Origin of the sequence: Hymenobacter sp. BT730 (assembly GCF_030542105.1) — a bacterium.
Classification (GTDB): domain Bacteria; phylum Bacteroidota; class Bacteroidia; order Cytophagales; family Hymenobacteraceae; genus Hymenobacter.
This window is the reverse complement of the sequence record NZ_JAUOFB010000001.1, coordinates 346,030-403,700: the sequence shown is the minus strand read 5'-3', so window position 1 is coordinate 403,700 and position 57,671 is coordinate 346,030. Positions and strand designations below refer to the sequence as shown.

General features: G+C 55.8%; 49 protein-coding genes (2 of these 49 only partly in view). 39 read left to right on the top strand and 10 right to left on the bottom strand.

Annotated features, from left to right (window positions below; all coding sequences use genetic code 11):
* Nucleotides 1–402, bottom strand: partial view of a prephenate dehydratase gene (locus Q4G72_RS01685; RefSeq protein ID WP_303309701.1) — the 5' portion only. 429 nt of this gene lie to the left of the window's left edge; 402 of the gene's 831 nt are visible here — the first part of the coding sequence; it begins with the start codon at nt 400–402; its stop codon lies beyond the left edge, outside the window.
* A gap of 459 nt (nt 403–861) precedes the next feature.
* On the opposite strand from Q4G72_RS01685, the gene Q4G72_RS01680 reads away from it, so the two are divergent.
* From Q4G72_RS01680 to Q4G72_RS01665, 4 genes are all read left to right on the top strand, one after another.
* Complete coding sequence (locus Q4G72_RS01680) at nt 862–1,836, top strand: tetratricopeptide repeat protein (RefSeq protein WP_303309700.1); 975 nt, start codon at nt 862–864, stop codon at nt 1,834–1,836.
* A gap of 227 nt (nt 1,837–2,063) precedes the next feature.
* A complete protein-coding gene (locus tag Q4G72_RS01675; RefSeq protein ID WP_303309699.1) occupies nt 2,064–2,834 on the top strand; it encodes a porin family protein in 771 nt (256 codons plus the stop codon).
* A gap of 568 nt (nt 2,835–3,402) precedes the next feature.
* Nucleotides 3,403–4,032: an RNA polymerase sigma factor gene (locus Q4G72_RS01670; RefSeq protein ID WP_303309698.1), complete on the top strand. Its 630-nt coding sequence runs from the start codon at nt 3,403–3,405 to the stop codon at nt 4,030–4,032.
* Nucleotides 4,019–5,362, top strand: coding sequence for a carboxypeptidase regulatory-like domain-containing protein (locus tag Q4G72_RS01665; RefSeq protein WP_303309697.1), 1,344 nt, complete (start codon nt 4,019–4,021; stop codon nt 5,360–5,362). Before Q4G72_RS01670 ends, Q4G72_RS01665 begins: the two co-directional genes overlap by 14 nt.
* A gap of 11 nt (nt 5,363–5,373) precedes the next feature.
* Here Q4G72_RS01665 and Q4G72_RS01660 read toward each other — a convergent pair whose 3' ends face one another.
* Entirely contained in the window at nt 5,374–5,739 is a 366-nt protein-coding gene (locus tag Q4G72_RS01660; RefSeq protein WP_303309696.1) for a dodecin family protein, read from the bottom strand.
* 253 nt (nt 5,740–5,992) lie between these two features.
* Here Q4G72_RS01660 and fumC point away from each other — a divergent pair, with 253 nt between their 5' ends.
* The 5 genes from fumC to Q4G72_RS01635 all read left to right on the top strand — a co-directional run bounded on the left by fumC (nt 5,993) and on the right by Q4G72_RS01635 (nt 9,690).
* A complete protein-coding gene (gene fumC / locus Q4G72_RS01655; RefSeq protein ID WP_303309695.1) occupies nt 5,993–7,399 on the top strand; it encodes a class II fumarate hydratase in 1,407 nt (468 codons plus the stop codon).
* Between the two features lie 129 nt (nt 7,400–7,528).
* On the top strand, nt 7,529–8,125 hold the full coding sequence (locus Q4G72_RS01650; RefSeq protein ID WP_303309694.1) for a GNAT family N-acetyltransferase: 597 nt from the start codon (nt 7,529–7,531) through the stop codon (nt 8,123–8,125).
* Nucleotides 8,118–8,513 carry a diacylglycerol kinase family protein gene (locus Q4G72_RS01645; protein ID WP_303309693.1) on the top strand — a complete coding sequence of 132 codons (396 nt, stop codon included), beginning with the start codon at nt 8,118–8,120 and terminating at the stop codon, nt 8,511–8,513. Before Q4G72_RS01650 ends, Q4G72_RS01645 begins: the two co-directional genes overlap by 8 nt.
* Nucleotides 8,514–8,628: 115 nt before the next feature.
* A complete protein-coding gene (locus Q4G72_RS01640) occupies nt 8,629–9,099 on the top strand; it encodes a DUF6970 domain-containing protein (protein WP_303309692.1) in 471 nt (156 codons plus the stop codon).
* Nucleotides 9,100–9,192: 93 nt separating this feature from the next.
* Complete coding sequence (locus tag Q4G72_RS01635) at nt 9,193–9,690, top strand: DinB family protein (protein ID WP_303309691.1); 498 nt, start codon at nt 9,193–9,195, stop codon at nt 9,688–9,690.
* Between the two features lie 69 nt (nt 9,691–9,759).
* On the opposite strand, the gene Q4G72_RS01630 is transcribed toward Q4G72_RS01635, so the two are convergent.
* Together Q4G72_RS01630 and Q4G72_RS01625 are read right to left on the bottom strand one after the other, a co-directional pair.
* On the bottom strand, nt 9,760–10,557 hold the full coding sequence (locus Q4G72_RS01630; RefSeq protein WP_303309690.1) for a DUF4382 domain-containing protein: 798 nt from the start codon (nt 10,555–10,557) through the stop codon (nt 9,760–9,762).
* A 134-nt stretch (nt 10,558–10,691) separates the two neighbouring features.
* The gene (locus Q4G72_RS01625) at nt 10,692–13,766 is read right to left on the bottom strand and encodes an AsmA family protein (protein ID WP_303309689.1); all 3,075 of its coding nucleotides are present in this window, start codon (nt 13,764–13,766) and stop codon (nt 10,692–10,694) included.
* A gap of 165 nt (nt 13,767–13,931) precedes the next feature.
* Here Q4G72_RS01625 and Q4G72_RS01620 point away from each other — a divergent pair, with 165 nt between their 5' ends.
* Together Q4G72_RS01620 and Q4G72_RS01615 are read left to right on the top strand one after the other, a co-directional pair.
* Nucleotides 13,932–14,987, top strand: a complete 1,056-nt coding sequence (locus tag Q4G72_RS01620) for a PorP/SprF family type IX secretion system membrane protein (RefSeq protein WP_303309688.1) — start codon at nt 13,932–13,934, stop codon at nt 14,985–14,987.
* Nucleotides 14,988–15,056: 69 nt separating this feature from the next.
* A complete protein-coding gene (locus Q4G72_RS01615; RefSeq protein WP_303309687.1) occupies nt 15,057–16,319 on the top strand; it encodes an SUMF1/EgtB/PvdO family nonheme iron enzyme in 1,263 nt (420 codons plus the stop codon).
* Nucleotides 16,320–16,386: 67 nt separating this feature from the next.
* On the opposite strand, the gene Q4G72_RS01610 is transcribed toward Q4G72_RS01615, so the two are convergent.
* Nucleotides 16,387–17,091, bottom strand: a complete 705-nt coding sequence (locus Q4G72_RS01610; protein WP_303309686.1) for a ComF family protein — start codon at nt 17,089–17,091, stop codon at nt 16,387–16,389.
* A gap of 143 nt (nt 17,092–17,234) precedes the next feature.
* On the opposite strand from Q4G72_RS01610, the gene Q4G72_RS01605 reads away from it, so the two are divergent.
* From Q4G72_RS01605 to Q4G72_RS01550, 12 genes are all read left to right on the top strand, one after another.
* A complete protein-coding gene (locus Q4G72_RS01605; protein ID WP_303309685.1) occupies nt 17,235–17,615 on the top strand; it encodes a carboxymuconolactone decarboxylase family protein in 381 nt (126 codons plus the stop codon).
* Nucleotides 17,616–17,618: 3 nt separating this feature from the next.
* Nucleotides 17,619–17,981, top strand: a complete 363-nt coding sequence (locus Q4G72_RS01600; RefSeq protein WP_303309684.1) for a hypothetical protein — start codon at nt 17,619–17,621, stop codon at nt 17,979–17,981.
* Between the two features lie 174 nt (nt 17,982–18,155).
* The gene (locus Q4G72_RS01595; RefSeq protein WP_303309683.1) at nt 18,156–18,923 is read left to right on the top strand and encodes an exodeoxyribonuclease III; all 768 of its coding nucleotides are present in this window, start codon (nt 18,156–18,158) and stop codon (nt 18,921–18,923) included.
* Between the two features lie 104 nt (nt 18,924–19,027).
* Nucleotides 19,028–22,447, top strand: a complete 3,420-nt coding sequence (locus Q4G72_RS01590) for a DUF4175 family protein (RefSeq protein ID WP_303309682.1) — start codon at nt 19,028–19,030, stop codon at nt 22,445–22,447.
* A gap of 44 nt (nt 22,448–22,491) precedes the next feature.
* Nucleotides 22,492–22,953, top strand: coding sequence for an ATP-binding protein (locus Q4G72_RS01585; protein WP_303309681.1), 462 nt, complete (start codon nt 22,492–22,494; stop codon nt 22,951–22,953).
* Nucleotides 22,950–23,435, top strand: coding sequence for an rRNA maturation RNase YbeY (ybeY, locus tag Q4G72_RS01580; protein WP_303309680.1), 486 nt, complete (start codon nt 22,950–22,952; stop codon nt 23,433–23,435). Before Q4G72_RS01585 ends, ybeY begins: the two co-directional genes overlap by 4 nt.
* Nucleotides 23,436–23,578: 143 nt before the next feature.
* Nucleotides 23,579–24,307: a GNAT family N-acetyltransferase gene (locus Q4G72_RS01575; RefSeq protein ID WP_303309679.1), complete on the top strand. Its 729-nt coding sequence runs from the start codon at nt 23,579–23,581 to the stop codon at nt 24,305–24,307.
* A gap of 248 nt (nt 24,308–24,555) precedes the next feature.
* Nucleotides 24,556–26,424: a tRNA uridine-5-carboxymethylaminomethyl(34) synthesis enzyme MnmG gene (gene mnmG, locus Q4G72_RS01570; protein WP_303309678.1), complete on the top strand. Its 1,869-nt coding sequence runs from the start codon at nt 24,556–24,558 to the stop codon at nt 26,422–26,424.
* A 155-nt stretch (nt 26,425–26,579) separates the two neighbouring features.
* Nucleotides 26,580–27,473: a class I SAM-dependent methyltransferase gene (locus Q4G72_RS01565; protein ID WP_303309677.1), complete on the top strand. Its 894-nt coding sequence runs from the start codon at nt 26,580–26,582 to the stop codon at nt 27,471–27,473.
* Nucleotides 27,474–27,623: 150 nt separating this feature from the next.
* Nucleotides 27,624–29,237: an Ig-like domain-containing domain gene (locus Q4G72_RS01560; protein ID WP_303309676.1), complete on the top strand. Its 1,614-nt coding sequence runs from the start codon at nt 27,624–27,626 to the stop codon at nt 29,235–29,237.
* Nucleotides 29,238–29,963: 726 nt separating this feature from the next.
* The gene (locus Q4G72_RS01555; protein ID WP_303309675.1) at nt 29,964–30,455 is read left to right on the top strand and encodes a DUF4385 domain-containing protein; all 492 of its coding nucleotides are present in this window, start codon (nt 29,964–29,966) and stop codon (nt 30,453–30,455) included.
* A 106-nt stretch (nt 30,456–30,561) separates the two neighbouring features.
* Nucleotides 30,562–31,047: a hypothetical protein gene (locus tag Q4G72_RS01550; protein WP_121236322.1), complete on the top strand. Its 486-nt coding sequence runs from the start codon at nt 30,562–30,564 to the stop codon at nt 31,045–31,047.
* 199 nt (nt 31,048–31,246) lie between these two features.
* Here Q4G72_RS01550 and Q4G72_RS01545 read toward each other — a convergent pair whose 3' ends face one another.
* Complete coding sequence (locus Q4G72_RS01545) at nt 31,247–32,647, bottom strand: inorganic phosphate transporter (protein ID WP_303309674.1); 1,401 nt, start codon at nt 32,645–32,647, stop codon at nt 31,247–31,249.
* A 178-nt stretch (nt 32,648–32,825) separates the two neighbouring features.
* Here Q4G72_RS01545 and Q4G72_RS01540 point away from each other — a divergent pair, with 178 nt between their 5' ends.
* A complete protein-coding gene (locus Q4G72_RS01540; RefSeq protein WP_303309673.1) occupies nt 32,826–34,346 on the top strand; it encodes a glycine--tRNA ligase in 1,521 nt (506 codons plus the stop codon).
* Between the two features lie 95 nt (nt 34,347–34,441).
* On the opposite strand, the gene Q4G72_RS01535 is transcribed toward Q4G72_RS01540, so the two are convergent.
* Nucleotides 34,442–34,846, bottom strand: coding sequence for a hypothetical protein (locus tag Q4G72_RS01535; RefSeq protein WP_303309672.1), 405 nt, complete (start codon nt 34,844–34,846; stop codon nt 34,442–34,444).
* 232 nt (nt 34,847–35,078) lie between these two features.
* Between Q4G72_RS01535 and Q4G72_RS01530 the strand changes: the two genes are divergently transcribed.
* From Q4G72_RS01530 to Q4G72_RS01495, 8 genes are all read left to right on the top strand, one after another.
* Nucleotides 35,079–37,505, top strand: a complete 2,427-nt coding sequence (locus tag Q4G72_RS01530) for an efflux RND transporter permease subunit (RefSeq protein ID WP_303309671.1) — start codon at nt 35,079–35,081, stop codon at nt 37,503–37,505.
* 141 nt (nt 37,506–37,646) lie between these two features.
* Nucleotides 37,647–41,045 (top strand): isoleucine--tRNA ligase, encoded by a 3,399-nt coding sequence (ileS, locus tag Q4G72_RS01525; protein WP_303309670.1) that lies wholly within the window; start codon nt 37,647–37,649, stop codon nt 41,043–41,045.
* A gap of 262 nt (nt 41,046–41,307) precedes the next feature.
* Nucleotides 41,308–41,964, top strand: coding sequence for a lipoprotein signal peptidase (locus Q4G72_RS01520; RefSeq protein ID WP_303309669.1), 657 nt, complete (start codon nt 41,308–41,310; stop codon nt 41,962–41,964).
* Nucleotides 41,965–42,111: 147 nt separating this feature from the next.
* The gene (locus tag Q4G72_RS01515; RefSeq protein ID WP_303309668.1) at nt 42,112–44,127 is read left to right on the top strand and encodes an ABC transporter ATP-binding protein; all 2,016 of its coding nucleotides are present in this window, start codon (nt 42,112–42,114) and stop codon (nt 44,125–44,127) included.
* A 333-nt stretch (nt 44,128–44,460) separates the two neighbouring features.
* Complete coding sequence (rnr, locus tag Q4G72_RS01510) at nt 44,461–46,968, top strand: ribonuclease R (RefSeq protein WP_303309667.1); 2,508 nt, start codon at nt 44,461–44,463, stop codon at nt 46,966–46,968.
* A gap of 170 nt (nt 46,969–47,138) precedes the next feature.
* Nucleotides 47,139–48,110, top strand: coding sequence for a polyprenyl synthetase family protein (locus Q4G72_RS01505; RefSeq protein ID WP_303309666.1), 972 nt, complete (start codon nt 47,139–47,141; stop codon nt 48,108–48,110).
* A 121-nt stretch (nt 48,111–48,231) separates the two neighbouring features.
* A complete protein-coding gene (locus Q4G72_RS01500) occupies nt 48,232–48,864 on the top strand; it encodes a rhomboid family intramembrane serine protease (RefSeq protein WP_303309665.1) in 633 nt (210 codons plus the stop codon).
* A gap of 114 nt (nt 48,865–48,978) precedes the next feature.
* Nucleotides 48,979–49,254 (top strand): PLD nuclease N-terminal domain-containing protein, encoded by a 276-nt coding sequence (locus tag Q4G72_RS01495; protein WP_303309664.1) that lies wholly within the window; start codon nt 48,979–48,981, stop codon nt 49,252–49,254.
* 77 nt (nt 49,255–49,331) lie between these two features.
* Here Q4G72_RS01495 and Q4G72_RS01490 read toward each other — a convergent pair whose 3' ends face one another.
* The gene (locus tag Q4G72_RS01490; protein ID WP_303309663.1) at nt 49,332–49,937 is read right to left on the bottom strand and encodes a DUF2939 domain-containing protein; all 606 of its coding nucleotides are present in this window, start codon (nt 49,935–49,937) and stop codon (nt 49,332–49,334) included.
* Between the two features lie 84 nt (nt 49,938–50,021).
* On the opposite strand from Q4G72_RS01490, the gene Q4G72_RS01485 reads away from it, so the two are divergent.
* A complete protein-coding gene (locus tag Q4G72_RS01485; protein WP_303309662.1) occupies nt 50,022–50,867 on the top strand; it encodes a glycerophosphodiester phosphodiesterase family protein in 846 nt (281 codons plus the stop codon).
* 350 nt (nt 50,868–51,217) lie between these two features.
* Nucleotides 51,218–51,616, top strand: a complete 399-nt coding sequence (locus Q4G72_RS01480; RefSeq protein WP_303309661.1) for a helix-turn-helix domain-containing protein — start codon at nt 51,218–51,220, stop codon at nt 51,614–51,616.
* Between the two features lie 656 nt (nt 51,617–52,272).
* Here Q4G72_RS01480 and Q4G72_RS01475 read toward each other — a convergent pair.
* Both Q4G72_RS01475 and recF read right to left on the bottom strand, forming a co-directional pair.
* A complete protein-coding gene (locus tag Q4G72_RS01475; RefSeq protein ID WP_303309660.1) occupies nt 52,273–52,590 on the bottom strand; it encodes a DciA family protein in 318 nt (105 codons plus the stop codon).
* A gap of 79 nt (nt 52,591–52,669) precedes the next feature.
* Nucleotides 52,670–53,782, bottom strand: a complete 1,113-nt coding sequence (recF, locus tag Q4G72_RS01470) for a DNA replication/repair protein RecF (protein ID WP_303309659.1) — start codon at nt 53,780–53,782, stop codon at nt 52,670–52,672.
* Between the two features lie 190 nt (nt 53,783–53,972).
* Here recF and pdhA point away from each other — a divergent pair, with 190 nt between their 5' ends.
* The 5 genes from pdhA to Q4G72_RS01445 all read left to right on the top strand — a co-directional run.
* Nucleotides 53,973–55,016 (top strand): pyruvate dehydrogenase (acetyl-transferring) E1 component subunit alpha, encoded by a 1,044-nt coding sequence (gene pdhA / locus Q4G72_RS01465; protein WP_303309658.1) that lies wholly within the window; start codon nt 53,973–53,975, stop codon nt 55,014–55,016.
* 52 nt (nt 55,017–55,068) lie between these two features.
* On the top strand, nt 55,069–55,845 hold the full coding sequence (locus tag Q4G72_RS01460) for a tetratricopeptide repeat protein (protein WP_303309657.1): 777 nt from the start codon (nt 55,069–55,071) through the stop codon (nt 55,843–55,845).
* 88 nt (nt 55,846–55,933) lie between these two features.
* Nucleotides 55,934–56,410, top strand: a complete 477-nt coding sequence (gene ribH / locus Q4G72_RS01455) for a 6,7-dimethyl-8-ribityllumazine synthase (RefSeq protein ID WP_044510860.1) — start codon at nt 55,934–55,936, stop codon at nt 56,408–56,410.
* 233 nt (nt 56,411–56,643) lie between these two features.
* Entirely contained in the window at nt 56,644–57,027 is a 384-nt protein-coding gene (locus Q4G72_RS01450) for a TraR/DksA family transcriptional regulator (RefSeq protein ID WP_044510862.1), read from the top strand.
* Between the two features lie 167 nt (nt 57,028–57,194).
* A protein-coding gene (locus Q4G72_RS01445) for a pseudouridine synthase (protein ID WP_303309656.1) crosses the window boundary here: on the top strand, nt 57,195–57,671 show its beginning. The gene runs 1,362 nt beyond the window's last position; only the first 477 of its 1,839 coding nucleotides appear in the window; the start codon lies at nt 57,195–57,197; the stop codon falls past the right edge of the window.

Genomic DNA, 57,671 nt, shown 5'->3' with positions numbered 1-57,671 from the left:
GGCACTCAGAGCCGTATCCTCGGTTTCTACCAGCCGCCAGTGGCCGTGCTGGTTCAGGAAGTCGGCGCACTGCAGCAAGGCCATGGGGTGGGAATGCACCTCCTGTATATCGGCCAGCTGCTGGCCAGGCAATGCCATCAGGTGCTGCCGGATCTGCAGGTACACCTCGCCGGTTACGCGCAGATTGGCTTGGCGCAGCAGGTTATAGTTGGGCAGAATGCTGCCAGCAATAGAGTTTTCAATGGCCATCAGGCCATAGGGTGCCGTGCCGCTGGCTACCTGGCGCACTACTTCTCCAAACGTGGCGCACGGCGAAGTCAGGGCAGCAGGGCCGAAATAGTGCCGGGCAGCTATCTGGTGGAAGCTACCTTCGAAACCCTGAATGGCAATGGTATGCGGCATGAGTACTCAACGAAAACGGAAATAAAAAAGGGCCGGCGCGGTTGCGGGGCCCTGGGTAGTTGCTGCATTCTGAGTGGTTAGAACATGCAAAAGGGGCCCCGCTGCTTCCGGTAATAGAAGTAGTAGCTAAAGAAGAAGCAGAAAGGAGCAGTGTCGGAACGCATGGAGTCAGAAGGGGCGTAAAAAAAGCCTCCGGGTAGGGAGGCTTGCATGAGTTTGTGGGATGATGCTACAAACAGGGGCCTCGCTGCTACGGTTTGCCGTAGTAGAAATAGTAGCTAAAATAGAAACGGGCCGCGCGCGTAGGCATGATCTGCAAGGGGGTTGTTGACCAAAGCTAGCCAAGGATTTTGGAAATGCAAGGCATTAGGGGCAGTTTTCGATGACCTTCGCCGGGGGCCAGCCCGGTTTATGCCCTGAATGCGGCCGGGGCTGTATCTTGCCTCGCTATTCTCTTGCATGATGCGTTTTGGAGTGTTGTTTTGGTTGAGCTGGCTACTGCCAGTGGCCGGCGCGTGGGCGCAGGGCGAATCTATTGTGCTCCAACGCGCCAATCAGCTGGTGTTGGAGCGCAAGTACGAGTCGGCCTTTGTGCTGCTGCAAAACTTTGACCCCGAGCATAAGCGGCCGGCCGTAGCGCTCAAGGCGGCGGAGCTGGCCCTGCAATACCATAGCCGGCACCTGAACTACCGCCGGTTTGCTTTCCGCAACCTCTCGCTCACGCAGCCGCTAGACTCCATCCGGGTGCTGGCCCGCACCGATACACTGGCCTTTTTCTTTCCCGTGCGCAACATCCTGGAAGGGCTTTACCAAAAGTATCCCGATAACTATAAGCTGGATAAAGGCCTGGCCGACTACTATTTTGAGGTGCAGCAGTGCGGCTGTGCCGAGCCCGGCCGCACCGAAGACAACCTTTTCCCGCTGATGGTGCAGCATTATGAAGCAGCCCATAAGCACGGCTACGGCGACTACCTGTCCTATTATGCTCTGGGCTACGCCTACATGCGGCTGGGCCAGTTTAAAGCCAGCGCGGCGGCCTTTGAGCATACCATTTCCCTGCGCAAGAACTACGCCCTGGCCCATTTCAACCTAGCTTACGATTATATAGAGCTGCACCAGCTGCCCAAAGCCCGCCACGAGGCGCAGCTGGCCGTGGCCCTGTTCACGGAACCCCAGTTTAAGTCCGATGCACAATACATGCTCGAGAACCTGGAGCGGCGCATTGCCAAGCTGAAGGCCGAGGCCGCGGCCGCAAAAGCCGCCGCGGCCAAAAAGAAGAGCCCAACCAAGGCCACGGCGGCCCGCAAGCCCAAACCGGCTAAAAAGCCCATTCCCAAAATAGCCCCCATGCCGCGCCCGGCGGCCCTGCCCGACAGCTTGCCCGTAGCCCCCGCTCCTACCGATACACTGCGCTCTGCCGCCCGCCCGGAATAACTATCCAGCTGCTTCAAAAAACAGCCTTACTATGCTCTATTTGGTGTTATTAAACACCGGTTATTATCTGTAATATTTTGATTATCAATCATTAAATAAATCGTTATTCTGGACTGTAAATAACTGGCACGGTTTTGTAATAGTACCGTTCAGAAGCCGGATGGCCCGTAGCGCGCACTGTGGTTGCCGGTCCTTATTCTTCCTCCGCACTCCTGATTTTTACTGCCATGATTTTGAAGCGACTTTTCGGCCGCCTGGCCGCGGCTACCCTTTTGTTTTCGGCCTTCGGCAACCTGGCTCAGGCTCAGGTGCAAACCCACCGCGTACCCGCTTATACCGGCCGCACCCCTACCCGCACTACCTATTCCACATCTTCTGCCTCTAACACCAAAGGCGTACAGCTGGGCATTAAAGCCGGTGTGAACATAGCCGACTGGTCAGGTGATGCAGTAAAAAGCGTAATGGACCTGGCCGATTACTCGGAGGGAGCGGTTACGAAAGAATTGAAGCCTGGCTTTCATGCGGGTCTGTACGCCACACTGCCCTTGGGCGAGCATTTTGCTATTGAGCCGGGCGTGCTGTACTCTGAAAAAGGCATGAAGCTCTCGGGAAAAATTCCTTTTGAGCAGTTTGACTTCCTGAATGCCCGTGTAACAGCTACTTCCCGCATGGCTTATCTGGATGTGCCGCTGCTGATGAAGGCCTACCTCACGCCCGGTTTCTATCTCTATGCCGGCCCTCAGGCATCATTTTTACTTAGCAACAAAGTACGGCTGCAGGCCGGTGCTCTGGGCTTCTCCGCTTATCAGCATGATTTTGACGTGAAAGACCAGTTTCGCCCCGTCGATTTTGGGGTAGTAGGTGGCTTAGGCTACCAGTCGGATATGGGCCTGGGCATCAGCGCCGGCTATGATTACGGCCTGTCCACCCTCGATAAGAACAACCGCTTCGATGCGCAGAACCGCGTTATCAAAGCCTCGCTTAACTACTCTTTCTAAGCACCGCTTAGCTTTTTTATAGATGCAAAAAGCCCCGCTGACAGTTCAGCGGGGCTTTTGCGTATTTTAAATATTAGGGAATTATACACTAGCAATCGGGAATAGGAAAGCGCAACGGTGCTCGGGGCAGACCAGACGGAACAAGGACAGTAGCTCCAGCCGTCTGCAAACAGCTGGCTGCCCTGGCTGGGCCGGTGAGTAGCAGACCTGGCCCGCCCCTATACTTTCACCGCGGAGAGTCTTTTATTTTCAGGTGCAGTTGCTGCCTCGCAGGCAACTCCGGGTGGGCAGCTACCGAGTATATTTCCAGCATGAAATCAGCGGGCACCAAGCACGGTCGCGGGGGTGCCAGTAACATTCTGACAGGCAGGTAACTTAATCCCATAGAAGAAGTGTTTTCTGACTGATGCCAGTTGGTATCAGATTCCACACGGCAACGCAATTGTTTTCAGGAAAGAGCCTGGCCCGCGTGGCAGCCCGGCTTTTAACGGATATATAAATTGCAGACCCCGTATCTTAAGGCAGGGAAGCCGTAGCTTCCCGGCTTCTCCGTAGTATTCCTCTCCCCATGTGGTTTAAACGTCGCCCTAAGCTGCCTGCCGCTCTCTCCGATGAGGAGCTGCTGCTGCGCTACCGCCAACAGGGCGACGTAGCCGACTTGGGTGCGCTGTATGAGCGCTACATAACAGAGGTATTTGCTATCTGCCGGCGCTACCTGCAGGACGAGGAAGATGCCAAGGATGCCGTGATGCAGCTCTTTGAAAAGCTGGTGGATACGCTCCGTCAGCACGAGGTAAGCAACTTTCCCGCCTGGCTGAGTACCACTGCCCGCAACCATTGCCTGATGGTGCTACGCGCCCGTAAGCGCACCGGCCCGGATAGTGGCGGCAGCCTGTTGTTGCACTTTTCTGATGCCTCCGATATGGAATTGGTGATGGCGCGGCATCAGGCAGTCGATGACCCTGATGAAGCCCTCCTTACGGAGGAGCGCCTGCAAGCCCTGGAACAGGCGCTGACCGAGCTTCCTTTGGGCCAGCAACAGTGCCTGAGGCTGTTTTACCTCGAAAATAAATGCTACCGCGACATTGCTACTGAAACAGGATACGACCTGAATGCAGTAAAAAGCCATATCCAGAACGGGAAGCGTAATCTGCGCCGCCACCTTGAATCACCTTCTTCCTTCAATGCATCCTCATAGCGCCGCCTCATCAGCTCACCCTGCACCTGCCCGGCATTTGTCTGCGGAGCTGCTACGGCGTTATATAGCCGGAGATATACCTCCGGCGCAGCAACATGCCATAGAGGCCCATACCCTGGAGTGCCAGCAATGCGCTGATATCCTGGAGGGCCTTTCCCAGACCGATGCCGCTACTACAGATCAGGCCCTCACGGAACTGCACCAACGCCTGCAAGCGCGCGTAGGGGCAGGTGCCGTAGGGCGCCCCATGGGCAGTATGTGGCTGCAGGCTGCGGCCGCCATCCTGGTACTGGTCATAGCCGGCACTTTTTTCTGGATGCGCCCGCAGCCCCGGCCGGAATCAGCTTCTGTGCCTGCCCCAGCCACTACAAGCCCGACTATATTGCCAAAAGCCGCGGAAATACCTGCGCCCCCGGTAGTTGCACAGGCCCGGGAAGAAAAGGAGATAATACAGCCGGTTAGCAGGCCAGTGGATAAGGTAAAAGCAAAAGTGCGTCCTACCCGCTATGTGAGAACCATGCGGGCCAAGCTGCGCAACGTGCCAACTGCTCCGGTTGCCAGCCCTCGCCAACAGGTTGCTGCAGCTAACCCAAAGCCGGATAGTGCAGGCTTTGCACCCAAAGCGGCCGACTCAGGAACAGCCGCACGCCAAACCACCGAAAAAGCACCCATAGCCTCTTCCCCGGATACCCGAAAGCCTGACTCCGTAGCCCGGCCCGCTCGTCATATTCGCGGCCGCCTGACTGATGGGCCTACCGGCAAAGCCCTGCCCGGCGTGGTGGTACAGGCTACCGGTACAACTGTGCGGAATACCACCAACGCTGATGGCAGCTTTGACTTGCTGGTGCCTGCTGGTGTAGAGAGCCTGACGTTTATGTCGGCGGGTTACCGGGATGCGGAGCGCATTCTGGGGCCGGACTCTACTCTGGACTTGGCCATGACGCCCTTAACCAGCGCCACCCCCGGGGCCGTGGTACCCGAAGGCCGGGGCCGTGCCACCAAAATGCCCACTATTCCCAATATTGCACCCATGCCGGCGGGTGGCTTTGCTGCCTTCAATGAGTATGTAGAGCGCGAGATTCGCTATCCGGAAAAAGACCCGCCCGGCAGCACGTACAGTGCCAAAATCATTGTGAAGCTACGGTTCACGGTAGGGGCCGATGGCTCACTACAGGACATTAAAGTGGCCGAGCACCTCACCGATGAACATGATGCGGAAGCCATCCGGCTGCTGAAGGAAGGCCCGACCTGGTACCCGGCGGTGGTAAACGGGCAGCGCATTGCCCACAAGGCTCAGGTAAACATTATTTTCCGGTTCGATAACCGTTAGGCTGCCGAATGTTAGCCACTGTAGCCACCACCGCTGGCAGGCGTGGTAGCACTGCCTCCGGGCTTCACCTCTAGTGGTTCATCGGGGTGGGTTTTTACTTCTACGCCGCTATAGTCAGGCATGCCAGACCCTATAGCCTCGTTGGTGGCCGTTGTGTGCCCGGGCACCCACTTGTGCATCACCTCAAAGCTAATTTTAGCGGTGATGCGATACTCCACAATTTTATTGTCGCGCACCCGGCAACTCTGGTTTTTGATGTAGATGGACTGGATGCCTTTCACTGTGGTGCTGGCCTCGGTGAGGGCGCGCTGCAGGGCATCTTCGAAGCTTTTCTCGGAGCTGGCCAGTACTTCAATTACTTTTTTGATGGTACTCATAGCGCTGAACAAAGTAGAAGTGACAGGAGAGTAGCACGTAGCAGGATTTCTGTGTACGCAGCCTCCCGGCTACCGGCTGTTATCCGGCCGCTACGGCAGCCAACAGAGTTTTCGCGGCAGAGCGCCCTGGGCTCCCGGGCGTTGTGTACTTTTGCCGCGCAGCTACCCTACCGTGCTACGCATCCCCATGCGCTGCTTTTCGGCTGGCTGGCCTGTTCTCTGTTATCTCATTTCCTTCTCACCCCATAGCGTTATGACCCAGTTCCGCCAGGAGAAAGACACCATGGGCACCGTGCAGGTGCCGCAGGACGCCTACTACGGCGCCCAAACCCAGCGCTCCATCGACAACTTCCAGATTGCCCAGGACATCAACCGGATGCCCAAGGAAATTATCCGTGCCTTTGCTTACCTGAAGAAAGCCGCCGCCCTTACCAACCGCGACGCTGGTATTCTGACCGCCGAAAAAGCTGAGTTAATTGGCCGCGTGGCCGATGAAATTCTGGAAGGCAAGCTGGATAAGGAGTTTCCGCTGGTGGTGTGGCAAACCGGCTCAGGCACGCAGAGCAACATGAACGTCAATGAGGTAATTGCCTACCGTGGCCACGTGCTCAACGGCGGCCACCTCCTGGATGAGAAGAAGTTCCTGGCGCCCAATGACGACGTAAACAAGTCACAAAGCTCCAACGACACCTTCCCTACGGCCATGCACATTGCGGCCTACAAGATTCTGGTGGAAGTAACCATCCCCGGTATTGAGAAGCTGCGCGACACGCTGAAAGCAAAGTCAGCGCAGTACATGCACATCGTGAAAATCGGCCGCACCCACCTGATGGACGCTACGCCGCTCACGGTAGGGCAGGAGTTTTCGGGCTACGTGTCGCAGCTCGACCATGGCCTGCGCGCCATCAAGAATACGCTGGCGCACCTTTCCGAGCTGGCGCTGGGCGGCACGGCCGTAGGTACCGGCATCAACACGCCTCCCGGCTACTCGGAGAACGTGGCTAAACACATTGCGGACCTTACCGGCCTGCCTTTCATCACGGCCGAAAACAAGTTTGAGGCTCTGGCCGCGCACGACGCTATTGTGGAAGCCCATGGCGCACTGAAAACAGTAGCCGCTTCGCTGATGAAGATTGCCAATGACATCCGCCTACTGGCCTCAGGGCCGCGTGCCGGCATTGGCGAGCTACACATTCCTGACAACGAGCCCGGCTCCAGCATTATGCCCGGCAAAGTGAACCCCACTCAGTGTGAGGCTATGACCATGGTAGCCGCGCAGGTAATGGGCAATGACGTAGCCATCAACATTGGAGGCATGAACGGCCACTTCGAGCTGAACGTGTTTAAGCCCATGATGATCTACAACTTCCTGCACTCGGCCCGCTTGATTGGTGACGTATGCGTGTCGTTCAACGACAAGTGCGCCACCGGGATAGAACCGCTGGAAGCCAACATTAAGAAGCACGTGGATTCATCTTTGATGCTGGTAACGGCTCTGAACCCGCACATTGGCTACTACAAGGCAGCTGAAATTGCCCAGACCGCTCACAAAAACGGCTCTACCCTCAAGGAAACAGCCCTGCAGCTAGGCTACCTCACCGAGGAGCAGTTTAATGAATGGCTGAAGCCCGAAGACATGGTAGGCGAGATTCAGAAGTAAGCATTTAGGACATCATGCTTCGGTTGTGCCTCTGCATGACTTCCTAGTCTCCTGAAAAGCCGCTACTCCCAACCAGGGTAGCGGCTTTTCATTTTTCCCGGCATCTTTGCCTTCTCATTCCCATACCTCATGGATTTTACGCGCTGTATTACCCTCGAAAACGACCGGGTGCGGCTCCGTCCTCTGGAGCTGACGGATTTCGAGGACCTGAAAGCCGTTATTTTCGACCCGGAAATCTGGCGCTTTACGGTGGACCCGAACCCCGGCGACGCGGTTGGGCTGGCCAGCTACCTGACCAAAGCCTTGCGCGACCGAAAAAAAGGTGTGCGCTACCCCTTTGCCATTATAGATAAGCAAAGCGGCCGGGTGGTAGGCAGCACCAGCTACGGCAACCTTGCTCTACTCGACCAACGCCTGGAGATTGGCTGGACATGGTTAGGAGCTGACTACCAGCGCACCGGCCTCAACCGTGCTGCCAAACACCTGCTGCTGAAATATGCTTTTGGGGAATTAGGCTGTGAACGGGTAGAGTTAAAAACTGATGCGCTGAACTGGAAGTCCCGCGAGGCGATGCGCCGCATGGGAGCCACAGAAGAAGGGATTTTGCGCAGCCATATGATAACGCAAGGCGGCCGCCGCCGTGACTCCGTGTACTTCAGCATTCTGAAAGCGGAGTGGGATACACTGCGTATGACGGTTTTTCAGGAGTTCGACGCCCGTGGCTAGTCGGCCGCAGCGTTTTCGGGCTGTGCGGCAGCGTGCCGCCAGCTTTGGCCATGCCTTTCGGGGGGTGCGCATGGCTCTGGCCACGGAGTTGCATCTGCAGTTTCATGCGGGAGCTACCGTCGCCGTGGTGGCCTTAGGTTTTTACTTCCACCTGGCACGGTGGGAGTGGGCCCTGGTAGCGCTGGCCGTAGGCGCTGTTTGGAGTGCCGAGTTACTGAATACCGCCGTAGAGGCTATTGTTGACTTAGTGTCGCCCCAGTATCACCCGTTGGCAGGTCGCGCCAAGGATATTGCAGCGGGTGCCGTGCTCGTGGTAGCGCTGGGGGCATTGGTAGTGGGAGGACTTATTTTTGGCCCCCGGCTGTGGGCTTTATGGGTGGGCTTCTAACCCGGGTATGACTTGAGAACTAGGCGGGCCTTGGCAGCGTAAGCAGTATTCCGGACGCCAGTGGCCTTGTCTTTGCAATCTGCCTGTTACTTTCGCGCCCTTATTCCTGTCTGCTATGCGTCTTCTTTTCTCTTTTGCTCCTTTGTTCGCGGCTACGCTGCTCAGCACCAGCGCGTGTCAGCGCAAGGTGGCCGTAACCACGCCCACCGATGATACAGCTGGCCCGGTTTATGGGTCTTCCACGCCAGCCCCAGTGGCCAATCCTACCACTGAACCCAAACCCGACGCTGCAACCGTGAGTTTCGACACCACGGCACGCCCAGCCTGGCTGCAAAAGAAAATCAGCGCCCTGCAGGCCGACAAGCCCCAGAACCCCCGGGCCCGAATTCTAAGCTACACATTTAACGGCCAGACGGTTTATTACCAAAGCGCCCCCTGCTGCGACCAGTTTACCACCCTTTACGATGCCAAAGGCAAAGTAATTTGCCAGCCCGACGGGGGCATCACTGGCCGCGGCGACGGCCGCTGCCCCGATTTTGAAAAAAACCGAACCAATGAGAAGCTGGTTTGGGAAGATGCGCGCTAACCCTACGCAGCTCCCTCTGGTAGCCTAGGCGCTCAACCCGGCTACCAGAGCGGCAACTGCTGCTTTCTCTGCCTTTGCCTACAAATTACCTGCATGATAAGTACCATAGAAAAACTGGCGGCCTACAACGTGTGGGCCAATGATACGCTGCTGCGCCGTTTAGACGAAATTGAAGCCTCCGGACAGGAAATCCCGGCCGTGTGCCTGCGTCTGTTCAGTCACGTGCTCAACGCCCAGGCCATCTGGATTGGCCGGCTGACGGCCACCAAAAGCCCCGTTACAGTCTGGCAGGAGCATACCTTGGCTCAGTGCCACGCGCTGCACCAGCAGACCTCCAAACACCTGCAGCAGCTGATCAGCAAAGCTGACGAGCCGGAGATGAACCGACAGATTGCTTATACCAACTCCGCGGGCGAATCTTACGTCAGCCAGGTATCAGACATTTTTACCCATGTGCCGGTACATGCCAACTATCACCGCGCCCAAGTGGCCCTGCGCCTGCGCGAAAATGGGCTGGAGCCCATCAACACTGATTTTATTACCTATTGCCGCGAACTGACGGCCGCTGGCCAGCCCACCCTCAGCTTGTAAACTCTTCCTACCAGCCATAAAAAAAGCCCGCTGCACTGCGCAGCGGGCTTTTTTTATAACAAATCCGGATTAGTTCAGGGTGATGATACCCAAGTCAGTAGTATGGTCATTGGTTACCACTACGTCGGCTTTCTCAGCATTGCTGTAGGGTGCCGAGGTTTTAAACTCTACGCGGTAGGTGCCGGCTGATACGCCGGGAATCAGGAAGCCACCACCATTATCGGGGTAGGTGCTTAGAGTATCAGCTGCGCCACCGGCCGTGCGGATAGCCAACACCTGCGGATGCGCCGCAGCTGGATCTACCGTTCCCCGGATAGCACCGGCCGAGGCCAAGGCTACTGCCCGGATAACCGGCTTGAGGTTGTACTCGCCATTGCCACGCTCTACAATGGACTTGGCCACGTCAAAGTCGAGGACAATGTTGTAGGTAACGCCTTCTTCCAGATCCGTATTCAGTTTCACCTTCAGGCCAGAAGTCTGGCCGCTGGGGGTTTTCAGAGCTACTACGGTGCCGTCTTTCAGCGTCAGGGTATTGTTCTCGCCCAGCACCAGACGAATCTGCTCAATGTGCCCGGCCGGGAACGTGCTACCAGCAATAACGGCGGCACGGCCATTTACATAGTCCAGCAGGTTATAGCGAGCAACTCCTACCTGGTCCAGGGTTTGCCAGCCATCCTCGCCAGTAGTTCCGGTTACATTCACCTGCACGTTTTTCAGGTCGATGTTCACGGCTTTATAGTCGCCGGGAGCATCGACCAGCAGCACGCGCATCTGAGCTACAGCCGGGGTGTTATCAGAGTCATTTGCACAGCCGGACAGTGCCAGCGCGCCGGCCAGAGCCAGCGGAATCAGTCGGAAAATTTTCATATAAGAAGTTAGCAGGAAGGGAAAGCTACGGTACTCTGCTCAAAAGCCAGTACCTCATCGGCCAAGAGCAAGTATTATACCGCATATTGACCGGAAACGTTCCTACGCAAAATTATATTGCTCTTTCCTTCATCCTATGACTTGGTAGTATCCGCTTTAGCGGGCTCGGGGGCAGGCGTGGGCACCGCTTTGGGCTTACCAAACAGGATATTGCCCAGCTTTTCTTTGGCCTGGGTTTTCAGCCGGGCTTCGGTTTCTAAGCGCTTTTTCTCTATTTCCAGCCGGGCGCGGTCTTCCACCGCTTGCTTTTGGTCGGCCAGGCTGCGCTTCACGCTGTCCTGCTGCAGGCCGGCTTTGGCCAGCAGCTTGTTTTTGGCGTCACTCACCTTCGATTCCACTACACTGGTCACCAAGCTTTTGGCTATGTCTTTGGCCTGGCCTTTCACGCTGCCGCTGCTCAGGGCCACTTTGGGGTCGGCCATGGAGCCACCTATCTTGATGCCCAAGGTTACCCGTTCCGTGCCTTTGATGTCCTGCACGCCCGTGAGCTGAGTGAGCTTGCTGTTGAGCTGATTACCCAGTTTGCCTGTGGGCACATCAATAGCCGTTACGTACTCTAAGTTACCATCTACGTTGCTAGAGCCACCCACCGTGAGCTTCATCTGCCCCACGTTGAAATCGAAGGGTTTCACAATGAAGTTACCGTTGAGCATTTCGGCCGCCACATCTTTGTTTTCGACGGCAAACTTCTTGAGCTCCTGCAGCTGGGTAAGGGCGCTGATTTTATTCATCACCGGCGAGTTGCCCAAGGCGGCCCGAATAATTTCGAACACACCCTTGCCTGTGAGCGAGCTGTAAACCGGCATCATATCCTGTCCCATTTCCCCGCTCACGTTGAAGTTGGTGGAGAAAATACCTTCAATCTGCTGGGCCAGGGGCACAAACTTCTTGATGGAGGTAAATGCCTGGAAAGCATTCTGGAAGTTCAGGTTCTTGATGTTCAGGCCGAAATCGAACTTGGGATGCGCCAGGTTTTTGCTGCTGTAGCTGCCGTTGGTAGCAAAGGCACCGCCCAGGGTATTGAAGGTAAGACCGTTCAGGCGCACGGCTTCGTCGCGCACGGTTACGGTGCCTTTAGCATTTTCCAGCTTCAGGTTATCGTACACAATGGTGCCCACATTGGTGTTCAGCGTCAGGTCGAAGAACTTGGGAATCTGCAGCACGCCATCGGCCTTGGTAGCGGTGGCGGGGGATTTGGTGGCCGCTACGGCGCCTGTAGTGGGCTTGGCCGTTACCTCGTCCACCATCCACTCGTTCACATTAAAGCGGCGGCTGTTCACCGTCAGGTTGCCTTTCAGGGACTGGCCCGGCGTGAACAGGTAGCCCAAATAGTTGCTGATAACGCCCGAAGCGGCAATATCCGAGGTGCCGACAAAGCCCTGCATGTCTTTCAACACAATCTGGTTGTTGTTGAAGGTGGCCGTGGCGCGGCTGATTTTCACGCCCTGGGGCAGGTCTTTGCTCTTGTAGGTGACGTTGTTGGCATTCACGGTGCCCGAGGCTACCACATTCTGGTACCGCTCGGCTTCCACATCGGCCATGCTGCCTTTGGCGGCTACGTTGCCGTTCAGGCGGCCGGTCACGGTCATGCCTTCCAGCGGGAATATTTTGGTGAGCTTGGTCAGGTCCACGGTGCCACGCACATCGGTGTCGAACAGGGGCTTGTCGATGTTCTGCAGGGCAATGCGGCCTTCCAGCGGCTCGCCATCCAGCAGCATTTTAAACTGGGGAATGTTGATGCGCGTGTCGTTGGGCTGGCCGGTGGCGTTGACCACGGTGCCATTCAGCGTCAGGTTTTCGATGGGAGCCGGGAACTGCTTGCTCTTCACGTAGCCGTTGGTCAGGTTCAACTTGGCCTGTACCACGGGCATCTGGGTTTTGGAGTAGATGCCTTTGGCCGTACCATCTACGAACAGCTTGCCGCGCATCAGCAAATCTTTCACAGGGTACACTTTCAGCATTTCGGCCAGGTCCACGTTGGCTTTCACGCGGCCGTCTACCTTCATGGGCTCCAGCCCGTCGATGGCCACGTTGCCGTCAATCGGGTTCGTGCCCAGGTCCAGGTGAAACTGCTTCACGTTCACTTTCATATTGTTGGTGAAGCCGGAGGGGTTGTCCACCACCATATCCACGTTGATGTTGCGGGCAGCCTGGGGCAGATCGGGATACTTGAACATGCCGTTGTTTACCTGCAGGTTCACGCCGTAGCCGGGCATCTTCACGTCGTTCTGCACGCCTTTCAGATAGCCATTGAAGGCCATTTTACCGCTGGTCTGAATGTCCTTGAACTTCTCGGTAAACACGCCCGGCACCAGACTCAGAATGTTCTTGAAGTCGGTTTCCAGGGCTTTAAAGGTCATGTCGTAGGTGATGTCTGTGTCATTCGGCAGACCCACTTTACCGGCGAAGGAGAAGGGGAAGTCATTGAGGCGCACCTGGTTTTCCTTGAAGGTGAACAGGAACTTGCCCAGGTCCATGCCCATGGTCACGGCGGCGTCCAGCTTGGTATTTTCGAGGTAGTTCACCCCATCGTAGTTCATCGTAAAGCCGTCGGCCGTAGTCTTCGAGTCCATATCGAAGATATTCTGGGCGAAGTCGCCGGAGCCAGTGTGATTTACGTGGCGGGCCTGCATGGCAAACGGAATGCTCAGGTCCTCGTAGCGCAGGTGGCCGTTGTTAATTTCCCAGCCTTTGATGGCCACTTTCACCTGGCTGGTATCCTTGCCCTGGGTAGCGGCCGCCGAGTCGGAAATAAAAATATCCCAGTTGGCGCGGCCGCTTTTCAGCACCCGCAAACTGATGTCGGGCTCATCCAGCTGCACCGATTTGATTTTGATTTCGTCGCCGCGCACCACGCTCATCAAGTCCAGCCCCACCCGGAAGGAGGGCAGGTAAGCCAGCGTATCGCGGGCGAAAGAATCCTGCCCAATAATGCGCAGCTCATCAATACTCAGAGCCAGGTCCGGAAAGGAGCGCAGCAGGCTTAAGCTCACATTTTCAGGCTGATACTCCACACGTGCGGCTACCCGCTCAGCCAGCTGCTTATCCAGCACTTGCTTGAGCTTGTCTTTGAACAGCACCGGCGCCAGAGCAATAGCGGCCACCAGCACCACCACGAAAATCAGCAGACCTAACAGGAACTTACGCATAACGGTAGGAGGGAAGAAAAAAGAAGAACGCGCCTTAGGCCCGGTTTGGTGCCAGCACCTCACCAGAGCTATATCGGTAAAGATGCCGGGATTTTGCCATTTTCGAGGCCTCGATGCCTTCGTCTCGCACCAAATTGCGGGCCAGCCTCGTTTAGCACCCCCAGTATGCGCTTTCAACGATTGGTACGCCCCTGCTTTCCCGGACGCCGTTTGGCAGTCGGGCTGGGCGTGGGCCTACTGCTGCTAGGCGCAGGGGAACAAGCGCAGGCCCAGGACCTGTACTTCTCCCAATCCTATGCCACCCGTCTGCATCTGAACCCGGCTTTCACGGGCCTACAGCACGACTACGGCGTTTCCCTGGCTTACCGGGAGCAGTTCCCCTCCCTGGCGGGTTCCTTCCAGACCACGCACCTGGGCGCTGATTACCGCTTCGAAAAGCAGCGTAACGCCGTAGGCCTGCTCGTGAACATGGACCGGCTGGGGGCCGTAGGCTACACCCGCCTGGAAGCCGCCGCCCTCTATGCCTACCATGCCCGCCTGAGTGAGGAAGTGCACCTGAGCGCCGGCGCCCAGCTCACCTACGGTTCCCAGCGCATCAGCTACAGCAACCTGGTGTTCGGCGACCAGCTCTCCGACGACGGTTTATTGACCGGCCCCAGCGCCGAACCGGTGCCGTTTGACCCGGTGCATTACCTAAGCGTGGGAGTGGGTGGATTGCTCTATAACCGCCAGAGCTGGGCTGGTTTAGCCCTTTATCACCTCAATCAACCCAATCTGGGAAATCAGGCCCAGGGGCGCCTGCCCATGCGCGCAACATTTACTGGCGGCGTAAAGCACTTTTTTTCAGAGTCCACCGTTAAACAGACCTACCGCGAAATCAGCCTTTCGCCTACAGTGTCGTATACCCGTCAGGGCGCGTCGCAACGGGCAGAGGTTGGGTTGTACGGAACTGTTACTCCCATCACCATGGGCCTGCTGTACCGGGGCATTCCGCTGCCCGGGGCACCGCGCCCGGCATCGGTGCTGGCCGTGGTAGCGGGCGTGCAGCTCTCTGGCTTTCGCGTAGGATATAGTCACGATGTAGAGCTGGGCAGTAGAAATCTGGGCGCGGGCGGTGCTCACGAAATTGTACTGGTGCTGGAGCAGGTGGATAAGCTGGCAGCGGCTCGCCGCCGTATCAGCCGTAAAAATTACCGCTTGCTTCCTTGTCCGGCCTTCTGAGTTTTTGTATTATTGCACTCGAATTGCCTTCTTACAACTCTTTTCTTCTCAGGTATTTCCGCTACCGCTATGAATTTCTCTAAGTACCTGCGCTACGCTGCTGTAGGAGCCGTTGCGCTGGCTTCCTGCAAAGGTGGGCCACCTACTAGCACTAAACCGGGTAAGTACAGCTCTACCACCGGCCTGGAATACAATACCGAACAAGGCATGAAGGTGGCTGATTATCAGGGCATTCCTGAAGGTCCTGGTCTGGTCTTCATCGAAGGTGGTCGTACGGTACTGGGCTCTGCTGAAGAAGACGTAGCCATGACCCGCGACAACATTGAGCGGACGGTAACCATTGCTTCCTTCTACATGGATGAAGCCGAGGTGGCCAACATTCACTGGCTGGAGTATTTGCACTATGTCCGTAAAGACTCGGCGGAAGAATTCTATCAGTCGGCACTGCCCGACACCACTGTATGGGCCCGTGAGCTGTCGTTCAACGACCCCTATGTGGATTACTACCTGCGTTACCCCGGTTTCCGCTACTTCCCCGTGGTGGGCGTAAGCTGGCTCCAGGCCAACGACTTCTGCACTTGGCGTACTGCTAAGGTGAATGAGAAGCTGGCGGGTGTAGGTACAGGCGACGGCACCGCTAAGAAAGGTGGCTTCAAACTGTTCGGCAAGAAGAAAGGTGGCGATGCCGCGGCTCCTGCTGATGCCGGTGCGGAAGGAACCGGTGCTGCCAAGATTTCTATTGAAAACGGTAATACCCTACCAAACTACCGCCTCCCCACCGAAGCTGAATGGGAATATGCTGCTCAGGCCCTCATCGGCACGCAGGAGGCTGGCAACGAAAACCAGGAAAACAAGCGTATCTATCCTTGGGATGGTCGCCAGATGCGGAATCCGTATGGCAAGAAGCAGGGCCAGTTCCTGGCTAACTTCAAGCGCGGCCGCGGTGACTACGCCGGTATTGCCGGTAGCCTGAACGATGGCGCCATGATTACGGAATACATCTATGCTTACCCACCAAACGACTATGGCCTGTACAATATGGCCGGCAACGTGAACGAGTGGGTGCAGGATATCTACCGTCCGCTGTCGTTCCAGGATGAGGAAGATCTGAACCCCTTCCGTCGGAACGGTTACCTCGATAAGGCAGAAGGCTACGACAAGAAGGGCTACCAGTCGCTTATCGATGACGAGGTACGCGTATACAAAGGTGGTTCGTGGAAAGACGTAGCCTACTGGCTGTCGCCCGGCACGCGCCGCTTCATGGCTCAGGACTCGGCTACCGCTGCTATCGGTTTCCGCTGCGCTATGATTAACGCTGGTTCGAACAAGTAATATTTCGAAGCTAACGCTTAGGCAAGAAGCCGCTCCTGAAAAGGAGCGGCTTTTTTGTTTGTCTTGCTTAACGGTCGGCTGTAGCAATGGTAGCAATACTCACCTCCCGGCAACCGGCAGCTAAAAGCATAACAGCGCAGGCTTCCAGGGTCGCACCCGTAGTTAGTACATCATCCACCAGTAAAACGTGTAGCCCCGACAAAGCAGCTGGATTGGGCACTTCAAATACTGAGGCCACATTCTCCCAACGCTCCACACGGTTTTTACGGGTTTGGGAGCTGGTATGCTCCGTGCGGCGCAATACGTTGGGCAGCCATGGTACCTGCAGGCCCTGTGCTAAGCCTTCAGCAAAGCAGTCGGCTTGGTTGTAGCCACGCTTGGCCAGCTTGCGCGGATGCAGCGGCACTGGGATAATAAGATCAAACTCCTGCGTAAAGCCTTTTTCGGCCAGCTCATAGCCATACCAGCGGCCCAGTACTAAGCCCACTTCCTGCTGACCCTGGTACTTAAGCTGATGCAGCAGGTGCTGTACGCGGCCGTGTTGTAGAAAGCGCAGATAACTAAAGGCATAGCGCACGGGCACTTTGCCCCAGAAGCGCCGGGCCAGTGGATTCGCATCAGCAGGCAGCAAATGATAATCGGTGTAGGGAAGCTCGGTGCGGCAACTGGTGCAGATGTGCTCTTCGCCCCGGGCCAGGGAATCAGCGCAGGCCAGGCATACGCGCGGAAAAACGAGGGAAACGAAGTCGTGCCAGATAGCAGGTAAGGGCATAATAGCAATACTATATAAGCGTGATAACAAGGTTGGGAAGGTAGGAAATGGCTCCCAACTGCTCTAATTCTTTCACAGCCCACGAAGCATTTGTCCCTACTTTCGTGTTACCATCTTCACATCGTTTTTACAATTTGATTTATATGAGCCTCGTCTCTGAATTTAACGACTACCGCCAGCGGATGAATGAAAAAATCATGGCGGCCGATAACAAGGTCATCAAGCGTTTTTTCAACCTCGATACGAACACTTATCAGGAAGGTGCCTTGGACGTGAAAACCAAGGAAATGCTGGGCCTGGCCTGCTCCATGGTGTTGCGCTGCGACGACTGCATCAAGTATCACTTGGGCAAATGCTACGAAGAAGGCATCACCGACGAGCAGTTGTATGAGGTCTTCGCCATTGCCAACCTCATCGGCGGCAGCATTGTCATTCCCCATTTCCGCCGCGCCGTGGAGTACTGGGAAGCCTTGAAAGAAGAGTCTGCTGCGCCCGTACCACCCCATGCTGAGCACACTGCCTAAGACATGCTGAACCCCGAGGAAACCGAAGCGCAGTTTGAGCAGCGCTGGTGGGAGCTAATGAACCAGATGCGCGAGCGTTTCGGCAAAAAGCCCGACCTGAATGCCTTGCTGCTACTTATTGGCGTGCAGGAGCTAGGCCAGGGTGCTGGCCCCTTCACCAAAGAGCAAAAGCAGGACCTAATGCATATTGCCACCTGCCGCCTCTTCAGCCTGTCGGGCTATTACGAGCAGGAAAGCGTTGATGAGGAAGGCTGGCCGCACTACAAGCTCATCCGTCCGGTGCCTTTCTCCACCCTGAAAGAGCAGGAGCGCATGCTGAAATGGCATATGCTGGAGTATTTTGATGCTTTCCTGCGCGAAGAGTAGTAAGGCTTCCTCATACATCTGTCACCTTTAGCTATACTGTCATCCTGAGCTTGCGAAGGACTTTATCAAGTTAGGGCGAGTTGTTGTAACGATGGTCGTTCAATTGGCATAAGATCCTTCGCTGAGCTCATGATGACAAACGTTCTTCTATAAGCCATTTCAAGTTCTTCTTTCTTGAAAATTCTCTCCTACAACGTCAACGGGCTACGTTCAGCCCTCAGCAAAGGCCTGCTCGACTGGGTGCAGCAAACCGACCCGGACGTGCTGTGCCTGCAGGAAATCAAGGCAGGGCGCGAGCCGCTGGATGTGTCAGGGTTTGAGGCCTTGGGCTACCACGTATACCAGCACCCGGCCGAAAAGCCCGGCTACAGCGGCGTGGCCACCTTCAGCAAGCAAAAGCCCCGGCACGTAGCCACGGGCTGCGAAATCCCGCTGTATGACTGCGAGGGGCGCGTGCTGCGCCTGGATTTTGAAGACTTCTCGGTGCTGAACGTGTACATGCCCTCGGGCACCAGCGGTCCGGAGCGGCAGTCGTTCAAGCTGGAGTGGCTGCGGTTTTTCCGCGAGTATGTAACCCAATTGCGCGCCGCTGGCACGCCCCCGCTGGTTATTGCCGGCGACTTCAACTGTTGCCAGCAGGGCCTGGACCTGCACAACCCCAAAGCCAACCAGAACAGCCCCGGCTTCACGCCGGAAGAGCGGGCCTGGTTTGCCGCCTTCTTGGCCGATGGCTTTACTGACTCCTTTCGCCACGTGCACGGCGACGCCCCCGGCCACTATTCCTGGTGGACGTACCGCAGCGGAGCCCGCGCCCGTAACGTGGGCTGGCGCCTCGATCATTTATTAGTAGATCAGGCGCTGCAACCGCGCATCAGCGGGGCGGGTCTGTTAACCGATGCGGTTCATTCCGACCACTGCCCGGCGTTGGTAGAGTTGCGCTAGGGAACAAATACCGGCCGGGATGTTGTCGTTGAGCTAAGGGCCGCCGGATAAGCCGGCCGTGCTGATAATCCGTATCTTGTCCGGTCCTGAACAGGCGTGTTTTTATGCTGGTGGAGAAAGAAATCGGGTCGGTAGCAAAACCGACGGCCGCCCAGGCGGGAGCCCTGGCCCAGGTGCTCACGCAGCTGGAGGCCTTTAAGCGCAAGTTTTATCTCAATCTACTGGTGCGTGGCGCGCTGGTAGCGGGCGGCCTGCTGCTCACGCTTTTCCTGGTTTTCAACCTGCTGGAGTACTTTCTGTACCTGCCCACCTGGGTGCGGGGCGGGCTGCTGTTCGGGTTTCTGGGCTTAGCTGCTTACGCCTTTGTGCATTGGATCTGGCAGCCGCTGGCAGCCCTTACCAACCTGCGCCGCCTGCTGTCTGATGAGCAAGCCGCCCTGCGCGTAGGGGAGCTATTCCCCCAGGTGCAGGATAAGCTGCTTAACGCCCTGCAGCTGCAGGGCCAGGCACGTGAAAACGCCCTGATTGCCGCCAGTCTGGACCAGCGTGCCGCCCAGCTTACCGGGCTGGAATTCGCCGAAGGCATCAATATCAAATCCCAGACCCGGCCGCTGTGGAAGTATGTGGCCGTGCCGGCCGGCGTGGTGGTGCTCCTGCTCCTGGTTTATCCCAGCCTGTTTGTGCAGGGCACGAACCGCATTCTGCACTACCGCCGCACCTACTCGCCGCCGGCGCCTTTCCGCTTTGTAGTCGAAAACAAGAATCTGAAAGCCTTTAAGGGCGAAGATTTCAAGCTGGAAGTAACCGTAGAAGGGGAGGCCCTGCCAAATGAAATCAGCATTCAGTACGCGGGCCGGGAACGGCACCTGCAGAAAGAAGCCGGCAACCGGTTTACCTACCAGTTTCAGCAGCTGCAGCGCTCCGTGGATTTCCAGCTGGCCGCCGCGGGGTTTACCTCCGATGAGTATGCCCTGACGGTGCAGGAGCGCCCCAACCTGCGCGACTTTACCGTGCAGATTACCTACCCCGGCTACCTCAACAAAGCCAGCGAAACGGTGCAGAACACCGGCAACCTGACGGTTCCCGAGGGCAGCACGGTGCGCTGGGAGTTTTCTACCGCCGCTACCGACCAGCTCCAGCTGCTCTTTAAAAACCCCGAAGAAACGGTTACGGCCCAGGCCGATGATGACCAGTTCCGGGTGACGCGGCGCGTGCTTCGTTCGCAGGAGTATGCCGTGCGCCTGCAAAATGCCGCCAGCCTCAACCGCGACCCTATTCAGTACCAGCTCACGGCCATTCCGGACCAAGTGCCCGATATCACCCTGGAAACCTTCCCCGATACCACTTCCCTGCGCTACCTGGCGCTGGGCGGCACCGTGCGCGACGATTATGGCCTCACGCGCCTGCAGCTGCACTACCGCGTGCTTTCCAAAGCGCGGCCCAATGTCAGCTACCAAACGCGCGCCCTACCGCTGCAAAGCGGCCCGGCCCAGGTGTACGCTTACCAGTGGGATTTGCGGCCGGTAGGCATGAAGCCCGGCGACCGGCTGGAATACTATGTGCAGGTGTGGGATAACGACGGCGTGCACGGGCCTAAATCTGCCCGGAGCCGGGCGGCGGAGTTTAAGCTGCCTTCGCGCTCTGAGTTGCAGCAGCAGCTGAGTGCCCAGTCGAAATCGGTGCAGAGCCAGCTGAGCCGCTCGGCGGAGCAGTCGAAAAAGCTGGAGCGGGAGCTGGCCAAGGCGGAGGACAAGCTGAAGGTGAAGCGCGACCTGAACTTTCAGGACCGCAAGCAGCTGCAGGATATGCTGGCCCAGAAGCAGCAGATGGACGACCAGATTGCCGACATGAAAAAGCTCTTTGATGAGCTGAATCAGAAGCAGAATGAGCTGGACCCCAAAAGCCAGGAGCTGGCCGAAAAAGCCGAGGAGCTGAAAAAGCTGATGGACTCCCTGCTGGACCCCGAAACCAAAAAGCTCTACGATGAGCTGCAGAAGCTGCTGGACCAGAAGCAGGACCAGAACCAGCTGGAAATGCAGCAGCTCATGCAAAAGCTAGAAAACAAGGAAAATACCCTGCAGAAAGAGCTGGAGCGGGCGCTGGAAATGTTCAAGCAGCTGCAGTTTGAGCAAAAGCAGGAGCAAACCCTGGAAAAGCTGCAGCAGCTGGCCAAGGAAGAGCAGCAGCTGGCCGAGAAAACTGAGCAGAACGACAAGAACAACCCCGAAAACAAGCTCAGCAACCAGGAACAGAAAGCCAAAAACGAGCAGCTCAAGCAGGAGCAGGCCGAAAAGCAGCAGCAGTTTGACGAGGTGCAGAAAAACCTGGACGAGCTCAAGAAGATGGACGACCAGCTCAACAACGAGAATGGCGCCGACGACATGCAGCCCCAGCAGCAGCAGGTAGACGAGCAGATGCAGCAAAGCCAGGAGCAGCTGGGCAAAAACCAGAACCAGAAAGCCAGTCAGAACCAGAAGCAGGCCGCCCAGCAAATGCAGCAGATGGCCCAGCAGATGGAGCAGCAAATGAGCGAGGAGGAGTCAGACCAGCAGCAGGAAAACATTGATGACCTGCGCGACATCCTTGAGAACCTCCTGAAGCTATCCTTCGATCAGGAGGGACTGATGAAGCAATTCCGCACCGTAGATCAGCAGGACCCGCGCTTCGTGCAGCTGGGCCAGCAGCAGCGCAAGCTCAAGGACGATGCCCGCGTGGTGCAGGACTCGCTTTACGCCCTGGCTAAGCGCGTTTTCCAGCTCCAAAGCTTTGTTACCCGCGAGGTAGGAGAGATGAACGGCCGCATGGACGAGGCCATGGACCAGATCCGGCAGCGCGACGTAGCCCGTGCCACCGCCCATCAGCAGCAGGCCATGACCAGCATGAACAACCTAGCCCTGATGCTGAACGACGCCCTGAAACAGATGCAGGACCAGCAGCGCCAGGCCCAGCAGCAACAGCAGAGTGGCGGCAAGCCCGGCAAGAAAAAGAAGAAAGGCAACCAGGCCGGCGAGGGCCAGTTGGGCAAGATGCAGCAACAGCTCAATCAGCAGATTCAGCAGCTACAGCAAAGCGGCAAAACCGGCCGGGGCCTCTCCGAAGACCTGGCCAAGCTGGCGGCCCAGCAGCAAATGCTGCGCGAAGCCCTGAAAGAGCTGGAGAAAATGCAGCAGGGCGGCAAGGAAGGAAAAGGCCAGCAGGGTGGAGGAAACCTAGGGGATGTGAAAAAAATGATGGAACAAACCGAGACGGACCTCGTAAACAAGCGGCTAACGGAGCAAACGGTTATGCGTCAGCGTCAAATCCTGACCCGCCTGCTGGAAGCCGAGAAATCGGCCCGGGAGCGGGACCAGGATGATAAGCGGGAAGCGCAGACCGCTCAGAACCGTCCGCCGGTTTTTCCGCCTGCTTTCGAGCGCTACAAACGGCAGAAAGAGCGGCAAACGGAACTGCTTCGGACAGTGCCCCCGGCCCTCACTCCGTACTACCAACGGGAGGTGAGTGAATATTTTCAGAAAATGAAATAGCGTCTCGCTAAATTTACCCCCCTTCCGCGTCCCTTCCCCTTTTTATGAAGCAGGTAAAAATTCAGATTCCTTCGCTCGTTGAGAATATCCGTGTGGTAGAGAGTTTCATCGACAACTCGAAGGATACCTTTAACATTGAGGACGATATCTACGGCAACATCATGGTTGCCGTGACGGAGGCCGTCAATAACGCCATTCGCCATGGCAACAAATTCGATAAGGATAAGAACGTTTTCCTGTCGTTGCAGATGGGGCAGGACAAGGTAAAGTTTGAGGTAGAAGACCAGGGCGAAGGCTTTGACTATACCAATCTGCTGGACCCTACCGCCCCGGAAAACCTGGAAAACCCCGGGGGCCGCGGTATTTTCCTCATCCGCCACCTAGCCGATGAAGTAGAATTCAGCAAAGATGGCCGCCACGTGCAGCTCACGTTCCATCTGGTACCGGAAGCTGATGGTGAAGACTCCACGACTACCTCTTCCGCCACTGACCACAACGCGGCATGAACTCCTTGCCCCCCGAGCACGAAGAAGACCACGATGACGATACCCGCGGGCGCGAAACCCACGGCATCGAATTCCTAGTAGAAGATGTTGATTTTGAGCTGGGTGATGCCGAAGCGCTGACCTCCTGGATTGAACGGGTGGCTGCGGTGCACGAGCACGAAATTGTGCAGCTTACCTACATCTTCTGCTCCGACGAGTATCTGCACCGCGTGAACGTGGAGTACCTCGACCACGACACCTATACTGATGTCATCACCTTCGACAATGCCGATGATGCCGATATTATTGAAGGTGACGTGTTTATATCAGTAGAGCGGGTGCGCGAAAACGCCGCGAAAATGGGTGTACCCTTCAAGGATGAGTTGCACCGCGTAATGATTCACGGCGTGTTGCACCTGTTGGGCTACCAAGACAAAGACCTGCTGAGTCAAACGGCTATGCGCAAAAAAGAAGACGACTGCCTTTCGCTGCGCACTTTCTAACCCATCCGCTTTCCAGAATTACAGACGCCCGTGCTCAGTACGGGCGTTTTTTATGGCTGCCGAGGTAGCATAGGAGCCTATATCCTGCTGAACTTTGCGCCGTTTTATGTTAATACTGGTTGGTGTGACCTCCTGAGTGCCCTATGGCTGCTACCCCGCATTCCCCTTTGTTTATTCCCGGCGAAGCGCTGGATTTTTATCTGGGTCAGGGGTATTACCGCATGCACCAGGACCTGTTCACCTGTCATTTCCTGCCCATTGAAAATGAGCTTTACACGGCCCATTGGCTCCGGCTGGTACTATCCCGGGTGCAGTATGGCCCTCAGCAACGGCGGCTGTTACGGCTCAATGAGCGGTTCACTACCACCATCCAATCGTTTCGCCTTACCGAGGAATACGAGACCCTGTATGCCCTCTACCGCAACAGCATCACCTTTGATGCGCCACCCACAATAGAAGCCTTCTTGCTGGCCGGGGCCACGCACAATGTATTCACCACGGAGGTAATCGAAATCCGGGACGGAGGCCAGCTCATTGCCTTGGGCATTTTCGACAGCGGGGTGCGGAGTATGGCCGGCATCATGAATTTCTATCATCCTGAGTACCGCAAATACAGCCTGGGCAAGTACCTGATGCTGCTTAAACTGAACGTAGCGCAGCAGCGGCAGTACCACTATTATTATCCGGGCTACATGGTGCACCAGTATCCCAAATTCGACTACAAACTGTTTCCCTGCCCGGCCGCCACGCAGGTTTATGACTCCCAAAGTGGCCGGTGGCGGGCCTTTTCCTGGGCGGAAGTAGCCCGGCAATCAGATGAGCTATTGCGGGCCATGCCGGAGGAGGAACCCGACAGCCATTCCGACGAGTAAACCACCCCTGCGAAAAAAGCCGCTGACTGCGTATCTTTGCGCACGTTTTGAGCGTGTTGCGGCCGGCTTTCTAATCATGATTTCCTAAAGCAGCGCCTGCCCAACCGTGGGCGTTTTCTGTTTGATGTATACCGCGCTAAGCTCCAGCCAGCGCCTGATTGAACGCCCGGCCTAGCCCTTGATGTTACCCCCGAACTGTTAGTTCACCGACGTGCGAAGCTGGAGCTTCGCGCTACTGTTTGCCCGCCATGTTTCAGCAAGAAGAGTACGATGTTATTGTAGTAGGAGCCGGCCACGCCGGTTGTGAGGCCGCTGCCGCGGCTGCCAACCTGGGGTCCAAGGTGCTGCTGGTAACGATGAACATGAACACCATTGCGCAGATGTCGTGTAACCCGGCCATGGGCGGGGTGGCCAAAGGGCAGATTGTGCGCGAGGTGGACGCGCTGGGCGGGCAGTCGGGCATCATCACCGACAAAACCATGATTCAATTCCGGATGCTGAACCGCTCCAAAGGCCCCGCCATGTGGAGCCCGCGGGCGCAAAGTGACCGGATGCGCTTTGCCGAAGAGTGGCGCATGACCCTGGAGCAAACCCCCAACGTGGACTTCTGGCAGGAAGCCGTTACCGGCCTGGTAGTGGAAGATGAAACCGTAGTGGGCGTAAAAACCGCGCTGGGCATCGAATTCCGGGGCAAATCAGTGGTGCTGACGAATGGCACGTTCCTGAATGGACTTATTCACATTGGGGAGAAGCAGTTTGGTGGCGGCCGCGCGGCCGAGAAAGGCAGCACCGGCATTACGGAGCAGCTGATTCAGCTGGGCTTTGAAGCCGGACGCATGAAAACCGGCACCCCACCCCGCGTGGATGGCCGCTCCCTGGACTACTCCAAAATGGAGGAGCAGCCCGGCGACGAAGTGCCGAGCAAGTTCTCTTATCTGGATACTCCCACGCTGCCCAAGCAGCGCCCCTGCTACATTACTTACACCAACCCGGAGGTGCACGAAATCCTGAAAGAAGGTTTCGAGAAGTCCCCCATGTTCCAGGGCCGCATCAAGGGTTTAGGGCCGCGCTATTGCCCTTCGGTAGAGGATAAAATCAACCGCTTTGCGGATAAGGACCGCCACCAGATTTTTGTAGAGCCTGAAGGCTGGAGCACGGTAGAGGTATATGTAAACGGCTTTAGCTCTTCCTTGCCTGAGGACGTGCAGTACCGCGCCCTGCGCAAAATTGCCGGCTTCGAAAACGCAAAGATGTTCCGCCCGGGCTACGCCATTGAGTACGACTTCTTCCCGCCTACGCAGCTGCAGCTCACGCTGGAAACCAAGCGCATCAAAAACCTCTATTTCGCGGGCCAGATCAACGGCACCACGGGCTACGAGGAAGCGGCGTGTCAGGGTTTGATGGCGGGAATTAATGCCCACAACCGGGTGCACGGTAAGGAGCCTTTTATCCTGAAGCGCAGCGAAGCCTACATTGGGGTGCTCATTGATGACCTGGTCAACAAAGGCACCGACGAGCCCTACCGCATGTTCACCAGTCGCGCCGAGCACCGCATTTTGCTGCGCCAGGACAACGCCGACCTGCGCCTCACGCCGCTGGGCTTTGCCTTAGGGCTGGCCTCGGAAGAGCGTATGGAGCTGGTACGCCAGAAGGAGCGCGAGACGGCTGGGATAGTAGAGTTGCTGCAGCAGCATGCCATTGAACCCGCCGAAATCAACGGGCTGCTGGAAGAGCTGGGTTCGGCCACCATTCACGAGAAAACCCGTGCCGTAAACCTGCTGCGCCGCCCCAATATTGAGCTGGCAGACCTCACACGCACCTTGCCTACGCTCACGCTGGCCCTGGCTCCCTTCCGCGCCGACTCGCTGGAGCAAGCCATCATCCGCATCAAGTACGAAACCTACATTGAGAAGGAACACCAGCAGGCCGGCCGCATGCAGGAGCTGGAAAACTTCGTGATACAGGGCCGGCTGGACTACAAGCAAATGCCGGCGCTTTCCTATGAGGCCCGCGAAAAGCTGCTGCGCGTGCAGCCCGAAACTATTGGTCAGGCGGCCCGCATCAGCGGGGTTACGCCGGCCGATATTTCGGTATTGATGGTATACCTAGGGAAATAATGCCGATTTTTGAATTCTGAATCCCGACCGGGCAGTTGAGTTACTCTTCTTGCTGGTCGGGATTCAGAATTTGTTTTTTAGAACTTTGCCTACTGAATAGGGCAGGAGCTGGCTTCCGTTGCTATTCAACCCTGTAGAATTCAGAAGAAAAAAGCGTGCTGTACGAACGTCTGGAGAAGTGCCCGGTTTGCGGGAAGAGCAGCTTTCGCAATAAGCTGGTGGTGGAAGACAAATCGGTGAGCCAGGAAAGCTTTGCTATTGTGCAGTGCGAGGCCTGCACGTTCCAGTTCACTAACCCCCGGCCCGATGCCCAGGGCATTGGCCGCTACTATGAGTCGGATGCTTACGTGTCGCACAATAGCACAGCGGCCGGCGTCATCAACCAGGTATACCGGCTGGCGCGCATGTTTACCATGCGCCGCAAGGTGTCGTTGCTAAACCACTTGGCGCCGCGCCGGGGCAAGTTGCTGGATTATGGCTGCGGCACCGGGCATTTCCTGGCCGCTGCCAAGCGCAAAGGCTGGCAGGTGGCCGGCTACGAGCCCAACGCCCGCGCCCGCGAGGAAGCCACGCGCCGCGTGGGTCAGCCCGTAGGCAGTGAGAGCCTAAGCTCTCTGGGAGCCGGTTCTTTTGACGCTATTACTCTCTGGCACGTGCTGGAGCACGTGCACACGCTGAACGAAACGCTGGACCAGCTCATCGGCCTGCTGAAGCCCGATGGTGTGCTCATCATTGCCGTACCCAACGTGGAAAGCTTCGATGCGCAGCACTACAAGCAAGATTGGGCTGCCTATGATGTGCCCCGCCACCTGTATCATTTCAGCCCCAAAACCATGGCCCTGCTGCTTAAAAAGCATAAGCTGCAGCTGCGCCAGACGTTGCCTATGCCGCTGGATGCCTACTATGTGAGCATGCTCAGCGAGAAGCATCAGTCGGGCAAGGGGAAAGGGATGCTGAGCGTGTTGCGCACCGGCTATGCCTCTAATCAGTACGCGGCCGATAACGAAAACCAGTACTCCAGCCTGATTTACGTAGCAAGTCGGCGCTAACGGCCGCCCGCTTTTCCTGGTTTTGCGTAAGACTGCTCCCGCTGTAGGCGGGAACGGCAGGAGGGGAGGGGAGACCCGCTGCTTCGGCTTCCGCGGCAGCATGTGGTTTCCGGTTCCGATATTGCCGGCCGTTTCACGTTGTAGCCTGCCATGCCAGCCCGCGCTTACTTGCCCCTGTTTTTTCTTGTCGGAACCGTGCTCAGCGGTTGCGCGGCTATCAGCTCGCCGGAGGGCGGCGCCCGTGATACCGTGCCGCCTAAGCTGGTCAGCACCCAGCCCACCGACCGCGCCGTGAACGTAACCGGGCGCACCATTCGGCTGGAGTTTTCGGAGCCGGTGCAGGTGAAGGACCTCACCAAAAACCTGCTGGTAGCCCCCCTGCTTTCCGAAGCGAACAAGTACAAGGTGCGCGAGGAGCGCAATGCCATTGAACTGCAGTTCGAGAAGCCTTTCGAGCCCAACACTACCTATTCCTTCAACTTCCGCGAAGCTATTTCCGATATCACGGAAAGCAATCCGGCTACGGATGTTATCCTGAGTTTCAGTACCGGTGCTGCCCTGGATTCTGGCTCGGTGAAGGGAAGCGTGCGCGACCTGCTGACCCAAGCCCCGGCCGCTGATGTGTCGGTGGTACTGTACCCAGAAGCTGATACAGCCAACATCCGGCGCGGCCGCCCTTACTACCTGGCCCGTACCGACAAGGAAGGCCAATTTACCCTGCGCAATTTGAAAGAAGGGCGCTTTCGGCTTTTTGCCTTGGCCGATAAAAACCAAACCAGCCGCTACGAAGAAGGGGAGAAAATAGCCTATCTGCCCGAGATGCTGACTGTGCGCCCGGGCATCGATTCAGTGCAACTCCTGCTTACCCGCCCGGATTCCCGCCCGCCTATTATTCTTTCCCAAAAAGCAGAAACGGGCCGCTTTGCTGTTTCCTATAATGAAGGTGTACGTACGGCGGCCCTTTCCGCGCTGGCGGGCAATGCCGTGGCCCCGGAATTACTGCAGGTGGCAGAAGCCGGCAAGCGGGTAAACTTATACCAGACGGCCGCGCTGCAGGCGGGCCGTTACCTGCTGGCAGCTACAGACAGTGCCGGCAATACAGCCCGGGATACCGTGAATGTGAAGTTTGCGCCGGCTCCCCCTACTGCCAGCGCTGGCCTACCCTGGACAATTGAAGGGAATGCCAAGGAGGTATACCGCCAGGGGCAGATTGTGATAAAATTCTCGGAACCACTACGACTGGAGCCGAAAAAGCCTGTTGGCGTACTGGTAGAGGACTCTACCACGCGCCGCCCCCTCCAGCCCGCTAACATTGTCCTAAGCCCCGACCGCACCCAGCTCACCGTGGCACTGAACACCCGCGCCCGCAACTACGTGACGCTATTATTGGATAGCACGGTGGTGCAAAGCGTAACCGGCCAAAGCCTACGCCTACGTCCCATGCGCTTTGTTCTCACGGAGCAGTCTACTACCGGCACGGTAGCCGGCACGGTGCAAACCGCCCCCAAACGCCGTTTTGAGTTGCAGCTGCTGGATGAGAAAGGTAACCTGGTTCGCTCCCTGCTTTCGCCTAAGACTTTTCGCTTCGATAACCTGGCACCCGGTAGCTACCGAATTCGGGTGCTGGTGGATGCTAACGGGGACGGCCGCTGGCAGGCCGGCGACCCGCAATTGCGCCAGGTACCGGAGCCTGTCTTCATCTATCCGCAGCCTATTCAGGTGCGCGCTAACTGGGAGGTGGAAGACATCCGCGTGAGCTTCTAACGGTAGCCTTTTCGCCTTTTAGAACCGCCGGCTCCCGGGAGTCGGCGGTTTTTTTATGACTGGCCCGCAGCTGGTTTTCCGCCGCGTCCGGCTGGGTTATCAACTCTCCTGCTTAAGCTATCCACACCCGTTTTCCCTTCTGGGAAGTAACAGAGCAGGTTTTCCTCTTATAGCTAAACCGTATTCCACAGGGTTATCCACGGGCCAGTGGGGCCGGGAGGAAATCTGTGGATAATGGTGTGGCAACGTGGGGATAACACGTGGAGAAATTGCGGATAAGTTTTTTTGCGTGTGTGCGGCTCAGCACAGCCAAAACCGATGGTGGATAAGGGTGGATAACTCGGCCTGTGGAATACGCTAATCCACATAGGGGGGTAAGTGTGAATTGTGGATTCGTGGATAAGCCTGTGGATTGTTAATAAATAAAACAATAATTTATAAATCAGTTATTTACAATCCACATTGGCTGTGGATTGTGGGTGTATAAGGGTGGACTTGTGCACAAGTTTTCAGCCTGTGAATAACTATTTTCGCTTATCCACTTATCCACTGCCCTAACGATGGGGATTAAAAAAGAATATTTAAAAAAAGACTTTTAAAAAGTTATTAACTGAGTGGAAAACTCTGGGCCGGCCAAAAAAATGTGGCGCGCAGAAAATGGGTTTGGGGTTGGGCTACTTCTGCCGCCGCTTGGCGTATAGCAGGCAGTCAGCTTTCCACGCCGCCATGCCTTTCAACTACGACCAGGATTTTCAACACACCGATTTTCGCCAGCACCCGGAGCTGTACCGGGTGGGCAAGGGTGAGCAGGGCGTGCTGCTGGTACAGCCTTACAAAAGCGAGATACTTCCGCACTGGCGCTTTCGCACGCCGGAGCTGGCCCGGGAATCGTCGGAGCACATCTTTGGCCTGTTCCTGGATTATCTGAAAGCCGAAGACTTTGTGGGAGCCGATATGGCCCGCAAGTTTCTGCAGATGGGCTACACCCGGGCCCGGCGCTACGCCAACCACCGCGGCGGCAAGAAATACGAGGGGCCGGTACCCGCCGATAAGAAAGGCCAGAGTGGAGCGCACGGCCGGGCCGAGCTGCCCCGTGCCCCTGAGGACCCCGAAAAGGCGGCCGCTGCGCGCATCTTCAAGCTAAAGTGGGACGAGGCCCGCCTACACCCCGAGTACGTGCGGCAGCGGGCCGCTTTTGAGACACAGTACGGAAAGTAAACCCCTCTGCCCGCCCCGGCGTAAGCAAGCCCGGCGAAAGACCTCCGGGGTGCCGCTCCATTGTCTACCTTTACGCCACAAACCTCCCAAACAATCAACTCTCGCTATGAATACGCCCAACCAAAGCCCCAGCAGCATCGACGAAAATGAAATTACCCTTGGCGTTGGAATGGGTCCGCTGAAATTTGGCGCCAGCATGGATCAGGTGCGCGTGCTGATGGGCGAGCCCGAAGAAATTGAGGAATCAGACGACGACGACGAGTTTGAGCACCAGGCCTGGAACTACCTGGACGAAGGCTACTCCCTGTACTTCGACCGCGAAGACGATTACCGCCTCAGCTGCATTGAAACCGATAACCCCGGCATGCGCCTGTTCGGCGAAGCCATTCATGGCAAAAGCCAACAGGAAATTCAGGACCTGATGAAGGCAAATGGCTTTGCCCACAGCGAAATAGAGAAGATGGATACCGGCGAAGTACGCCTTTCCTATGAAAAGGAAATGATTGACCTTTACTTTGATGAGGACCAGCTGCAGTTTATCAACTTCGGGGTGTTTATCAACGAGGACCTGGAAGTGCAGTGGCCTTCGTAGGCAGAGTTTTCCACAAAAAGCCACTTATCCCCTGTGGATAAGTGGATAAGTGGCTAATTTTCCGCACGTTTCGTTGGCCGGAATCCAGTAAAATTCAATTGCTAGTGCAATAGTCCAGAATAGTCTGGCTAAGCCGGAAAACAAAAAAGCCACCCCGCAAGAGGTGGCTTTTTTGTGCTTATTCAAGAGTGGCAGTTGCCTACATCAGTGCCCGGAACAAGAGAAACAGGCCCCCCGAGAGGAACATGGTAACCGGCAGGGTCAGCACCCAGGCCAGGGCAATATTGCGCACCATTTGAGGATTCAGGTTCTTGATGCCACGGTTGGCCACCATAGAACCGGCAATGGCCGAGGACAAGACGTGGGTGGTAGAAGCCGGCAGGCCTGCCCAGGTAGAGATACCAATCATGCTGGCCGCTACCAGCTCGGAGGAGGCGCCCTGCGCATAGGTCAGGTGCTCTTTACCAATCCGCTCACCAATGGTTTTTACAATGCGCTGCCAGCCTACCATGGTACCCACGCCTAGGGACAAAGACACCATCAGGAGCACGCCCCAGGGAGCATAGTCAGTGAAGGAGCGCATGTCCTTAATGCCTTCATCGTAGATTTTGCGGTCGGCGGTGCTCAGGCTTACTTTCTCGCTTTCCATAATCTTCTTGGCCCGGCTGTAGGTCAGCAGAATGGCTTTGCGGATGTGGAAGCGCTGGTCCTGGGGTATCTGCGAAACATCGGTTTTACCTAGGAAAATGCTGTCCAGCGTGGCGGTCTGTGCTTTCACTTCCGTCAGGTTTTTGCGCTCTGAAGCGCTCAGTTCCTGGGGATTTATCTTGCTAACCACCAATTCTACCCGGGCCAGCGACTCGCGCATATCCAAAGGGTTTTTACTGTGGTCAAGCGCAAAGTAGGTGGGTACAATGCCGATGAGGATCAGCATAATCAGGCCCACACCTTTCTGGCCATCGTTGGAGCCGTGGAAAAAGCTCACCAGTGTGCAGGTAACCACCAGCACCAGCCGGATCCACAGGGGTGGGGGCTTGCGCTTGTGGGGCTCCTTGAAGATGGCCTTGTTGCGCACAAAGCGCTTCAGGATAAACATCAGGATGATGGTGAGCGTGAAGCCAAACAGCGGACCAATGAGCAGGGCCAGGCCGGTTTCGCTGGCCTTGCTCCAGTTTACGGCCGCACCACTAGAGCCCGGCAGCAGGGAGAAGGCAATGCCTACGCCCAGAATGGAGCCAATAAGCGCGTGGGAGCTGGAGGCCGGAATGCCATAGTACCAGGTGCCCACGTTCCAGAGAATAGCTGACAGAATCAGGGCACCTACCATGGCTATGCCGTGATATACGTTCTGGTCTACCAGGCTTTCTACCGGCAGCAGGTACACAATGCCCATGGCCACGGCAATACCACCGGCAAATACGCCAATGAAATTCCAGAACGCTGACCATACCACCGCCACCCAGGGGCGCAGCGTGTTGGTGTAGATGACGGTTGCTACGGCGTTGGCCGTATCATGAAAGCCATTTACAAATTCGAATGCGCAGGCTGCTACCAAACAAAGTACTAGCAGTAGCAGCACATGAGGCTCTAAGCCAAACATAGAGGGGAGGATTGGTAAAAAAATGAATACGGCAAAGGTAGGTTTGTCGGAAACCGGGGCAATGTTATCAAATTGTTACTGATGGGGTGCCTTGTTTGCGCTTAACGTAGGATTGCAGTTCATGTTCCGGCTGGGTGCTATGCTGTAACAAGCTAAAGCTTCTGCTACTTTTGCAGCTATGAGCAAGCAACCGCAGCAATCCGCCAATACCACCGAAGGCACGCTGGCCGACATTGTGGCCCACGCCAAGGAATACGGTTTCGTGTTCCCCTCCTCCGAAATTTACGATGGCCTGGCCGCCGTGTACGACTATGGTCCCAACGGCGTAGAGCTGAAAAACAACCTCAAACAGCTCTGGTGGAAAGCCATGACCCAGCTCAACCAGAACGTGGTGGGCATTGATGCGGCCATCTTCATGCACCCGCTCACCTGGAAAGCCTCCGGCCATATCGACGGCTTTTCCGACCCTATGATTGACAACCTCGACAGCAAGAAGCGCTACCGCGCCGATGTGCTGCTGGAGGAAAAAGCCGCCGAGTACGAAAACGCCGGCGACAAAACCCGCGCCGATGCGCTGCTGGCTGAAATGGGCCGCCTGCTCACCGCCGAGGACCTGGCCGGCGTGAAGCAACTCATCATCGAGGAAAAGATTACCTGTCCCATCAGCAAAACCGGGAACTGGACCGATGTGCGCCAGTTTAACCTGATGTTCTCCACGCAGGTGGGCGCCGTGGCTGGTGACTCCTCACTGATTTATCTGCGCCCCGAAACTGCTCAGGGCATTTTCGTCAACTTCCTGAACGTACAGAAGTCGGCGCGGCAGAAGGTGCCTTTCGGCATTGCCCAGATTGGTAAGGCCTTCCGGAATGAAATTGTGGCCCGCCAGTTCATTTTCCGCATGCGGGAGTTTGAGCAGATGGAGATGCAATTCTTTGTGCGCCCTGGCACCGAAGGCGAGTGGTACAACGTGTGGAAAGAAACCCGCCGCCGCTGGCACGAGGCTCTGGGCCTACCCTCCGACAAGCTTCGCTTCCACGACCACGACAAGCTGGCCCACTACGCCAAAGCCGCCGTGGATATCGAGTTTGAATTTCCCTTCGGCTTCAAGGAAATCGAGGGCATACACTCCCGCTCCGACTTCGATCTGACCCAGCACCAGACGCTGAGCCGCAAAAAGCAGAACTACTTCGATAACGACATCAACCCCGAAACCGGCAAGCCCTACGGAAACTATGTGCCCTACGTGGTAGAAACCTCCGTGGGCGCCGACCGTCTGTTCCTGGCCACGCTCTGCCAGGCGTTCCAGGAAGAAACCCTTACCGAGGGTGAAGGGGAGGAGCAGAAAACCAAAACCCGCAAGCTGCTGCGCCTGCACCCGGCCGTGGCCCCGGTAAAAGCCGCCATTTTCCCGCTGGTGAAAAAGGACGGGCTGCCCGAGAAGGCCAACGAAATCTACAACAGCCTGCGCCACGACTTCCGCCTGGTAGTAGAGGAGAAGGACTCCATTGGTACGCGCTACACCCGCCAGGACCTTATCGGCACGCCGTTCTGCATTGCCGTTGACCACCAGACGCTGGAAGACGACACCGTAACCGTCCGTCACCGTGACTCCCGCGAGCAGACGCGCATGCCGATTGCCGAGCTGCGCAGCTACATTGGGGAGGCCGTGAGCTTCTCCCGTATTTTCGAGAAGCTGTAGACTGACTTATCAAGAAGTTATCAACAAAAAGCCCCTGGATAGACTATCCAGGGGCTTTTTGTTATGCGGTAATCAGTGCAACAGGTGTGAGAGTGCTAGTTGTCGCCGAGCCAGGCGGCGGCCTCCTTGCGGGAGGTGAAATAATTGAACTCTACGTTTTCGGGGGTGATGGTATTGCCTACGCCGGCGGAGTAGTTGCCAATCTGATACTGATACTGGCCTTCGGAAAGGACGGCGGCAATAAAAATGGGCCGGTTGAAAGTATTGGGGATTTTGCTAACCAAGGGGCCCAGAATCTGGTCTTCTTCATCGGTTGGCGGGGCGTTGCGCTTCAGATCAAGCAAGAGCTTGCCCACGTTCTTGCCCAGCATTTCCTCCAGCGCCCGCTGGTATGCTTGTCCAAACGAAACCGACAACCGGGTTGCGTTATAGCTCAGATGCAGGGTTTCAGTAGCGTGATGATAAGTCAGGGACGCTTCCGGAGTTTGGTACAAAGTCATATAATGGGAAAAGGCAGGCTTTGTTAATTATAGTGCAATTAAAGTATTGGATAGGAAGCCGTTTAAGGGTTTTTACGTTGATAAAGCACTACAAAGTTGCTCATATTTTTAAGAATATTTCGCGTAGAAGTCCAAATAATTTTGTCGCCGGCCGATACGATTAAAGTTAACCTGTTAGCCAGTTTATACCGGCATTACCTGATTCCGTACCTTTGCTCCATTTTAGCGGCCTATGTGGAGTAAACTCGCCTTATTCATCATTAAGAACCGGCGGCTTCTGGTCCTGCTCCTGGCCGCTATAACGGTGTTTATGGGCTGGCAGGCCCGCAAAGTCGAGATGACCTACGACTTTGCTCAGGTGGTGTCGCCCACCGACCCGGACATGGTCTATTTCCAGCGCTTCAAGCGGACGTTTGGCGAGGACGGCAACGTGCTGGTGCTGGGTATGCAGGACAGCTCGGTGTACCGGCTGGGCAACTTTAATGAACTGCGTATTCTCACCGATACCCTGAATAAAGTAGAAGGCGTGAGCGGGGTGCTGTCCGTTACCAAGCTCATTAAGCTGGAGAAAGACACGGCCACGCAGAGCTTCCGGGCCAGCCCCATCTTCCGGCGCTTCCCTCAGACCCAGCGCGAGCTGGACTCTTTAATGGGCGTAGTCAACCGCCAGGAGTTCTACAAAGGCCAGCTGATTTCGCCCACTACCGGCGCCACACTGCTGGCCCTCACCATGGACCCCAAGTACCTGAACTCTTCCAAGCGGGAGTCAGTAATGAAGGAGATTCTGGGCCACGCCGAGCGGTTTCAGCAGAAAACCGGCATCCGGCTGCACTACGCCGGCCTGCCCTACGTGCGCTCTACCATGACCACCAAAGTGGCCGGCGAAATGAAGTTTTTCGTGGGCCTGACGGTGGTGATGATGGCCCTCACGCTTCTTATGTTCTTCCGCACGTGGTCGGCGGTGGTGTTTCCGCTGCTCATTGTGCTGGTGGTAGTGGTGTGGTGCCTAGGCTCCATGGTGCTGCTGGGCTACAAAATCAACCTGCTCACGGGCCTGATTCCCAGTATTATCATCGTTATCGGCATCCCCAACTGCACCTATCTGCTCAGCCGCTACCACTACGACTACCGAAAATCCGGTAATCAGGTACTGGCTATGACGCGGGTTATCCGCAAAATCGGGCTGGTTACGCTCATGAACAACACCACCACGGCCATTGGCTTTGTGGTGTTCTGCTTCACCAATATTGCCATTCTGTATCAGTTTGGGCTGGTGGCCACCATCAACATCTTCGTGGCTTTCATCATCTCTTTTATTCTGATGCCCATTGTGTTCACCTACCTGCCGCCGCCCACGGCCAAGCAGCTGGAACACCTGGAAGCCAAGCCCCTGACCAAGCTGCTCGAGTTCTTCGACTACCTGGTGCTGGAGCGCCGTGGTACGGTGTATCTGATTGCCGCCGCCCTGGTTACGCTCTCCATTTTTGGCATTGCCAAGGTGAAATCGGTGTCTTATATGGTGGATGATCTGCCCAAGGATTCGTCCGTAAACTCCGACCTGAAGTTCTTTGAGCAGCACTTCAATGGCGTGATGCCCCTGGAAATAGTGGTGGATACCGGCAAGAAAAAGGGCATTCTGAAGCTGAAAAACCTGGAAAAGATTGACCGGCTGGAGAAGTTCCTGAGCACGCAGCCCGTACTCACCACGCCCGTCAGCATCGTAACGTTCCTGAAAGCCTCTACCCAGGCTTTCTACAACGACGACCCGCAGTATTACCGCCTGCCCGATAACTCGGAGAAGAACTTTATCCTGAGCTACCTGGCCCGCTCCCAGAAAAAAGGCGGCAGTATGGACAGCAAGCTGCTGCGCTCCTTCATCGACTCTACCGGTCAGCAGGCCCGCATTTCGCTGAAAATTGCCGACATCGGCTCCCGTAACCTCGACACCCTGCTCACCCGTCAGATTCAGCCCCAGATCCGGCAAATTTTCAATGGCACTGGCATGGATGTGAAGATGACAGGCACTACTATTCTCTTCACCAAGGGCAATGAGTACCTCATTGGCATGCTGAAGGAAAGCCTGATCCTCGCCTTTGTGCTGGTCGGCTTGGTGGTGATGATTCTGTTCCGCAGCATCCGGGCGGTGTTCTTCACCCTGCTGCCCAACCTGGTTACCCTGCTGCTCACGGGTGGCCTGATGGGCTATTTTGGCATTCCGCTGAAGCCGAGCACGGCCCTCATTTTCAGCATTGCGCTGGGTATTGATGGGGACAACTCCATTCACCTGCTGGCCAAGTTCCGGCAGGAGCTGGCCGTGAATGGCCGCCGGGTGCGGGCCGCCATCAGCACCACGCTGAGCGAGGCGGGCACCAGCATGATTTACACCAGTATTGTGCTGTTTCTGGGCTTTTCCGTGTTTGCCTTCTCTGAGTTTGGCGGCACCAAGGCGCTGGGACTGCTCATGTCGGCTTCGCTGCTGATAACCAATTTCTCGAACCTGATTCTGCTCCCATCTTTGCTCGTTACCTTCGAGCACGGCAAGGACGAAACCATTGATAACTCGCTGATTCAGCATTACGATGATTCGTACCTGGTTGAAGACGACGACCTGGAACTCGACCTGGACCGCATCACCGTGCAGCCGAAACTGGAAGCTTAAAAACACCTGCCTGCCCGTCATGCAGAGGCGCAAGCCGAAGCATCTCGCTTGGGTAGTAATTACAATAGACCCATAACGTCAGCACGCGAGATGCTTCGGCTCGCGCCTCTGCATGACGTTCTGTTATAACATACCCACTCAATGAACTACCCCGAATACAAGCAGCCACTCAACTACGGCCAGGTCGGCACCGATATCCTGGCGTGGTGGAAGCAGAACGGCATCTTTGAGAAGAGCGTGAGCACCCGGGAAGGGCAGCCTACGTTCGTGTTTTACGAAGGTCCGCCTTCGGCGAACGGTGCCCCCGGCATTCACCACGTGATGGCCCGCACCGTGAAGGATATCTTCTGCCGCTACCAGACGCTGCTGGGCAAGCAGGTGAACCGCAAAGGCGGCTGGGACACCCACGGCCTGCCCATTGAGCTGCAGGTGGAAAAGGAGTTGGGTATCACGAAGGAGGATATCGGCAAGAAAATCAGCATTGAGGAATACAACCAGCGCTGCCGCGAAACCGTGATGCGCTTCAAAGCCCAGTGGGACGACCTCACCGAGAAAATGGGCTATTGGGTAGACCTCGACGACCCCTACATCACCTTCGAGCCGGAGTACATTGAAAGCTGCTGGGCCCTGCTCAAAAAGCTTTATGACAAAGGCCTGCTCTACAAAGGCTACACCATTCAGCCTTACTCGCCGGCCGCCGGCACGGGCCTATCGTCGCACGAGCTGAACCAGCCCGGTACTTACCGCGACGTGAAGGACACGACCATTGTGGCCCAGTTCAAGGTGAAGCGCGACGAGAAATCGGAAAAACTGTTTGGCAATTCAGAGCCCGAGGTGTATATCCTCGCCTGGACCACCACGCCGTGGACTTTGCCGGCCAACACCGGTCTGGCCGTGGGTAAGAACATTCCCTACGTGCTGGTAAGCACTTTCAACCCCTATACCTACGCGCCTATTCGGGTTGTGCTGGCGGAGGCGTTGGTAGGTCGCTACTTCTCGGAGAAGGGTAAAGATGCCTCGTTTGAAGACTTCAAGCCCGGCGACAAAGTGCTGCCCTGGCGCATCGAAAGCACCTTCAAAGGCGCCGACCTGGTGGGCATCAAGTATGAGCGGCTGTTCGGCCAGGACAAAGGCTTCCCGGCTTTTGAAGGGGAAGAGCGCGCCTTCCGCGTAATTCCCGGCGACTTTGTTACCACCGAAGACGGTACCGGTATTGTGCACATCTCGCCCACCTTTGGGGCCGATGACTTCCGGGTAGCGCAGCAGAACGACGTGCCCGCCCTGATGGTGACGGACGCCGAAGGCAAGCCCACGCCCATTGTAGACCGCACCGGCCGCTACGTAGCCCAAATGGGCGAATTTGGCGGCCGCTGGGTGAAAAATTACGACGGCCACGACCAGTCCGGCGCCGACTACAAAACGCTGGACGAAAGCATTGCCATCCGCATGAAAGGGGATGGCACGGCCTTCAAAGTGGAGAAATACGAGCACACTTACCCGCACTGCTGGCGCACCGACAAGCCCGTGCTCTACTACCCGCTGGACTCTTGGTTTATCAAAACCACGGCGGTGAAAGACCGGCTCATCGAGCTCAACAAAACCATCAACTGGAAGCCGGAAAGCACCGGCACCGGCCGCTTTGGCAACTGGCTGGAAAACCTGGTGGACTGGAACCTGAGCCGCTCGCGCTATTGGGGCACGCCCTTGCCTATTTGGCGCACCCAGGATGGCTCGGAGGAGCTGTGCATTGGCTCCATGGAGCAGCTGCGGCAGGAGATTGACAAGGCCGTATCGGCCGAAATCATGACCCACAACCCCCTGGCCAACGGCCAGAAAATGGATCTGCACCGGCCCTACGTAGATGATATTTTCCTCGTTTCGCCCTCCGGCCAGCCCATGTACCGCGAAACCGACCTCATCGACGTGTGGTTTGATAGCGGCGCGATGCCTTACGCCCAGTGGCACTACCCGCTGGAGAACAAGGAGAAGTTTGAGAAGAATTTCCCCGCTGATTTCATTGCCGAAGGCGTGGACCAGACCCGCGGGTGGTTCTTCACCCTGCACGCGCTGGCCGTGATGCTGGAAGACTCCGTAGCCTTCAAAAACGTAATGGCTAACGGCCTGGTGCTGGACAAAAACGGCAACAAGATGAGCAAGCGCCTCGGCAACGCCGTGGATCCGTTTGCCACCATCAGCCAGTATGGCCCCGACGCCACCCGCTGGTACATGATTGCCAACGCCCAGCCCTGGGACAACCTAAAGTTCGACCTGGCCGGCATTACGGAGGTGCAGCGCCGCTTTTTCGGCACGCTGTTCAACACTTACTCGTTCTACGCTCTCTACGCCAACCTCGATGGCTTCCAGGCCCGCGAGTTTGACCGGGTACCGCACTCGGAATTAAGTGAGCTGGACCGCTGGATTCTCTCCAAGCTTCAGTCCCTCATCGTGGAAGTGCGTGGCCACTATGATGCCTACGACCCCACCAAGGCCGCCCGCGCCATCCAGGATTTCGTTACTGACCAGCTCTCCAACTGGCACGTGCGCCTCTCTCGCCGCCGTTTCTGGAAGGGCGAGCTGACCCAGGATAAGCGCGCCGCCTACGAAACCCTGCAGGAATGCCTGGTGGTGGTGGCCCAGCTTATGGCTCCTATTGCGCCCTTCTTCGGCGAATGGCTCTACAAGAACATGACGGACGCTATGCGCGAGGAGGCTGTAGCCAAAAACACGCCCCTGGCGCCCGAATCGGTACACCTCACGCTGCTGGTGCAGGCCGATGAGGCGCGCATCGACAAGGCGCTGGAAGAGCGAATGGAACTGGCCCAGCGTATTTCTTCGCTCACCCACTCCCTGCGGAAAAAGTCGGTGCTGAAGGTGCGCCAGCCCCTGCAGCGTATTCTGGTGCCCGTTCTGAACGACACCACGCGGGAGCAGGTAGGCAAGGTAGAAGACCTGATCTGCGCCGAGGTGAACGTGAAGCACGTGGAGTTTCTCGATGATACCAGCGGTGTGCTGGTAAAGTCCGTGAAACCCAACTTCAAGCGCCTGGGCCAGCAATACGGGCCGAAACTGAAGGTAGTAGGGGCCCGGATTCAGCAGATGACGGCCGAGGAAATCAGCACCCTGGAAAAAACCGGTCAGCTGACCGTGGAAATCGAAGGCGAAACCTATACCCTCGCCCCCGACGACGTAGAAATCCGCACCGACGATTTGCCCGGCTGGCTGGTTGCCACTGACGGCCCTTTGACCGTGGCCCTGGACGTAACCCTGACCGAGGAGCTGCGCCAGGAAGGCGTGGCCCGCGAGCTGGTAAACCGCCTGCAGAACCTGCGTAAAGACAGCGGCCTGGAAGTGCAGGACAAAATCCGCGTGACCCTGGGCCAGCAGCCCGAGTTGGAAGCCGCCGTGCAGTCGTTCGGCGACTACATCCGCACCGAAGTGCAGGCCCTGGCTCTGAATTTCGCGGCCGATGTAAACGGCGGTTCCGTGCTGGAATTTGATGAGTATAAGGTGCCGGTGCAGCTGGAAGTCGCAAACGGCTGAGGCTGAAGTGCCAACCGATTCTGTAAAAGGTCGGTTGGCACACCGCCGCACAAAGCGTTTTGCAGCCCCGCTAAATCGGCTCAAAAGGGCACAAAACGCCCGAAAAATATATACCAGAGGGCAGAAGAAAGGACAGGACGCTTCCCACCGGAAAGTCTAAAATTCTTCGTCACTTTGTACCTGGAGAGGGGAGAGGTTCCGATGCTGACACTACGTCAGAGCGAAGTCTCACTTCTCACTTCTAACCTCTCACTTCTCACGAATGAAGTACTGGAAATACTACCTGGTGGCGCTGCTGGTCATCGTCATTGATCAACTCTCGAAGTGGGCCGTGCACCGCTACATGCCCATGGGTATGCCCGGTGAAATTCCCCTGCTCGGCGACTGGTTTAAGCTGCATTACACGCTGAATCCGGGCATGGCTTTCGGCGTGGAACTGCCGCCGCCCTACGGTAAAATTCTGCTCACCAGCTTCCGGTTGGTAGCCGTGACAGGTATTGCCTACTACATCTACAAGCTGTGGAAGCAGCACGCGCCTAATGGCTTTATCGTGTGCGTGGCTATGATTCTGGGCGGCGCCATCGGGAACGTCATCGACTCCATTTTTTACGGCGTTATCTACGACAATTCCCCCTTTGGCTCGCCTACGCCCTGGTTTCATGGGCAGGTAATTGACATGCTGTACGTGGATATCTACGAAGGCTTCCTGCCCATGTCCTGGCCGTTGGTAGGGGGCACGCACCTGTCTCTCTGGCCTATTTTCAACATTGCCGATGCCGCTATTTTTGTGGGCGTTGTGCTGATTCTGGTATTCCAGAACCGTTTTTTCGGGCACCATGCGCAAGCACACCCTTTGGCTGCCGATGATGTTGCCGCTGCTCAGGCCCGTCGCGATGCCGAAGCCTCGGAAGTAGCCTAACGTCACCCATTAACAGCCCAAACGGCCCGCCGGACTAGTTCCAGCGGGCCGTTTTGCGTGTAGATGATGCTTAGCGTGCTACAATCGTTCAGCACGTATCTTTACCTGCCTCACTTGCGAAGCGTTGCTTCGTGCTACCTGCCGTCCGTGTCTCAGCCCATTCTCTCCGTTCGTAACCTCACTATTGACTTCGCCAGCCACCGCGGCAACACGCGGGCCGTGGATAGTATCTCGTTTGAGCTGAAAAGGGGCGAAACCTTGGCTATTGTGGGCGAGTCGGGCTCGGGAAAATCGGTGACGTCGCTGGCTTTAATGGGCCTGATTCCGCTGCCGCCCGGCCGGATTACCACCGGCGAGGCCTGGTTTCAGTCGGAGGCGCTGGGGGAGGTGGACTTGCTAAAGCTGACCGATAAAGAGCTGCAGCAGGTGCGCGGCAACGACATCAGCATGATTTTTCAGGAGCCGATGACCTCCCTGAACCCCGTGTATACCTGCGGCAGCCAGGTGGTAGAAGCTCTGCGCCTGCACACCACGTTGAGTGAAAAGGAAGCCGAAGCCCGCACCGTGGAGCTGTTCACCATGGCCCAGTTGCCGCGCCCGGAAAAGATCTTCAAAAGCTACCCCCACGAAATTAGCGGCGGCCAGAAGCAGCGGGTGATGATTGCCATGGCCATGGCCTGCAACCCCGCCATTCTCATTGCCGACGAGCCTACCACTGCCCTGGACGTAACCGTGCAGGCCCGCATGCTCCGCCTCATCGACGACCTGCGCCGGGAGCACAACACGGCCGTCATCTTCATTACCCATGACCTGGGCGTGGTAGCGGAAATTGCGGACCGTATTCTAGTCATGTACCGCGGCCGCGTGGTAGAGCAGGGGGCCGTATTGGACATCTTCACCAACCCCCAGCACCCTTACACCAAAGGCCTGTTGGCTTGCCGCCCAAAATTATCGGTGGGCCGAAAAAGATTACCCGTTGTAGCCGATTTTATGCAGGAAACGGCCGATGGAAGCTTCATTACGACGGAAAGTGCCGCGGTGCAACTGCCTATTGCTGAAACAGGTGAATCCTCTTACAACGGCGCTGAAATCACCAAAACGTTCCCCGTGGAACATTCTGTTTCACGCCCAAAAGAGCCTGTTTTCGGCCTGGAAACGGCTGCTGCCGCTGAAACGGGCCAGCCCTTGCCCGCTGACGCAGCCGTCATTCCGCCGATAACGGAGCCACCAGGTATTCCTGCTAACTACGCCGCTGGTCAGCCGCCTAAAGTGGAGGTAGAGCAGGTATTGGAACAGCCTCAATCAGGCCTTGCCGCCAACCCCGAGGTGCGCCAAACGAAAGCCTTGCTGCAGGTAGAAAACCTGAACGTGCACTTTCCCATCCGGAAGGGTTTCCTGCGCCGCAAGACAGAATACGTGCGGGCTGTGGATGGGGTGAGCTTTGATATTTATCCCGGCGAAACGGTGGGGTTAGTAGGGGAGTCGGGCTGCGGCAAAACCACCCTGGGCCGCACGCTGCTGCGGCTGGTGGAACCAACCTCGGGCAGTATGCTGTTCGAAGGGGTTGATCTGGCTCTGCTGCCGGCTGGTGAGTTGCGTCGCCGGCGCCGGGAGTTTCAGATGGTGTTTCAGGACCCATATGCGGCCCTGAACCCGATGATGACGATTGGCGAAGCAATTCTGGAGCCCATGCGCGTGCACGGCGTAGGCGGCACCAAGCAACAACAGAAGGCCCGCGTGCTGGAGCTGCTGCGCACCGTGGGCTTAAAGGAGGAGCACTACCTGCGCTACCCGCATGAGTTCAGTGGCGGCCAGCGCCAGCGCATCTGCATTGCCCGGGCTCTGGCCCTGCAACCCAAATGCATCATCTGCGACGAAGCCGTATCTGCCCTGGACGTATCGGTGCAGGCGCAGGTGCTCAACCTGCTCAACGACCTGAAACGGGAATTTGGCATCACCTACCTGTTCATTACCCATGACCTGTCGGTGGCGCGCTTCATGAGCGACAGGATCCTGGTAATGCGGCAGGGACAGATTGTGGAAAGCGGCCCTGCTGCCGAGGTCTACGCTAACCCGCAGCACGAATACACCCGCCAGCTGCTGGCCGCTATTCCCAAAGATGAGCCAGCTGATATCCGTGCCGCCGTAGCCAGTCGGGCGTAGGAGCGAGTGAGTCTTACCAACTAAAACGTCATGCTGAGCTTGTCGAAGTATCTCGCTATGGCGGTATAGCACTAAAACCTCAGCACGCGAGATGCTTCGACAAGCTCAGCATGACAGTACTTAATTAGGCTTCGTTGCTATCCTTAACCCAACCATAACCTCGCATTTTCGGCTAGAAATAGTTATTCGCCGATATATTCCGTATCATCTTTCCAAAGCCCCTTTAGGGCGCTATTACCTTATTTCCGGAAGCTTCGTAACAACTCCGAAGCTTTCCTCTTACTCAACCCCGCCGCCTGCGAAAAAGACAACCACTGGCGGCCCGTTTTCTACATGAAAGAAAAAGACGACTCTGCCGCCCCCCGCGCCCCTCGCGCGAAGGCGACCCGCGGTGGCAACGCCGCCGCTGCCCCAATCAGCAAAGACCAGCTATTCCGCATCTTCCGCGACAACCCGGGCAAAGTATTTTCCTACCGCCAACTCTCCCGCCGCTTAGGCGTGACCACCAAAGAACAGCGCGACGATGTCTTCAGTCATTTGAAGGCACTGCGCAAAACCGGCCTGCTTACACTGCTTCAGAACGACGATTATCGTCTGACTGATGCCAGTGCTCTGCAGCAGGCCACCGAGCCCGCCAGCGGCCGGAATACGCGCAGAAAACAAGAAGACATGAAGCCCCGGGGTGGTGGCCGCCCCGTGGAGTCCGAGTTTGGTCAGGACCCGGTGGTGCACCGCCGCCGCGAAGCTGGTTTCGACTTCCCCGGTGACGAGCCCACGGGTGCCCGCCGCAGGCGGGAGCATGGCGCTCCTGGGGCCGAAGTGATAACCGGCACCGTGGCCCTGGCCACCGACAAATACGCTTTCATCATCAGTGAAGAGAGCGAGCAGGACGTGCGCGTGTTCACCGACCGGCTGATGTATGCCATGCACGGCGACACGGTGCGTGTACGCCTGCGCGGCTCCCGCGACGGCCGCCCCGTTGGCGACGTAGTGGAGGTTATCAAGCGGGTGCGCCCGGAAGTAGTGGGCCGCCTGCAGGTGCAGGGTGGTATCGGGTTTGTGAAGCCCGACAACCGTAAGCTGTACTTCGATGTATTCGTGCCCTTCGAGAACCTGCAGGAAGCCCGCAACGGCGAGAAGGTACTCGTGCGCATCATTGACTTCCCGGAAGACCCCAGCCGCTCGCCGGTAGGGGAAGTGGTGCGCAGCTTTGGCCCGGCGGGTCAGAACGAAGCCGAGATTAACGCCATCATGGCCGAGTTTGGGTTGCCGTTTGAGTTTGCCGCTGAAGTGGAAGCCGAGTCGGAATCTATTTCTGAAGCCATTCACAATGCTGAAATAGCCCGCCGCCGCGACTTCCGCAACATCACCACGTTCACCATTGACCCCGCCGACGCGAAGGACTTTGATGATGCCCTCTCGATTCGGAAGCTGGACAATGGCCGCTGGGAAATTGGCGTGCACATTGCCGACGTAACCCACTACGTGCGCCCCGGCACCGAGCTGGAGCGCGAAGCCAAGCACCGCGCCACCTCCGTGTATCTGGTAGACCGGGTAATTCCGATGCTGCCCGAGCGCCTCTCCAATGGCCTCTGCTCCCTACGCCCCCACGAAGACAAGCTGACTTTTTCCGCCGTATTTGAGCTGGATGAAGAAGGCAAGCTCTACGATTCGTGGTTTGGCAAAACCATCATTCACTCCGACCGCCGCTTCGCCTACGAAGAAGCCCAGGAGCGGATTGAAGGCCTGGAAGCCGACTACACCGAGGAGATTCAGCTGATGAACAGCATTGCCAAAAAGCTGTGCGCGGCCCGCTTCAAGCAGGGGGCTATCAGCTTCGAAACCCAAGAGGTGAAATTCCGCCTGGATGAGAACGGCAAGCCGCTGGGCGTGTATGTGAAGGAGCGCAAGGACGCGCACAAGATGATTGAGGAGTTCATGCTGCTGGCTAACCGCAAGGTGGCCGAGTTTGTATTCAAGCTCAAAAACCGCAAGCCGCGCCTCACTATGGTGTACCGCGTGCACGACGCCCCCGACCCGGACCGTCTGCAGAACTTTGCGCTCTTTGCCCAGAAGTTTGGCCATACCCTGGACCTGACCAACCCCAAAAAGCTGAGCGCCGAGCTCAACGATTTGTCGGTGGAAGTGGTGGGCCGGCCGGAGCAAAACGTCATCCAGACGCTGGCTATCCGCACCATGGCCAAGGCCACGTACACCACCGATCCACGTGGGCACTTCGGCCTGGCTTTCGACCACTATTCGCACTTCACTTCCCCTATTCGTCGCTACCCCGATATGATGGCGCACCGCTTGCTGGAGCACTATCTGGAAGGCGGCAAGAACAAGGAAGTGGAGCCCATTGAGGAAGAATGCAAGCACTCCTCGGAGCGGGAGAAGATTGCGGCCAATGCCGAGCGCGCCAGCATCAAGTACAAGCAGGTGGAGTTCATGTCCGAGGTTATCGGCGAGCAGTTTACCGGCGTGGTGTCAGGCCTCACGGAGTGGGGGATGTACATCGAAATTGAGGAGAATAAGTGCGAAGGCATGGTGCGCCTGAGCGACATTCCCGGCGACTATTTCGAGCTGGACAAAGACAACTACCGCATCGTGGGCCAGCGCAGCAAGCGCATCATCCAGTTCGGCGACGAGCTGCAGGTGGTAGTAAAAGCCGCCAACCTACTGGACCGCACCATCGACTTTGAGCTGGTAGATAACCGCCCCGATTTCGTGAAGCAGCGGGAGCAGGAGGAGCGCCGCAACAGCAAGCCCCGCGGCTACCGCCCCGAGCGCAGCAGTGGTGGCGGCAAGCCCGGCAGCAAAGGCGGCAACCGCAGAAGGTAGCATATCACGTGCCTAATGGAAAAGCCCTTGGCGTCTTTCGGGACATCAGGGGCTTTTTGCTAGACGGCCCTGCCACAGGGGCTGCGCAAATGAAATGCACCAGCGCCTGACAAAATCGGGCTCCATCGGTTTCCTCCGTACCTTTCCCCCTGAACCGTACCCGCTTTTCCGTGGACCTTTCTTTTTTCGCTGATAAACTCTCCGCCGGCCTGACTCAGCTACACTACGGCGACCAGCCCACCGCCCTCTACGAGCCCATTCGCTACATCATGGGACTGGGCGGCAAGCGCATCCGGCCCCTGCTCACCCTACTGGGCGCGCACCTCTTCACCGACGACCTCGACCCCATTATCAAACCCGCGCTGGCCACCGAAGTCTTTCACAACTTCACGCTGCTGCACGACGACATTATGGATCAGGCGCCCCTACGCCGGGGCCAGCCCACGGTGCACGAAAAATGGAACGCCAACGTAGCCATTCTGAGCGGCGACGTGATGCTGGTGCGGGCTTATGAGCTGTTCCTGGATGTGCGCCCCGAGCTGCTGCCTCAGGTGCTGCGCCGCTTTAGCCAGACGGCCGCCGAGGTATGCGAAGGTCAGCAGTGGGACATGAATTTTGAAACCGAATCGGAGGTCAGCATTGAGCAGTACCTGGACATGATTCGGCTGAAGACGGCCGTGCTGCTGGGCTTTGCCCTGGAGTTGGGCGCCTTGCTGGGTGGTTCTACTCAGGAAGATGCCGACCACCTGCGCCAGTTCGGTACCGATATTGGGTTGGCTTTCCAGCTCCGCGACGACCTGCTGGACGTGTACGGCGACGCCGCTACCTTCGGCAAGCGGGTAGGGGGCGACATCGTATCCGATAAGAAAACCTTTCTACTGCTCACGGCTCAGGCTCAGGCTAACCCCGCCCAGCGCGCCGAGTTGGCCCGCTACATTGGCCAGCCGGTAACCGATACCGCTGCTAAGGTAGAGGCTGTACGTGCTATCTACGATGAGCTGGCTATTCGCTCCCAGACGGAGGCGCTTATCAATACTTACTTTCAGGATGCCCTGCACCACCTCGAGCGGGTAGCGGCCCCTACTGACCGCAAAGAGCCGCTGCGCCTGCTGGCTCTTCAACTCATGGAGCGGGAAAGCTAAGCCCGTTTTTTATCATCGTTTTTTGGCTTCTGGCAGCATCTCCCTCTTCGAAGCTATGCTTGCCTCATTTAGATCTTTTGGAGCGTTGTAAAGGCTCCTTTTTCACGTTTTCCTCTTCCTCATGCTCAATCTGAGCCCCACTCTCGTTTTAACCTTTCTCACCGGCGCTATTTCTGTTTACGCCTGGTCTAATCACGACCTTCTGGAAAGCTGGATCCTGAGTCCTTATAAGGTAAAGCGCCAGCACGAATGGTACCGCTTCCTGACCTCCGGCTTCCTGCATGCCGACTGGATGCACCTGATTTTTAATATGCTGGCCTTCTACTCCTTCAGCCCCATTGTAGAAGGCGTGTTTGTTGATCAGTTTGGCACCACCTGGGGGCTGCTGGCTTTTCTGCTGCTGTATCTGGGCGGCATTATTCTCTCCGATGTGCCCACCTATATCCGACACCGCGACGACCGGGATTATCGGAGCCTGGGAGCGTCGGGTGGGGTGGCGTCCGTCATCTTTGCCAGCGTATTGTTCCAGCCCACCGCCGGCATCCGTATTTTCCCCCTGCCTTTCGATATTCCTGGCTTCATCTTCGGCTTCCTGTACCTGGGCTATTCCTACTATATGGGGCGTAAGCGGGGCGATAATATCAACCACGATGCCCACTTTTATGGTGCCCTGTATGGAGTCATTCTAACCCTGTCTCTTATTCCGGAAGTGGGCCCTTATTTTATGGGAAAGATTCTGGAATATATCTCCTAACTATTTGAATATCAGTTATTTAATGCAATAGTATTAGCATATTTATATCCAATCTGGGGATAGTGCGTAAGAGTGGCTAAATCTCTTCCTTCCATTCTTATAACTCTCCCTGTTATGAATAAGCTTGCACCGTACCTGAACCGACTGGCGTTGGCGCTGCCTATGCTGGCTCTGCTGCTAGTTACTTCCTCCTGCAGCCGCTACAACGCAAACGGCGGCCTTGCAACCTGGGGATATGTTCTGTTAGCCCTAGACATTCTGGCCATGATTGATGTTTTCCGTCAGCCATGGTCCATTGGCAAGAAGCTGATGTGGGCGGTCATCATTTTCATCTTCCCTCTGGCTGGCCTCATCATCTACTACCTCTTCGCAGGCCGCGGCAAAGCCTAGGCTTTCTGCCTTTCACTGAAACGGCCCTCTGCAGCATTGCAGAGGGCCGTTTCTTTATAGTAGCTGTAAGGAGACGATTATTGCTGCAAGTTTCGTCGTTTTTCCAGCTGTGCCATCTGTCGCGCTAGTTGCCCGCCATTGGTAATCTGCTTCACCTGCCAATGGTCACCCATACTTTGCAGCTTTACTTCCAGTACCAAAGTAGTATCGTAGCGGGGCTGGGTAAACTCCAGGCCAACTAGCGCTTCGTTGCCTTGTTGCTGATTGTACTTTATCCCCTTGAAGCGACTATCCGGGCTCATGATGGCACCAGCCATACCTAGCACCTTCACTGGAAGGGCCGGCCTTGTTGCTTCGTTTGGGTTAGCCTCAATGTAGCGCACTATTTCCCGGCGCGCCAACTGGCTCAGCTGGGGCTTGATTAAGCGGAGCGCCCCCTGCATTAGGAAGCCTTTCCCCCCAGGTATTGCTTCCAGTACACTTTCATCGGTCATCTGCTCTACCAGTCCATCTGTTAGGCTAGGCAAGTCCACGTAGTGCTCAAACGTAGCTACATCGTGGGTTTTGGCGGCTTTTACCGCCTGCATTAGGGCATATTCCGGCCCATTAACCAGCCGCTTATAGTATAGGTATCCGCCCAAACTCAAGGCAACAAGGACAGTTAGGATCAGAATTTTTTTCATGCTTTTTATACGTTCAGCAGTAGTTGGAGAGGAGCAGGGTGCCTTTTTATGCCCTACATAAGCTTGCGCGCGTAGATACCGTCTATGCCAGATCCTACCAATATTCCCCGCCCAGAAGTTCATGGCCACCGAGGATGCCGGGGCTTGCGACCAGAAAATACCATGCCTGGATTTTTGCATGCTCTGGCATTGGGGGTTGATGTCCTGGAACTGGACGTTGTCATTTCCGCCGATAACCAGGTAGTCGTATCACATGAGCCGTGGTTCTCGGCTGCTATCTGCCGTTTACCATCTGGTCAGCCTATTCCGGTGGAGACTGAGCAACAGCATAACCTGTTTCAGCTTTCCTACAGCGTTATTCAACAGTATGACTGTGGCCTAACCCAACACCCGGGCTTTCCCCAGCAACAGCCTTTGGCTGCTATCAAACCATTGCTCCGCGACGTGCTAACGCAGGTGTATATGGCAGCCCGCGCTACGGGCCGCTCTCTTCCTCGTTTTAGTATTGAAATCAAGAGTGAGCCTAGTGGAGATGGTCTCTTTCATCCCCTGCCGGCGCGCTTTGTCGAGCTCGTTATGGAGGTAGTTTCCTCATCAGCATTTTACTCTCTTACCACAATACTCAGTTTTGATTACCGCATTCTGCAGGTCGCCCAGGCCTTGTATTCTCAGATGCCTTTGTGCCTACTTGTGGAGGATGGAATTCCGCTTTCTGATCATCTGGAAAGGCTGGGTTTTATACCCGCTATTTATGGGCCGCGCTTTACTCTGGTTACGGCCGAGCTGGTAGCAGCCGTACATGCGCAGGGCATGCGCTTGGTGCCCTGGACAGTGAACGATCCAATAATTATGGAGCGTCTCATTGCACTACATGTAGATGGGATTACTACCGATTATCCAGACCGTTTGTTGGCGCTCTTAGAAGGCTAATTCTGTTGCCATCGGTGATGAACCCTCGTGCTACTCTTATTACAGTTGAGCTGTCTGTTGCTGTACTTATTAGTAGGGGTGTACCCCGAACAGATTGAGTGGTTCTTCTGCTTTTTAATTGAGCTAGAAGCAAGGAAATACATTATTGTAAAACGATATAAACATTATGTGTAAAATGAATTTCTGTTTTGTAATGTGTATCATGTAATCTGTATAATGTAAATGTGTATCTATTTGTGTAATGATACATTTGTTACACTGTTGTTTTGTAACTCCTGTTGCGTGTCATATTTGTATTGTTTGTCCGTTTTTTACATCTTTACATTTCCCCGGTAATACACCCTCATATTATGCCACATCAGGGCGAAATCCTGCAGGAAGCCATTAAAAACAGCGGTATTTCTATCACTCGTATAGTGGAAGAACTGGGTATTACACGCCCTACTATCTACCGTAAATTCAAAGATGAAACACTTGATTACGCTTTTGTAAAACGTATCGGAGAAATTATTTCTCATGATTTTTCGAACGATTTTACATCTCTGCAACAAACTACATTGCCTTTTGTATCATCTTCTCATCATATTACACCTGTTACACCTGTTGCGCAGCGTGCTCATGTTACACATTCCTCTGTATCATTTCCAGAGCAGGACTACGCTAAACAACTAATGGCCCTTCAGACCAAGTACATAGCCCTGCTGGAGTCTTACAATGAGTTGCTCATGAAAGTGTACGGCCCTCGCTGACAAAAATGTTCCACGTGAAACATTTTTGTTTAACCGGAGTAGCGGACACCGTAATAAAGGAGGCGTTGCACGAAATAGTGATGAGGAGAAGCCGGGTGATTAATGGGGGGGGGGTAAAAGAGAAGAGATATAAGGCTAATAGGAGGGTGCTATCACAACTTGTTGCCAGTGTTCAAACCATTAACGAAGGGCAAAAGAAGTGTAGTTAAAGGGTTCTTATACCTGTCGCTAAAACACAGGTAAAGACCAAAAGGCAGAGGGAGCAGGAGGTAGCCTGGGAGTATATCAGAACACGGAAAAACTGCCTGTGCAATGCTGGGATTTTAGGGCGCATTGTGGTGCCTGAAGCAAGGTCAAACGAGCAAAGGGTAAGCAGGTAGGTGCCATGATAAGAACTTAGGATAAGACCCGAAGGCCACAGGGGCGAGGAGAATAAAAAAGCCTTCTTAGAAAGAAGGCAGATTACCCTAAAACGCTTTTGGCTTAAAGAAAGCAAAGAGGCAACCTGCCAAGCTCTCTACTGGATATAAGGGCTGTAATGTGTGGCTGCTTATTGCGAGAAAGTAGCAATGCCTCAAAAATGGGAAGACATAAAAAAGCTGAGCTAGGGGAGGTCCTGCTCAGCTAAAAAGAAAACAGCTTAGACGTAGTACGGCTTATAAGAAGATGACCTCGGATATAACCTGCTCGCCTACCTCTGCATTGATTATCTCTAATACACGGGTCTTCGCCATTACCAGCTCGTGTTTAAGTGGGGCCGAGCTGAGCCGCACGAACAATTTGCCATTGCTCACATAGACCTGTTGCGTTTTCATCGCTACCGCCTTACCCATCACTCGCTCCCAGCTGGCTACCACGGTTACCTCATTAAGCTTGCCCTGGAGGCGGTATGCCTTTAGAAGAGCAGTAATACCATCCTTAAGCGGAACAATATCTGCCTGACGGGAATTTGGATTGGAATTATGCTTTTTCAAAGCGGAGTGGTATTATAACGCGCGGAATTGCGCTGGCTGACCAATAGCAAAGATAGGTGAGAAAGGAGGCCGAAGGGTTTTATAATGCCCGGACAGTGCCACGTTTCACCAGAAACCGACTTACCTGCTCCGATAAAGAAGCCAGGATCTGATCAGTCCGTTCCAGGTGAGTATCCGTTAGGAATACCTGACCAAAGGTTTGATCAGCTACCAACTGCAGCAGGCGGGTAATTCGCCGCTCATCCAGGCGGTCAAAAATATCATCGAGCAAGAGCAAAGGCTTATGGCCTTTTAGGGTGGCCGCCATTTCAAATTGTGCCAGCTTAAGCGCAATGGCGTAAGACTTCTGCTGGCCTTGAGAGCCATAGCTCTTTACTGGCAAGCCATCCATTAAAAAAACAAAATCGTCTTTATGGGGCCCGATGGTAGTGCGCTGAAGCTGCAGGTCCTTTCGCTCATTTATCCGGAGCAGCTTGCCAAATTCGGAGCCACTCAGCTGACTTTTGTATTCCAGGATAACTTCCTCCCGGCCATCGGCCAGCTGCTGATAGTGGCGCTGGAAAATAGGCGTAAACTCGTCGAGGAACTGTTGCCTATGCTGGGTGAGTTGCTCGCCCATAGGAGTAAGCTGTTCATCCAATACTAGCAGGTACTCCCGGTCATAACCACTTTGCCGTTCGGTGGCCAGCTTAAGCAGAGAGTTGCGTTGCTTCAGTAGGTGCGAGTAGCGAATTAGCAATTCCAGATAGGCATGGTCGAGCTGAGAAATGAAGGAGTCAAAAAACTTGCGGCGCTCTTCACTACCCTGTCGGATCAGGTCTGTATCATAAGGAGAAATAAGCACGACCGGGTACTTCCCAATATGATCTGATATTCGCTCATAGGCTTGCTTATCATGGGTCAGGGCTTTCTTCTGCCCCGTACGCAAGCTACACTGAATGGTCTCCAATGTATCAGTAGGAGGCGAGCGGAAACGACCCTTAACAACAAAGAATTCTTCCCCTTGCTTAATACTCTGAGCATCGGCGGAGGTAAAGGCACTTTTCGTCAAACACAGATAATGAATAGCGTCCAGCAGATTCGTCTTGCCACTACCATTGTCTCCCACGAAACAGTTGATATGCGGAGACAGCCGAAGAGAGGCTTCATCGTAGTTTTTGAAGAACAATAGGTATAGACTATCCAGTATCATTCGGTTCGGAATTGCAATCCTTTTACGTACTTTCGCATCCCAAACGCGAACAACCGAAAGCAAGATGGCGGAGACGAAAGTAAAGGCTACCCCAAAAGCTTCCAATTCGGCGAAAAAATCGCCGGCTCCGAAAGCTGCAGGTAAAGACAAGAAGGTAAACCCGGATACGGTAAAGCAACCTGATCCGGTTATGCCACCAGCTGGTGATCCGCATGCTGCGGCTCCGAGAGCTACCTCTACGGACAAACCTCAGTTTCCGAAGGAGACCTATATGCAGTGGTATGAGCAAATGGTGCTCATGCGCAAGTTTGAAGAGAAAGCTGGTCAGCTATACGGCCAGCAGAAAATCAAAGGCTTCTGCCACCTTTACATTGGCCAGGAGGCCTGCGTAGCGGGGGCAGTATCTGCCCTGACTAAAGGAGATAAGTGGATTACTGCTTACCGTGACCACGCGCATCCTCTCGCCCTGGGTACCTCGCCCAATGCCATCATGGCCGAGCTGTTTGCTAAAGCCACCGGTTGCTCCAAAGGCAAAGGAGGCTCCATGCACATCTTTGATAAGGCGGTAAACTTCGTGGGTGGCCACGGCATCGTAGGAGCTCAGATTCCGATGGGTGCCGGTATTGCCTTTGCCGAGAAGTATAACAAGACCGGCAACCTCTGCATCTGCTACATGGGCGATGGGGCTGTTCGTCAGGGTGCCCTGCACGAAGCTTTCAATATGGCGATGCTTTGGAAGCTACCGGTAATCTTCGTGGTAGAAAACAACGGCTATGCTATGGGCACTTCCGTGCAGCGTACGTCGAACGTTACGGAGCTCTATACCTTAGGAGAGAGCTACGACATGCCCTCGGAGCCGGTGAATGCAATGAGCGTAGAGGATGTGCACAATGCAGTGGCCCGCGCTGCTGAGCGCGCCCGTGCCGGCGAAGGCCCCACGTTCCTGGAGTTTAAAACCTACCGGTACAAGGGCCACTCCATGAGTGACCCCGCCAAGTACCGGACGAAGGAGGAACTGGAAGACTACCGCTCCCGCGACACCATTGAATCAGTCCGCCACACCATCCTGACCAACAAGATGGCAACGGAAGAAGAACTGGCTGCCATCGATGAAAAGATCAAAGCGCAGGTACAGGAGTCGGTAGAGTTTGCTGAGAACTCGCCATATCCCACCGCCGATGAGTTGTTCAAGGACGTGTATGTTCAGCAGGACTATCCTTATATCCGCGACTAGTTCCGGAGCGGAGTATTAACCGGCTTCACCGCCGCTTTTCTGAAATCAAGTAATGTCAAAGATTCCCTACACGCGGAACAGTCCGCTGAACCGTAACCAGGTAAACCAGGTGCCTGCTGATCCTTCGCAGCCAAATCCGGAAGCACTAAATCCGGAGCATCCTTTGTTGGAAGACCCGGATGCGCTGGCTGCCCGGCTGGCTGGCTCGGAAGATTTCGTGCGGAGCAATAAAAATCTGCTGCTCGGTATCCTTACGGTGGTAATTCTGGCGGTAGTAGGAGCCTTCGGCTGGTATACCTGGCGTAATAAGCAGGATGAAAAAGCGCAAGGTGCTCTTTTTCAGGCGGTTAATTACTGGGAGGCGGATTCGGTGAAGAAGGCCATGAAAGGCGACGGACAATATGAAGGGCTGGAAACGGTAGCTTCGGAATATGGTAGCACAAAAGCAGGCAACCTGGCCAACTTTTATGCTGGCGCAGCTTCCTTGAAGGAGGGCAAATTCCAGCAGGCTATTGATTACCTGCAAGACTTCAGTTCCGATGATGAGCTGGTACAGGCCCGGGCCTATGCGCTGCAGGGTGATGCTAACCTGGAGTTGGGCAAAATTAAAGAAGCAGCCGATTTGTACGAGAAGGCTGCCGAATACAAAGCCAATGAATACTTCTCGCCAGGCTACCTGCTGAAGCAGGCAACCGCCCTGGAGCTGGCTAAGGATTATGCTGGTGCCGTAACGGTATATGACAAGATCCTGACCGAATATCCAGCCGCTACAGAAGCTAACGAAGCCAAGCAGTACAAAGCCCGCGCTCAGGGCTTGTCAGCCAAATAGAAATTCAGAACAAGCAATAGAAGCTGCGCTCTTCCGTGAGGAGGGGCGCAGTTTTAGTTTACGATTTAGACCGCACGACCGGACCAGCATGGCCACCTCCCTCAAAAATTTAAGCGACTATACTTCCGACCACTTCATCGACATCAGCGAGAAGAAATTTGGCTTAGTCGTAGCCGAATGGAATCGGGAAATAACCGACGTCCTTAGTCAGGGAGCCTATGACACGTTATTGAAGCATGGTGCCAAGGCAGAGAACATCTACCGCAACACTGTGCCCGGCAGCTTTGAATTGACCCTTGGAGCCCAACTCCTGGCGCAGCATGAGGAAATAGACGCCGTTATATGCTTGGGCGTCGTAATTCAGGGAGAAACCAAGCACGACGATTACATCAATAACGCCGTAGCCCAAGGCATCACGCAGGTGGGGTTAAAGTTCAACAAACCGGTCATTTTTGGGCTGGTAACTACAAATACCCTGGAGCAGGCCTGGGACCGGGCAGGGGGAAAGCATGGCAACAAAGGTGTAGAAGGAGCCGTGGCCGCTATTCATATGCTAGGCTTTTAAGGAGTTAAAGCAACGAAACTCCCGTTTGGGCCGAGTAGAAATATGGCTGTTCACAACAAAAGCGTAGCTTTGCGGCCGTATTAATCCGGGAAAGGTTTGCGAAAGCCGAGAAGGACTTTCGTCAGCGTTTCAAATTCAAACTAAATTGAAATGCCTGCTGTTAAGTCATATCTTAGATTTGGTAAGACTATCCGGTATTTTACTAACTCTCATATTATTAATTCCCTGTTCCCATGAGTGAAGAAACCCTACGCTATTCCAGGGAAGAACTGGCCGAGTTTGAGGCGATTATTCAAGACAAACTCACTGCAGCCCGCAAGGAAGTAGCTTTTATTAAAGAGACACTGAGCCGTAAGAACGATTCGGGTACCGACAATACCGCTTCCTCCTCAAAAGTGCTGGAAGATGGTGCTGATACTGCGGAAAAGGAAAGCCTGAACCAGTTGGGCGCCCGCCAGATGAAGTTCATCCAGCAGTTGGAAAATGCTCTGGTGCGCATTAAAAATGGCACTTACGGCGTATGCATCGGCACGGGCAAGCTTATCCCCAAAGAGCGCCTGCGTGCTGTGCCGCACACCCAGCATTCTATTGAAGCCAAAATGGCGCGGCGAGACTAATTTTTGCCGCATTTAAGTTTTGCCCGGACTAACGGCCGGCTGCCCGTTTGGGCTGCGCCGCTGGTCCGGGCACTGTTTTCTCTGAGTTTTCGTTTCTCGAAAACCCTGATTTTTTAATACCCTTTTTGAATCTGTACCGTAGCGATACGGCACGCAAGCCTGCACCTATGGGCAAGAAACATTTCTCCGACGATACTCCCGGCAGCCGGGGCCGCACGGGCAACCGCCCCACTGGTCCTTCCAGAGGCTCCGACAACTCCCGCAATTTCTCCTCCCCCCGCCGCTCCGATGGTGGCGCCGGCAATGAGCGCCGCTTTGGTAGCAACTCAGCACCCCGGGGCGGAGACTTCAGCTCCCGCCCGGCCTTCGGGCGTCCACCTCAGGGTGGGCAAGGCGGCTACGGCGGCCCCAAGAAATTTGGTGGTGCCAGCAGCTACGGCGACAAGAAGTTTGGCCCCAAGCGCGACTTTGACCGGGATGCGCCGCGCCGTCAGTATGATGACCGCCGCGAAAGCAGCTCCGGCTACCGCGACGAGCGCCCGGTAAAACCTTTTGAGCCCAAAGCTACCTGGCCCGGCCAGCCGTATCGGCACGAGGATAAGCCTGCCGTACCCCGCGGCGACCGGGGTGAGCGGAACCGCAAG

Excerpts from the sequence above, each read along its gene's own strand:
- Q4G72_RS01680 (WP_303309700.1), top strand. The coding sequence starts at position 862 with ATGATGCGTTTTGGAGTGTTGTTTTGGTTGAGCTGGCTACTGCCAGTG.
- Q4G72_RS01675 (WP_303309699.1), top strand. The coding sequence starts at position 2,064 with ATGATTTTGAAGCGACTTTTCGGCCGCCTGGCCGCGGCTACCCTTTTG.
- Q4G72_RS01670 (WP_303309698.1), top strand. The coding sequence starts at position 3,403 with ATGTGGTTTAAACGTCGCCCTAAGCTGCCTGCCGCTCTCTCCGATGAG.
- Q4G72_RS01665 (WP_303309697.1), top strand. The coding sequence starts at position 4,019 with ATGCATCCTCATAGCGCCGCCTCATCAGCTCACCCTGCACCTGCCCGG.
- Q4G72_RS01660 (WP_303309696.1), bottom strand. The coding sequence starts at position 5,739 with ATGAGTACCATCAAAAAAGTAATTGAAGTACTGGCCAGCTCCGAGAAA.
- fumC (WP_303309695.1), top strand. The coding sequence starts at position 5,993 with ATGACCCAGTTCCGCCAGGAGAAAGACACCATGGGCACCGTGCAGGTG.
- Q4G72_RS01650 (WP_303309694.1), top strand. The coding sequence starts at position 7,529 with ATGGATTTTACGCGCTGTATTACCCTCGAAAACGACCGGGTGCGGCTC.
- Q4G72_RS01640 (WP_303309692.1), top strand. The coding sequence starts at position 8,629 with ATGCGTCTTCTTTTCTCTTTTGCTCCTTTGTTCGCGGCTACGCTGCTC.
- Q4G72_RS01635 (WP_303309691.1), top strand. The coding sequence starts at position 9,193 with ATGATAAGTACCATAGAAAAACTGGCGGCCTACAACGTGTGGGCCAAT.
- Q4G72_RS01630 (WP_303309690.1), bottom strand. The coding sequence starts at position 10,557 with ATGAAAATTTTCCGACTGATTCCGCTGGCTCTGGCCGGCGCGCTGGCA.
- Q4G72_RS01625 (WP_303309689.1), bottom strand. The coding sequence starts at position 13,766 with ATGCGTAAGTTCCTGTTAGGTCTGCTGATTTTCGTGGTGGTGCTGGTG.
- Q4G72_RS01620 (WP_303309688.1), top strand. The coding sequence starts at position 13,932 with ATGCGCTTTCAACGATTGGTACGCCCCTGCTTTCCCGGACGCCGTTTG.
- Q4G72_RS01615 (WP_303309687.1), top strand. The coding sequence starts at position 15,057 with ATGAATTTCTCTAAGTACCTGCGCTACGCTGCTGTAGGAGCCGTTGCG.
- Q4G72_RS01610 (WP_303309686.1), bottom strand. The coding sequence starts at position 17,091 with ATGCCCTTACCTGCTATCTGGCACGACTTCGTTTCCCTCGTTTTTCCG.
- Q4G72_RS01605 (WP_303309685.1), top strand. The coding sequence starts at position 17,235 with ATGAGCCTCGTCTCTGAATTTAACGACTACCGCCAGCGGATGAATGAA.
- Q4G72_RS01600 (WP_303309684.1), top strand. The coding sequence starts at position 17,619 with ATGCTGAACCCCGAGGAAACCGAAGCGCAGTTTGAGCAGCGCTGGTGG.
- Q4G72_RS01590 (WP_303309682.1), top strand. The coding sequence starts at position 19,028 with ATGCTGGTGGAGAAAGAAATCGGGTCGGTAGCAAAACCGACGGCCGCC.
- Q4G72_RS01585 (WP_303309681.1), top strand. The coding sequence starts at position 22,492 with ATGAAGCAGGTAAAAATTCAGATTCCTTCGCTCGTTGAGAATATCCGT.
- ybeY (WP_303309680.1), top strand. The coding sequence starts at position 22,950 with ATGAACTCCTTGCCCCCCGAGCACGAAGAAGACCACGATGACGATACC.
- Q4G72_RS01575 (WP_303309679.1), top strand. The coding sequence starts at position 23,579 with ATGGCTGCTACCCCGCATTCCCCTTTGTTTATTCCCGGCGAAGCGCTG.
- mnmG (WP_303309678.1), top strand. The coding sequence starts at position 24,556 with ATGTTTCAGCAAGAAGAGTACGATGTTATTGTAGTAGGAGCCGGCCAC.
- Q4G72_RS01560 (WP_303309676.1), top strand. The coding sequence starts at position 27,624 with ATGCCAGCCCGCGCTTACTTGCCCCTGTTTTTTCTTGTCGGAACCGTG.
- Q4G72_RS01555 (WP_303309675.1), top strand. The coding sequence starts at position 29,964 with ATGCCTTTCAACTACGACCAGGATTTTCAACACACCGATTTTCGCCAG.
- Q4G72_RS01550 (WP_121236322.1), top strand. The coding sequence starts at position 30,562 with ATGAATACGCCCAACCAAAGCCCCAGCAGCATCGACGAAAATGAAATT.
- Q4G72_RS01545 (WP_303309674.1), bottom strand. The coding sequence starts at position 32,647 with ATGTTTGGCTTAGAGCCTCATGTGCTGCTACTGCTAGTACTTTGTTTG.
- Q4G72_RS01540 (WP_303309673.1), top strand. The coding sequence starts at position 32,826 with ATGAGCAAGCAACCGCAGCAATCCGCCAATACCACCGAAGGCACGCTG.
- Q4G72_RS01535 (WP_303309672.1), bottom strand. The coding sequence starts at position 34,846 with ATGACTTTGTACCAAACTCCGGAAGCGTCCCTGACTTATCATCACGCT.
- Q4G72_RS01530 (WP_303309671.1), top strand. The coding sequence starts at position 35,079 with ATGTGGAGTAAACTCGCCTTATTCATCATTAAGAACCGGCGGCTTCTG.
- ileS (WP_303309670.1), top strand. The coding sequence starts at position 37,647 with ATGAACTACCCCGAATACAAGCAGCCACTCAACTACGGCCAGGTCGGC.
- Q4G72_RS01520 (WP_303309669.1), top strand. The coding sequence starts at position 41,308 with ATGAAGTACTGGAAATACTACCTGGTGGCGCTGCTGGTCATCGTCATT.
- rnr (WP_303309667.1), top strand. The coding sequence starts at position 44,461 with ATGAAAGAAAAAGACGACTCTGCCGCCCCCCGCGCCCCTCGCGCGAAG.
- Q4G72_RS01500 (WP_303309665.1), top strand. The coding sequence starts at position 48,232 with ATGCTCAATCTGAGCCCCACTCTCGTTTTAACCTTTCTCACCGGCGCT.
- Q4G72_RS01495 (WP_303309664.1), top strand. The coding sequence starts at position 48,979 with ATGAATAAGCTTGCACCGTACCTGAACCGACTGGCGTTGGCGCTGCCT.
- Q4G72_RS01490 (WP_303309663.1), bottom strand. The coding sequence starts at position 49,937 with ATGAAAAAAATTCTGATCCTAACTGTCCTTGTTGCCTTGAGTTTGGGC.
- Q4G72_RS01485 (WP_303309662.1), top strand. The coding sequence starts at position 50,022 with ATGCCAGATCCTACCAATATTCCCCGCCCAGAAGTTCATGGCCACCGA.
- Q4G72_RS01480 (WP_303309661.1), top strand. The coding sequence starts at position 51,218 with ATGCCACATCAGGGCGAAATCCTGCAGGAAGCCATTAAAAACAGCGGT.
- recF (WP_303309659.1), bottom strand. The coding sequence starts at position 53,782 with ATGATACTGGATAGTCTATACCTATTGTTCTTCAAAAACTACGATGAA.
- pdhA (WP_303309658.1), top strand. The coding sequence starts at position 53,973 with ATGCCACCAGCTGGTGATCCGCATGCTGCGGCTCCGAGAGCTACCTCT.
- Q4G72_RS01460 (WP_303309657.1), top strand. The coding sequence starts at position 55,069 with ATGTCAAAGATTCCCTACACGCGGAACAGTCCGCTGAACCGTAACCAG.
- ribH (WP_044510860.1), top strand. The coding sequence starts at position 55,934 with ATGGCCACCTCCCTCAAAAATTTAAGCGACTATACTTCCGACCACTTC.
- Q4G72_RS01450 (WP_044510862.1), top strand. The coding sequence starts at position 56,644 with ATGAGTGAAGAAACCCTACGCTATTCCAGGGAAGAACTGGCCGAGTTT.